The organism is Variovorax sp. GW821-FHT10D07 (genome assembly GCF_059415325.1).
In genome coordinates this window covers 1-55,390 of sequence record NZ_JBWKMZ010000027.1, presented here as the reverse complement: position 1 = coordinate 55,390, position 55,390 = coordinate 1, and the positions used below count along the sequence as shown (strand labels likewise).

51 protein-coding genes (1 of these 51 cut by a window edge) are annotated in these 55,390 nt (G+C 70.4%); 26 read left to right on the top strand and 25 right to left on the bottom strand.

All coding sequences use genetic code 11. The features are described 5' to 3' along the window. The 3 genes from AC07PU_RS40995 to AC07PU_RS40985 form a co-directional block, all read right to left on the bottom strand. Positions 1–441, bottom strand: partial view of a glutathione S-transferase family protein gene (locus AC07PU_RS40995; RefSeq protein WP_208507777.1) — the 5' portion only. 243 nt of this gene lie to the left of the window's left edge; 441 of the gene's 684 nt are visible here — the first part of the coding sequence; the start codon lies at positions 439–441; its stop codon lies beyond the left edge, outside the window. Positions 442–555: 114 nt separating this feature from the next. Continuing rightward, a complete protein-coding gene (locus tag AC07PU_RS40990) occupies positions 556–1,143 on the bottom strand; it encodes an MgtC/SapB family protein (RefSeq protein WP_495323517.1) in 588 nt (195 codons plus the stop codon). A 1-nt stretch (position 1,144) separates the two neighbouring features. Further along, on the bottom strand, positions 1,145–3,151 hold the full coding sequence (locus AC07PU_RS40985) for a lytic transglycosylase domain-containing protein (protein WP_256222983.1): 2,007 nt from the start codon (positions 3,149–3,151) through the stop codon (positions 1,145–1,147). 36 nt (positions 3,152–3,187) lie between these two features. Here AC07PU_RS40985 and AC07PU_RS40980 point away from each other — a divergent pair, with 36 nt between their 5' ends. After that, entirely contained in the window at positions 3,188–3,805 is a 618-nt protein-coding gene (locus AC07PU_RS40980; RefSeq protein WP_057596551.1) for a 5-formyltetrahydrofolate cyclo-ligase, read from the top strand. Positions 3,806–3,863: 58 nt separating this feature from the next. Here AC07PU_RS40980 and AC07PU_RS40975 read toward each other — a convergent pair whose 3' ends face one another. Beyond that, the gene (locus AC07PU_RS40975) at positions 3,864–4,847 is read right to left on the bottom strand and encodes a LysR substrate-binding domain-containing protein (RefSeq protein WP_208507774.1); all 984 of its coding nucleotides are present in this window, start codon (positions 4,845–4,847) and stop codon (positions 3,864–3,866) included. Positions 4,848–5,025: 178 nt separating this feature from the next. Here AC07PU_RS40975 and AC07PU_RS40970 point away from each other — a divergent pair, with 178 nt between their 5' ends. Beyond that, positions 5,026–5,349 (top strand): DUF2917 domain-containing protein, encoded by a 324-nt coding sequence (locus AC07PU_RS40970; protein WP_495323516.1) that lies wholly within the window; start codon positions 5,026–5,028, stop codon positions 5,347–5,349. Between the two features lie 122 nt (positions 5,350–5,471). Here the strand turns inward: AC07PU_RS40970 and AC07PU_RS40965 are convergent, their stop codons facing one another. Beyond that, positions 5,472–5,903 (bottom strand): BLUF domain-containing protein, encoded by a 432-nt coding sequence (locus AC07PU_RS40965; RefSeq protein WP_490876893.1) that lies wholly within the window; start codon positions 5,901–5,903, stop codon positions 5,472–5,474. Positions 5,904–6,071: 168 nt separating this feature from the next. On the opposite strand from AC07PU_RS40965, the gene AC07PU_RS40960 reads away from it, so the two are divergent. Then, positions 6,072–6,773, top strand: coding sequence for a Crp/Fnr family transcriptional regulator (locus AC07PU_RS40960; RefSeq protein WP_371269245.1), 702 nt, complete (start codon positions 6,072–6,074; stop codon positions 6,771–6,773). Between the two features lie 12 nt (positions 6,774–6,785). Here the strand turns inward: AC07PU_RS40960 and AC07PU_RS40955 are convergent, their stop codons facing one another. Next, positions 6,786–7,622: a DUF6279 family lipoprotein gene (locus AC07PU_RS40955; RefSeq protein ID WP_495323528.1), complete on the bottom strand. Its 837-nt coding sequence runs from the start codon at positions 7,620–7,622 to the stop codon at positions 6,786–6,788. 52 nt (positions 7,623–7,674) lie between these two features. Here AC07PU_RS40955 and glmU point away from each other — a divergent pair, with 52 nt between their 5' ends. After that, positions 7,675–9,102: a bifunctional UDP-N-acetylglucosamine diphosphorylase/glucosamine-1-phosphate N-acetyltransferase GlmU gene (gene glmU, locus AC07PU_RS40950; protein WP_431511599.1), complete on the top strand. Its 1,428-nt coding sequence runs from the start codon at positions 7,675–7,677 to the stop codon at positions 9,100–9,102. A 6-nt stretch (positions 9,103–9,108) separates the two neighbouring features. Here the strand turns inward: glmU and AC07PU_RS40945 are convergent, their stop codons facing one another. After that, entirely contained in the window at positions 9,109–9,609 is a 501-nt protein-coding gene (locus tag AC07PU_RS40945; RefSeq protein ID WP_495323515.1) for an Lrp/AsnC family transcriptional regulator, read from the bottom strand. 158 nt (positions 9,610–9,767) lie between these two features. Here AC07PU_RS40945 and glmS point away from each other — a divergent pair, with 158 nt between their 5' ends. From glmS to AC07PU_RS40915, 6 genes are all read left to right on the top strand, one after another. After that, positions 9,768–11,651: a glutamine--fructose-6-phosphate transaminase (isomerizing) gene (gene glmS, locus AC07PU_RS40940; protein WP_093353592.1), complete on the top strand. Its 1,884-nt coding sequence runs from the start codon at positions 9,768–9,770 to the stop codon at positions 11,649–11,651. Positions 11,652–11,840: 189 nt separating this feature from the next. Next, positions 11,841–12,206 (top strand): hypothetical protein, encoded by a 366-nt coding sequence (locus AC07PU_RS40935; RefSeq protein WP_495323514.1) that lies wholly within the window; start codon positions 11,841–11,843, stop codon positions 12,204–12,206. Positions 12,207–12,264: 58 nt separating this feature from the next. Then, positions 12,265–12,780 (top strand): G/U mismatch-specific DNA glycosylase, encoded by a 516-nt coding sequence (gene mug / locus AC07PU_RS40930; RefSeq protein WP_495323513.1) that lies wholly within the window; start codon positions 12,265–12,267, stop codon positions 12,778–12,780. A 34-nt stretch (positions 12,781–12,814) separates the two neighbouring features. Then, on the top strand, positions 12,815–13,408 hold the full coding sequence (locus AC07PU_RS40925; RefSeq protein WP_398494670.1) for a helix-turn-helix domain-containing protein: 594 nt from the start codon (positions 12,815–12,817) through the stop codon (positions 13,406–13,408). A gap of 11 nt (positions 13,409–13,419) precedes the next feature. Next, positions 13,420–13,959 carry a GNAT family N-acetyltransferase gene (locus AC07PU_RS40920; RefSeq protein ID WP_495323512.1) on the top strand — a complete coding sequence of 180 codons (540 nt, stop codon included), beginning with the start codon at positions 13,420–13,422 and terminating at the stop codon, positions 13,957–13,959. Positions 13,960–13,984: 25 nt separating this feature from the next. Next, a complete protein-coding gene (locus AC07PU_RS40915) occupies positions 13,985–14,770 on the top strand; it encodes a class I SAM-dependent methyltransferase (protein ID WP_495323511.1) in 786 nt (261 codons plus the stop codon). Between the two features lie 5 nt (positions 14,771–14,775). On the opposite strand, the gene AC07PU_RS40910 is transcribed toward AC07PU_RS40915, so the two are convergent. Both AC07PU_RS40910 and AC07PU_RS40905 read right to left on the bottom strand, forming a co-directional pair. Beyond that, complete coding sequence (locus AC07PU_RS40910) at positions 14,776–15,870, bottom strand: NADH:flavin oxidoreductase/NADH oxidase (RefSeq protein ID WP_495323527.1); 1,095 nt, start codon at positions 15,868–15,870, stop codon at positions 14,776–14,778. A gap of 29 nt (positions 15,871–15,899) precedes the next feature. Further along, the gene (locus AC07PU_RS40905) at positions 15,900–16,892 is read right to left on the bottom strand and encodes a DMT family transporter (protein WP_208507763.1); all 993 of its coding nucleotides are present in this window, start codon (positions 16,890–16,892) and stop codon (positions 15,900–15,902) included. 137 nt (positions 16,893–17,029) lie between these two features. On the opposite strand from AC07PU_RS40905, the gene AC07PU_RS40900 reads away from it, so the two are divergent. The 4 genes from AC07PU_RS40900 (at position 17,030) to AC07PU_RS40885 (ending at position 25,019) form a co-directional block, all read left to right on the top strand. Then, positions 17,030–17,911: a LysR family transcriptional regulator gene (locus AC07PU_RS40900; protein WP_208507762.1), complete on the top strand. Its 882-nt coding sequence runs from the start codon at positions 17,030–17,032 to the stop codon at positions 17,909–17,911. A 115-nt stretch (positions 17,912–18,026) separates the two neighbouring features. Then, positions 18,027–22,874 (top strand): CapA family protein, encoded by a 4,848-nt coding sequence (locus AC07PU_RS40895; RefSeq protein ID WP_495323510.1) that lies wholly within the window; start codon positions 18,027–18,029, stop codon positions 22,872–22,874. After that, complete coding sequence (locus AC07PU_RS40890) at positions 22,871–23,824, top strand: alpha/beta hydrolase family protein (RefSeq protein ID WP_495323509.1); 954 nt, start codon at positions 22,871–22,873, stop codon at positions 23,822–23,824. Before AC07PU_RS40895 ends, AC07PU_RS40890 begins: the two co-directional genes overlap by 4 nt. A gap of 124 nt (positions 23,825–23,948) precedes the next feature. Next, a complete protein-coding gene (locus AC07PU_RS40885) occupies positions 23,949–25,019 on the top strand; it encodes an aldose epimerase family protein (RefSeq protein WP_495323508.1) in 1,071 nt (356 codons plus the stop codon). A 15-nt stretch (positions 25,020–25,034) separates the two neighbouring features. Here AC07PU_RS40885 and AC07PU_RS40880 read toward each other — a convergent pair whose 3' ends face one another. The 3 genes from AC07PU_RS40880 to AC07PU_RS40870 form a co-directional block, all read right to left on the bottom strand. Then, positions 25,035–25,721, bottom strand: coding sequence for a Crp/Fnr family transcriptional regulator (locus AC07PU_RS40880; RefSeq protein ID WP_495323507.1), 687 nt, complete (start codon positions 25,719–25,721; stop codon positions 25,035–25,037). A 69-nt stretch (positions 25,722–25,790) separates the two neighbouring features. Continuing rightward, the gene (locus tag AC07PU_RS40875) at positions 25,791–26,759 is read right to left on the bottom strand and encodes a helix-turn-helix transcriptional regulator (protein ID WP_495323506.1); all 969 of its coding nucleotides are present in this window, start codon (positions 26,757–26,759) and stop codon (positions 25,791–25,793) included. Positions 26,760–26,847: 88 nt separating this feature from the next. Next, a complete protein-coding gene (locus tag AC07PU_RS40870) occupies positions 26,848–27,786 on the bottom strand; it encodes an SMP-30/gluconolactonase/LRE family protein (protein WP_495323505.1) in 939 nt (312 codons plus the stop codon). 151 nt (positions 27,787–27,937) lie between these two features. Here AC07PU_RS40870 and AC07PU_RS40865 point away from each other — a divergent pair, with 151 nt between their 5' ends. Further along, positions 27,938–28,714, top strand: coding sequence for an SDR family NAD(P)-dependent oxidoreductase (locus AC07PU_RS40865; RefSeq protein WP_296781355.1), 777 nt, complete (start codon positions 27,938–27,940; stop codon positions 28,712–28,714). An 18-nt stretch (positions 28,715–28,732) separates the two neighbouring features. On the opposite strand, the gene AC07PU_RS40860 is transcribed toward AC07PU_RS40865, so the two are convergent. Next, complete coding sequence (locus AC07PU_RS40860; RefSeq protein WP_093353629.1) at positions 28,733–29,692, bottom strand: LysR family transcriptional regulator; 960 nt, start codon at positions 29,690–29,692, stop codon at positions 28,733–28,735. Positions 29,693–29,838: 146 nt separating this feature from the next. On the opposite strand from AC07PU_RS40860, the gene AC07PU_RS40855 reads away from it, so the two are divergent. From AC07PU_RS40855 to AC07PU_RS40810, 10 genes are all read left to right on the top strand, one after another. Beyond that, a complete protein-coding gene (locus AC07PU_RS40855; protein WP_495323504.1) occupies positions 29,839–31,305 on the top strand; it encodes an aldehyde dehydrogenase family protein in 1,467 nt (488 codons plus the stop codon). A gap of 60 nt (positions 31,306–31,365) precedes the next feature. Next, on the top strand, positions 31,366–32,331 hold the full coding sequence (locus AC07PU_RS40850; RefSeq protein WP_057594593.1) for an ABC transporter substrate-binding protein: 966 nt from the start codon (positions 31,366–31,368) through the stop codon (positions 32,329–32,331). Positions 32,332–32,339: 8 nt separating this feature from the next. Beyond that, positions 32,340–33,410 (top strand): multiple monosaccharide ABC transporter substrate-binding protein, encoded by a 1,071-nt coding sequence (gene chvE, locus AC07PU_RS40845; protein WP_490878612.1) that lies wholly within the window; start codon positions 32,340–32,342, stop codon positions 33,408–33,410. Positions 33,411–33,448: 38 nt separating this feature from the next. After that, positions 33,449–34,975 (top strand): multiple monosaccharide ABC transporter ATP-binding protein, encoded by a 1,527-nt coding sequence (gene mmsA, locus AC07PU_RS40840; RefSeq protein ID WP_495323526.1) that lies wholly within the window; start codon positions 33,449–33,451, stop codon positions 34,973–34,975. Beyond that, positions 34,962–36,170, top strand: a complete 1,209-nt coding sequence (gene mmsB, locus AC07PU_RS40835) for a multiple monosaccharide ABC transporter permease (protein ID WP_495323503.1) — start codon at positions 34,962–34,964, stop codon at positions 36,168–36,170. The genes mmsA and mmsB overlap by 14 nt, the downstream gene beginning before the upstream one ends. 4 nt (positions 36,171–36,174) lie before the next feature. Next, complete coding sequence (locus tag AC07PU_RS40830) at positions 36,175–37,704, top strand: sugar ABC transporter ATP-binding protein (protein WP_495323502.1); 1,530 nt, start codon at positions 36,175–36,177, stop codon at positions 37,702–37,704. 328 nt (positions 37,705–38,032) lie between these two features. Continuing rightward, complete coding sequence (locus AC07PU_RS40825; RefSeq protein ID WP_495323501.1) at positions 38,033–39,046, top strand: ABC transporter permease; 1,014 nt, start codon at positions 38,033–38,035, stop codon at positions 39,044–39,046. Then, positions 39,043–40,068 carry a galactofuranose ABC transporter, permease protein YjfF gene (gene yjfF / locus AC07PU_RS40820; RefSeq protein ID WP_495323500.1) on the top strand — a complete coding sequence of 342 codons (1,026 nt, stop codon included), beginning with the start codon at positions 39,043–39,045 and terminating at the stop codon, positions 40,066–40,068. The genes AC07PU_RS40825 and yjfF overlap by 4 nt, the downstream gene beginning before the upstream one ends. 11 nt (positions 40,069–40,079) lie before the next feature. Next, positions 40,080–41,819: an IlvD/Edd family dehydratase gene (locus AC07PU_RS40815; protein ID WP_495323499.1), complete on the top strand. Its 1,740-nt coding sequence runs from the start codon at positions 40,080–40,082 to the stop codon at positions 41,817–41,819. Positions 41,820–41,835: 16 nt separating this feature from the next. Beyond that, positions 41,836–42,753 (top strand): dihydrodipicolinate synthase family protein, encoded by a 918-nt coding sequence (locus tag AC07PU_RS40810; protein WP_395348788.1) that lies wholly within the window; start codon positions 41,836–41,838, stop codon positions 42,751–42,753. A 22-nt stretch (positions 42,754–42,775) separates the two neighbouring features. Here AC07PU_RS40810 and AC07PU_RS40805 read toward each other — a convergent pair whose 3' ends face one another. After that, positions 42,776–43,024 carry a DUF3297 family protein gene (locus AC07PU_RS40805; protein ID WP_093353653.1) on the bottom strand — a complete coding sequence of 83 codons (249 nt, stop codon included), beginning with the start codon at positions 43,022–43,024 and terminating at the stop codon, positions 42,776–42,778. A gap of 86 nt (positions 43,025–43,110) precedes the next feature. Here AC07PU_RS40805 and AC07PU_RS40800 point away from each other — a divergent pair, with 86 nt between their 5' ends. Continuing rightward, the gene (locus tag AC07PU_RS40800; protein ID WP_057594602.1) at positions 43,111–44,019 is read left to right on the top strand and encodes a LysR family transcriptional regulator; all 909 of its coding nucleotides are present in this window, start codon (positions 43,111–43,113) and stop codon (positions 44,017–44,019) included. Here the strand turns inward: AC07PU_RS40800 and AC07PU_RS40795 are convergent. The 11 genes from AC07PU_RS40795 to AC07PU_RS40745 all read right to left on the bottom strand — a co-directional run. Continuing rightward, positions 44,000–45,190: an ABC transporter substrate-binding protein gene (locus AC07PU_RS40795; RefSeq protein ID WP_495323498.1), complete on the bottom strand. Its 1,191-nt coding sequence runs from the start codon at positions 45,188–45,190 to the stop codon at positions 44,000–44,002. The genes AC07PU_RS40800 and AC07PU_RS40795 overlap by 20 nt on opposite strands. 56 nt (positions 45,191–45,246) lie before the next feature. Continuing rightward, positions 45,247–45,954 carry an ABC transporter ATP-binding protein gene (locus tag AC07PU_RS40790; protein WP_093353658.1) on the bottom strand — a complete coding sequence of 236 codons (708 nt, stop codon included), beginning with the start codon at positions 45,952–45,954 and terminating at the stop codon, positions 45,247–45,249. After that, a complete protein-coding gene (locus AC07PU_RS40785) occupies positions 45,941–46,705 on the bottom strand; it encodes an ABC transporter ATP-binding protein (RefSeq protein ID WP_296791202.1) in 765 nt (254 codons plus the stop codon). The genes AC07PU_RS40790 and AC07PU_RS40785 overlap by 14 nt, the downstream gene beginning before the upstream one ends. Then, positions 46,698–47,699: a branched-chain amino acid ABC transporter permease gene (locus tag AC07PU_RS40780; RefSeq protein ID WP_093353663.1), complete on the bottom strand. Its 1,002-nt coding sequence runs from the start codon at positions 47,697–47,699 to the stop codon at positions 46,698–46,700. The genes AC07PU_RS40785 and AC07PU_RS40780 overlap by 8 nt, the downstream gene beginning before the upstream one ends. Beyond that, positions 47,699–48,565: a branched-chain amino acid ABC transporter permease gene (locus AC07PU_RS40775; RefSeq protein WP_093353666.1), complete on the bottom strand. Its 867-nt coding sequence runs from the start codon at positions 48,563–48,565 to the stop codon at positions 47,699–47,701. The genes AC07PU_RS40780 and AC07PU_RS40775 overlap by 1 nt, the downstream gene beginning before the upstream one ends. 248 nt (positions 48,566–48,813) lie before the next feature. Then, positions 48,814–49,719 (bottom strand): NAD(P)-dependent oxidoreductase, encoded by a 906-nt coding sequence (locus tag AC07PU_RS40770; protein WP_490877136.1) that lies wholly within the window; start codon positions 49,717–49,719, stop codon positions 48,814–48,816. An 18-nt stretch (positions 49,720–49,737) separates the two neighbouring features. Then, positions 49,738–51,186, bottom strand: a complete 1,449-nt coding sequence (locus tag AC07PU_RS40765) for an aldehyde dehydrogenase family protein (RefSeq protein ID WP_495323497.1) — start codon at positions 51,184–51,186, stop codon at positions 49,738–49,740. A 97-nt stretch (positions 51,187–51,283) separates the two neighbouring features. Further along, positions 51,284–52,690: an amidase gene (locus tag AC07PU_RS40760; RefSeq protein WP_495323496.1), complete on the bottom strand. Its 1,407-nt coding sequence runs from the start codon at positions 52,688–52,690 to the stop codon at positions 51,284–51,286. A gap of 4 nt (positions 52,691–52,694) precedes the next feature. Beyond that, positions 52,695–54,188 (bottom strand): ABC transporter substrate-binding protein, encoded by a 1,494-nt coding sequence (locus tag AC07PU_RS40755; RefSeq protein ID WP_495323495.1) that lies wholly within the window; start codon positions 54,186–54,188, stop codon positions 52,695–52,697. A gap of 36 nt (positions 54,189–54,224) precedes the next feature. Next, positions 54,225–55,040 (bottom strand): ATP-binding cassette domain-containing protein, encoded by an 816-nt coding sequence (locus AC07PU_RS40750; RefSeq protein WP_495323494.1) that lies wholly within the window; start codon positions 55,038–55,040, stop codon positions 54,225–54,227. Beyond that, on the bottom strand, positions 55,037–55,390 hold a 354-nt coding region (locus tag AC07PU_RS40745), incomplete at its 5' end, for an oligopeptide/dipeptide ABC transporter ATP-binding protein (RefSeq protein ID WP_409976596.1). The genes AC07PU_RS40750 and AC07PU_RS40745, both read right to left, overlap by 4 nt.

The following is a 55,390-nucleotide window of genomic DNA, read 5'->3' as shown; positions in this document are numbered from 1 at the left end:
GGCCGCGATGCGTTCCAGGTCCTCGACCACGCCGGGCTGTTCCTTCAGCACGCGCGCGCCGACCTCGGCCAGCGAGGCCTCGATGTTCATCGGGAAGTGGTTGCGCAGGTTGCCGAAGCCCGAGTGCATCTCGGCGCTGACGCTGCGCGCGCGGGCCCGCGCGGCCTTGTCGCGCGGCCACAGCGCCTTGTCGGGGAACTGCTCGGCCAGGTACTCGGCGATGGCGAGCGAATCCCAGACCGTGATGTCGCCGTCGATCAGCACCGGCACGCGCGCCGTGGGGTTGACCGCGCCGACCACGGCCTTGAAGTTGGAGCCAGCCTCGAAGGCGTCGAAGCGCACCATCACTTCCTCGAAGGGAATGCCGGCCTGCTTGAGCAGCACCCAGGGACGCATGGACCACGACGAGTAGTTCTTGTTGCCGATGTAGAGCTTGAGCATGGATTTCCTCCGGTTGGTTTCGTGGCAAAGCCTTCGATGCTAGGGCGCCGGCAGCGCGCGATTGATACCGTTTGCGGCGCGCATTGATGACGGGCGCGGCCCGCGCGCCGGCGGCTATCGCCGGTCGCTGTCGTCGGTGCGCAGTTCGGGCTCGCTGCTCGAGGCGATGACGCGCGGCGTGGCGCGGCCCGGTGCCTCCTCGCCCTTGGGCGGCCCGATCGTGCGCTCGATCAGGCTCACGAGCCGCGGCACGAACTGCAGCACCACCAGCGCCAGCAGCGCGCTGATCACCGCCGTGGCCTCGCGGCCCAGGCCGCAGGCCATGCCGATCGCGGCCGTCATCCACAGCCCCGCGGCGGTGGTGAGGCCCTGCACGTGGTGCTCGTCCTTGCCCTGCTTGAGGATGGTGCCCGCGCAGAGGAAGCCGACGCCGGCCACCAGGCCCTGGATCACGCGGCTCATGTCGGCCGGCACGATGCCGGTCTGCTGCGGCACGAGCACGAACATGGCCGAGCCGATGGCCACCAGCATGTGGGTGCGCACGCCGGCCGCCTTGCCCTGCTGCTCGCGCTCGAAGCCGAGCACGAAGCCCAGCAGCGATGCGAGCAGCAGCCGCACCAGGATGCGCGTGAGCTGGGCGAGGTCGCCCACGTCCGAGAACTCGGCGGCGATGGTGTCGAGGACCTCGTCGCGCCAGCTCATCTCAGGGCAGGTCCTTGTTGGGCTCGGGCATCGCGGCGTCGCGCGGGCCGACCCGGCCCAGGCGTTCCTTCAGCGACTGCGGCCGGCCGGTGATGATCGCGGCGTAGTTGGTGGTGTTGGCCAGCACCTTCTTCACGTAGTCGCGGGTTTCGTTGAACGGCACGTTCTCGGCCCAGATCGCGGCATCGAGCACCGGGCCGTTGCGCCAGCTGCGCGGGCGGCCCGGGCCGGCGTTGTAGGCCGCGGCGGCCAGCGCCATCGAGTCGTCGAAGTCGTCGAGCGCGAGCTTCAGGTAGTTGGTGCCGATGGTGATGTTGGTCTCGCGGTCGTTGATCTGGCCCGGCGTGAAGTCGGTCATGCCGATCTTGCGCGCGGTCCAGCGCGCGGTGGCGGGCATCACCTGCATCAGGCCCGAGGCGCCGACGCCCGAGCGCGCGTCCATGATGAAGCGGCTCTCCTGGCGGATCAGGCCGTAGACGTAGGCCGGGTCGAGGCCGATATCCTGGCTCTTGCGCAGCACGGTGTCGTGGAAGGGCATCGGGAAGCGCTGCTCGACGTCGATCACGCCCTTGGTGCGCTCGCTGGTGTTGATGCAGCGGTCCCAGACCTCGCGCTGGCACGCGAAGTCGGCCGCGGCCAGCAGCGCGCGGTCGTCCATGCCGCCCCGGTCGTGCAGGTTGGTGGCGTAGTTCCATTCGCGCGTGCCCTCGGGGCGCAGGCCGATCGCGATCGCGTAGAGGCCGCGGTTGAGCGAGGGGTTCAGGCGCGCGGCGTTGCGTTCCTCGGGCGTGAGCGGCGCGGGCCGGGTGGCGGCCATCACGCGCTGGCCCAGCTCCTCGAGCGCCAGCATCTCGTAGAAGCCGCGCGTACCGGCGATGCCCTGGTAGAGCTCGCGCGCCTGGGCGCGGCGCTCGTCGCCGCCGGCATTGACCAACGCGCGGGCCTTCCAGTAGGTCCAGGTCGGGTCCTGCTGGCTGGCCTCGCTCATGGCGTTGATGGCGGGCGCCACGTCCTTCCACTGGCCGGCGCGCAGCGCGGCGCGCACGCGCCAGCCGAGCATGTCGTCCGACAGGTCGGCGTTCTTCGTGACGTTGCCGAAGTAGCTCACGGCCTGCGGCCAGAGCTTGATCGCCGACTGGCGGCCGATGGTGCCCCAGATCCAGTTGCGCTCCTCGGCCGAGAGCATCGCGCTCCACTTGGCGTCGAGCTGCGAGGCGGCCTGCTCGGGATCGGCCATCGCGATCTTGATCAGTGCCAGCGTCACCAGCTCGCGGCGCGACTTGGCGGCCACGGGCCCGCGCGTGACGAGGAACTTGGCCGCGCTCGCGTTGACCTCCTCGAACAGCGGCAGCGCATCGGGCGAGGCCAGCGTGACGGCGCCGCGCGCGGCCTGCGGCCGGTTGGCCTCGATGGCCAGGCGCGCCTTCTTCCAGGCGTCGTTGGGCGAGAGCAGGCGCGCGGCGATCATGCGGTCGGCGGCCGTGAGGCAGCCGTCGTCGCTGTCGCGCTGGGCGAACCAGTTGCGCCGGATCTCGTCGGCCTGGGCCTGGGTGGCGCTGCCGCTGCGCAGCGCGTCGACCAGGATCGCGTAGCAGCGCACCTGGGCGTCGTCGCCCATGCGGAAGCCCGCGATGGCGGCCGAGAAGTTGTCCCAGTCGCGGCGCTGGCCCGTGAGCAGCAGCCAGTCGTTGCGCAGCCGGTCTTCCTGGTAGGTGCCGGGGTAGCGCGCGAAGAAGTCCTGCACCTCGTTCGCGCCGGCTTCCTGCAGCCGCGCCTTGAGCTCCCAGTAGGCGGCCCAGGGTTCGAGCACGTGGCCGCGGGCCTGCGGCAGCAGCGCCGCCAGCCGGGCCTTGTCGCCGCGCTGGAAGGCCTGCTTCATCTGCAGCAGCACCTCGTCGTTGCTGTTGTTCTGCGCCAGCGCCGCGGCGGGCGCGAAGAGGGTCAGCGCGCAGGCCGCGAGGGCCGAAAGAACCAGTGCCGGTGCGACGCTGCGCGGGCGGCGGCACATGGATGCCAAAATGCTTGGAAACTGCATCGGGAGATTATGGACAAGTCAAAGGATGCCGCCACGTCGGCGACGGCGAGTTTTCTCAAGGATCAGCTGCGCAAGGCGTTGATCGAACAACGTCTGGGCATGCCGGACCGGCTGACACGCGCGGACCTGCTGCAGCGCGTGATGCGCATCTGGCTGGTCGGCCGGCCCGACACCGTGATCGGCGCCTACTGGCCGATCAAGGGCGAGTTCGATCCGCTGCCCGCGCTGCATCGGTGGAAGGAGGACGGCGAACTGATCGACGAGCCGCAGCGCCGCCGCATCGGCCTGCCCGTGATCGACAAGGTCCACAAGACCCTGACCTTCCACGCCTGGTACCCGGGCTGCCAGATGGAAGAGGACGCCTACGGCATTCCCAAGCCCAAGGACACCGAGCTGATCGTGCCGACCCTGCTGTTCGTGCCCTGCGTGGGCTACAGCGCGGGCGGCTACCGGCTCGGCTACGGCGGCGGCTTCTACGACCGCACGCTGGCCGCCCTCGAGCCGCGGCCCTTCACGGTCGGCCTGGGCTTCGCGAACGGCTTCCTCGAGGACTTCGAGCCCGAGGCGCACGACCTGCCGCTCGACGCGATCCTCAACGACAACGGGGTGGTCTGGCCGATCGGCTGAGCGGCTGCTTCCTGCGCATACGGGCGCCCGGCTTCGAGCCGCGGCGCCCTTTTTCTCGTCAGTCGAGGTCGTCGACGGTGTCCGGATCGGGCACCTCGCCGATGGTCTCGCGCGTGGTGCCGGCCTGCGCCAGCAGCCAGTCCCAGAAGGCCTTGATCTCGGGCCGCAGCGCGCTGCGCGGGCCGGCGATCAGCCAGTAGGACATCGGCGAGTCCATGCGGTGCTGCGGCAGCACCTCGATCAGGTCGCCGTTGGCCAGGCTCTCGGCAATCAACGAACTGCGCGCCAGCACCACGCCCTGGCCGGTGAGCGCGGCCTGCACCATCTGGTAGGCGTAGTTGAAATAGAGCCAGCGCTTGGGCTGGGCGCGTTCCAGGCCGTGCAGCTCGAACCAGCGCCGCCAGGTCAGCCACTCGAGGTGGGTGCGGTGGGCGTCGCCAGCCTCGATCAGCGTGAAGCGCGCGATGTCTTCGGGCTTCTTGATCGGCGGGCTGCTCTTGATGAGCCAGGGGCTCGCCACCGGCGTGAGGTTTTCGCCGAACAACCGCACGGCCTGCGGGGGCATGGCCTCGCGCGGGCCGTAGCGCAGCGCGATGTCGACGTCGGCCACCTCGAGGTCGACCGCGAGGTCGCTGGCGTCGATCCGGATGTCGATCTCGGGGTTGTCGCGCTGGAAGGCCTCCAGGCGCGGGATCAGCCACATCGAGGCGAACGAGGCGAAGGTGGTCAGCGAGACGCTCTTGCGCCCGGCGCTCTGGCGGATCTGCCGCACCGCGGTGTCGACGCGCGGCAGCGCCTGCTGCACCGCCAAAAGCAGCTGGGCGCCCGCGCTGGTCAGCTCGACCGCGCGCGTGTGGCGCAGGAACAGCGGCACGCCCACTTCCTCCTCGAGCGACTGGATCTGGCGGCTCACGGCCGACTGGGTCAGGGCCATTTCCTCGGCCGCGGCGCGGAAGTTCAGGTGCCGCGCGACCGCCTCGAAGGCGCGCAGGTGGCCGGCGGAGATCGGGCGGGAGCGCAGGTGGGTTTGCGAATGCTGCATGGATCGGGGGCCGGCGCCTGCCTCGGGATTGATGCGAAACCGGAATCAGTAGGCTACCTCCTTTTCATTGGACTGCCAACGGCCGGGAAACGATCATTCATTCCCGAACCGCGCCATTGCTGCCTCCTTTTCCAAGCACCCATTGATTCGCGATTCGGCAAACACCTAGGAGCCCATCATGTCCACTGCCGTCTGCACCACCTCTACGCTGTCCACCCTGTCGCTGCCCAACCGCAACACCGCCGCCGCGATTCCGCCGGCCGTGCGCCGCGGTGCCTGGCAAATCGCGCCCGGCGAGGCGATGAGCCTGAAGGCGCGCGGCGACAGCGTGCTGCGCGTGCGCCAGGGCCGGGTCTGGATCACGCCCGATGCCACGCTCGAGAACCCGAGCGAGGACCTGGTGCTCGCCCCCGGTGAGTCGCTCACCGTGGTGGCCGGCCAGCGCATCGTGATGGAAGCCTGGGACGGCTACGGCGCCACGTACACGTGGGACGCCGCTTGATCCCGCGGGTTTCCTGATCGATCCTGGGCCATCGGGCGGCGGCGCGAGCCGCGCCCGTCATACCAAGGGGCCGGACGGCGCTTCGCGCATCGTCCGGCCCTTTTCCTTTGGCGCGGCCGTCTTCAGCCGTTGATGTCGAAACTGCGGCGCAGCGCCAGGAAATGCTTGAGCGCGACCTCGCCGTCGAGCGCATGCACGCCGGCCATCAGATCGGGGCCCTCGCTCTCGGCCAGCCCGAGCCGGAAGCCGCTGTAACGGCGCGCGGCCAGTTCGCCCTGCCAGGCCACGCGCACGTCGACATGGCGCGGGTCGCGCGCGATGCGGTCCATCAGCGAGCGCAGGGCGTCGGGCGGTCCCTCGATGTGCTGGCAGAAGCGCTGGCCGTCGAAGACCAGCAGCCCGGTGATGCCGAGTTCGCCGTTGCGCGCACGGGCACGCGCGACGATGTTGGCCACCGTGTCGGGCGGCAGGTCCGGCGCAAGCTCGCTGCAGTAGAGGATCTCGGAGAGCGCCGGGGCGGGCGCGGGAGCTTGCGTCTGTTCGTCGGAAATCATGGGCCGGGATGGGAAAAGCGAGCGCAGTGTAGGCAGCCGTCCGACATCACGAAATGTAAAAAGACATACCGGTCCCACCCCCCTCGATGCCTATAGTCGGTGGTGCCCGACCAGTACCCCACACCCGCCGCCCCGGAGAACGGGCCCCATCCCTGCAGCCGTTGCGCGCTGCGTCAGCTGCCGGCCTTTTTGCCGGTGTCCGCCGACCAGTTGCGCACCATCGAATCGTTCCGCATCGGCGCGCGCCGCGTCGAGGCCGGCGGCTCGATCATCGAGGAACACCGGCGCAGCCCGCAGCTGTTCACGCTCTATTCGGGCTGGGCCTTCCGCTACAAGACCCTGAGCGACGGCCGGCGGCAGATCCTCAACGTGCTGCTGCCTGGCGACTTCGTCGGGCTGCAGGACGAGTTCGCCGACGGCCAGACCCACGGCGTCGAGGCCCTGACCGAGGTCTCGCTGTGCGTGTTCGCGCGCGAGAGGCTCTGGGAGCTGTTCCATGCCGAGCCCAAGCTCGGCTACGACATCACCTGGCTGGCCGCGCGCGAGGAAAAGATGATCGACGACAACCTCGTGACCACCGGCCGGCGCAGCGCCGTCGAGCGCGTGGCGATGCTCTTGATGCACCTGTACCGCCGCGCCGAGCGCGTGGGCATGGTGCGCGACGGCTGGGTCGAGTTCCCGCTCAACCAGCAGCACATCGCCGATGCGCTCGGGCTGTCGCTGGTCCACACCAACAAGACCTTGCGGCGGCTGTCGCAGCTCGGGCTCTACAAGCTCGACGACCGCTGGCTGCGCATCCTCGAGCCGCGCGCGCTCGAGGCGCTGGGCGACTACTTCGAGCGGCCGCTGCGGCCCACGCCGCTGATCTGAGCCAGGGGCGGCTCAGCCGGCCGCGCCCGAGAGCTGCCGCAGGTCCTCGCGGTAGGCCTGCAGCCGCTTGACCGCCTGCGCGCGCTGCGCCGCGCTGGTGCCGTTGTGCAGCGCGGCCAGGTTGCGGCAGCCTTCCTGCAGCAGCGCCTGCTGCTGCTCGCGCCAGGGGCCCGGGGGCGGATCGGCGATGCGCTGCAGGTAGGCATGCAGCGCGGCGCGCGCCTCGGTGGGCGGCGTGCGGTTCGCGACGAAGCCGCGCAGCAGCACCAGTGCCTCCTGCTGGCGCTTGCGGCGCTCCACGTCCTGCAGCTTCGGGTCGAACACCGACTGCGCCACCTGCTGGCGCAGCAGCTCGCGCTGCTCGGGCGAAAGCCGGCCGTAGAAGTCCTCGAAGCGGTCGAGGAACTGGTCGTAGCGCTTCTCCTGCACCCGGGCCGGCGAGCGGTCGAGCCAGTCCTTGCGGTAGTCGGCGTTGTTCTTCGCGTACTTGCGCTCGAGCTGCTGCAGCTGGGCCTCGCTGAGGCTCAGCAACAGCTCGGTGCCCGCGGGCTCGGCGCGCTCGCTGACCGCCAGCAGCCGGTCGCGGATGCGGTCGGTCATGGCGCAGGCCTGGGCCGGCGTCACCTCACCGGGCGCCAGCGTCTCGGCCTCCTGCAGCAGCGCCGCGATCTTCGGCAGCTCGTTGCGCCGGTGCCAGTCGAGCAGCTGCGCGAGCTCGTCGCGCACCTTGGGCGTCTGCGAACCGTCGAAATCGAGGTAGCCGTCGAGCCACCAGTAGCTGAGCTCGGGCAGGTTGTTGTAGGCCAGCTTGATGGCGCTGCAAGCCCCCAGGACGGCCACCAGCGCCATCACGCCGATAATCCGCGCCAGCTTGAAACAACGCATCCGGGTAGAAAAAGGCATGAATCAGATTCCGAAGCAGGGCAACCAGGGACCGGTCGACGTCGTGATCATGGCGGCCGGCAAGGGCACGCGCATGAAGAGCAGGCTTCCCAAAGTGTTGCATCGTTTGGCCGGCCGCGCACTGTTGTCGCACGTGACCGGCACCGCCGCGCGCATCGGCGCCCGGCACGTGGTGATCGTCACGGGCCACGGCGCCGAGCAGGTCGAGGCCGCCATGGCCGCCTCGCCCGAGGCCGCCTCGCTGCGCTTCGCGCGCCAGGAGCCGCAGCTGGGCACCGGCCACGCGGTGCAGCAGGCCACGCCGCTCCTGCCCGACGACGGCACGGTGGTGATCCTCTCGGGCGACGTGCCGCTGATCGCCGAGGACACCTTGCGCACCCTGATCGCCGCCAGCGGCGGCGAGCGGCTGGCGCTGCTGACCATCGAGCTGGACGACCCCACCGGCTACGGCCGCATCATCCGCAACGCCGCGGGCGGCGAGGTGACCGCCATCGTCGAGCACAAGGACGCCAGCGAGGCGCAGCGCGCGGTGCGCGAGATCAACAGCGGCGTGATGGCCGCGCCCGCGAAGCTGCTCAAGGGCTGGCTCGAGCGGCTGGACAACCGCAACGCCCAGGCCGAGTACTACCTGACCGACATCGTCAAGCACGCCGCGGCCGATGGCGTGCCGGTGGTGGCCCACATCACGACCGACGGCCTGCAGGTGGCCGGCATCAACAGCCCGGTGCAGCTGGCCGAGCTCGAGCGCGCCTTCCAGCGCCGCCAGGCCGAGGCCCTGATGACCCAGGGCGTGCGGCTGGCCGACCCGGCGCGCTTCGACCTGCGCGGCACGCTCGAATGCGGCGGCGACGTCGAGATCGACGTCAACTGCCTGTTCGAGGGCCAGGTCTCGCTCGGCGAGGGCGTGCGCATCGGCGCCAACTGCGTCATCGCCAATGCCCGCATCGAGGCCGGCGCCGTGATCCATCCCTTCACCCACATCGATGGCGAGAAGGCCGGCGTGACGGTCGGCGAGCGCGCGCTGATCGGCCCCTTCGCACGGCTGCGCCCCGGCGCCCAGCTCGGCACCGAGGTGCACATCGGCAACTTCGTCGAGGTCAAGAACTCCACCCTGGCCGCCGGCGCCAAGGCCAACCACCTGGCCTACCTGGGCGACGCCACCGTGGGCGCGCGCGTCAACTACGGCGCGGGCAGCATCACCGCCAACTACGACGGCGCCAACAAGCACCGCACCGTGCTCGAGGACGACGTGCACATCGGCAGCAACTGCGTGCTGGTGGCGCCGGTCACCATCGGCGCGGGCGGCACCATCGGCGGCGGCTCCACCATCAGCAAGACCACGCCGCCGGGCGCGCTCATCGTCGCGCGCGGCAAGCAGGTCACGATCCCGAACTGGCAGCGGCCGCAGAAGAAGCCGAAGGCCTGACGCGCCTCAGCCCGCGGGCGCCAGCGGCGTCAGCGGCACCCGCGGCTCGAACTTCGCGCGCTTGAGGCTGAAGAAGGCCTTGACGTTGCGCACGTTGGCGTCGGCGGTGAACAGCCGCTGCACCAGCGCGCCGTAGCCGGGCATGTCGCGCGCGGCCACCACCAGCACGAAATCCGGCCCCGGCGACACGCGCCAGCACTGCTGCACCGCGTCGTCCGCGATCACGCGCGCCTCGAAGGCCTCGAGCGACCCGGCGTCCTGCCGGTCGAGCGAGATCTCCACCACCGCCTGCAGCCCGTGGCCCAGCACGGCGGCCAGCCGGTCGGGCGACAGCAGCGCCACCTGGCGCTCGATCAATCCCTCCTGCCACAGCCGCTGGACCCGCCGCAGGCAGGTCGGCGGCGAGATGCCCACGGCCGCCGCCAGCTTCTGGTTGGTGGCCGAGGCGTCGCGCTGCAGGGCGTCGAGCAGCTTCAGGTCGATGGCGTCTAATGCAATGGATTCCATGATTCGTGAAATTATGGAATAAAAATTCATCAACCTGAATGTGTGAAAGAAAAGTCCAAATTCATGGAAATTTAGACGGCAAATTTCTTTTCACCCTCCCTACCATTCGCAGCAATTCTTTTCGTTCTCCTTCATTCCTTTCCAAAGGCAAGACAACCATGTGCGGCATCGTCGGCGCGGCTTCCCATCGAAACATCGTCCCGGTCCTGGTCCAGGGCCTGCAGCGGCTCGAGTACCGCGGCTATGACTCCTGCGGCGTGGCCGTGCACGCGGGCGGCCTGACGCGCGCGCGCACCACCTCGCGCGTGGCCGACCTCCAGACCCAGGTCGCCGAGGACAAGCTCGAGGGCCTGACCGGCATCGCCCACACCCGCTGGGCCACGCACGGCGCGCCCGCGGTGCACAACGCCCACCCGCACTTCAGCCACGGCCCGGGCGCCGGCGCGCAGGAAGCGCGGCCCGGCCGCATCGCGCTGGTGCACAACGGCATCATCGAGAACCACGAGGCGCTGCGTGCCAGCCTCGAAGCCAAGGGCTACGTGTTCGAGAGCCAGACCGACACCGAGGTCATCGCCCACCTGGTCGACAGCCTCTACGACGGCGACCTGTTCGAGGCCGTGAAGGGCGCCGTGCGCCAGCTCACGGGCGCCTACGCCATCGCCGTGATCAGCCGCGACGAGCCGCAGCGCGTGGTCGGCGCGCGCGCCGGTTCGCCGCTGATCCTGGGCGCCGGCAAGGACGGTGCCGAGAACTTCCTGGCCAGCGACGCGATGGCGCTGGCCGGCGTCACCGACCAGATCGTGTACCTCGAGGAAGGCGACGTGGTCGACCTGCAGCCCGGCAAGTACTGGATCGTCGACCGCGCCCACAAGCCGGTGCAGCGCCCGGTGCGCACCGTGCAGGCCCACAGCGGCGCGGCCGAGCTCGGCCCCTACCGCCACTACATGCAGAAGGAGATCTTCGAGCAGCCGCGCGCCATCGGCGACACGCTCGAGGGCGTGGAAGGCATCGTGCCCGAGCTGTTCGACGGCATCGGCCAGGACGGCAAGCAGAGCGGCGCCAGCGCGCACCGCGTGTTCAAGGACATCGACCGCATCCTGATCCTGGCCTGCGGCACCAGCTACTACAGCGGCTGCACCGCCAAGTACTGGCTCGAGGGCATCGCCAAGATCTCGACCCAGGTCGAGATCGCGAGCGAGTACCGCTACCGCGACTCGGTGCCCGACCCGCGCACCCTGGTCGTCACCATCAGCCAGTCGGGCGAGACCGCCGACACCCTGGCCGCGCTCAAGCATGCGCGCTCGCTCGGCATGGAGCAGACCCTGACCATCTGCAACGTCGCCACCAGCGCCATGGTGCGCGAGTGCAAGCTGGCCTACATCACGCGCGCCGGCGTCGAGATCGGCGTGGCCTCGACCAAGGCCTTCACCACCCAGCTCGCGGGCCTGTTCCTGCTCACGCTGGCGATCGCGCAGTCGAAGGGCCTGCTGAGCGCCGAGGACGAGGCGCGCTACCTCAAGGAGATGCGCCACCTGCCGGTCGCGCTGCAGTCGGTGCTCGCGCTCGAGCCGCAGATCATCAACTGGGCCGAGGACTTCGCGCGCAAGGACAACGCGCTGTTCCTGGGCCGCGGCCTGCACTACCCGATCGCGCTCGAGGGCGCGCTCAAGCTCAAGGAGATCACCTACATCCACGCCGAGGCCTATGCCGCCGGCGAGCTCAAGCACGGCCCGCTCGCGCTGGTGACCAGCGAGATGCCGGTGGTCGCCGTGGCGCCCAACGACGCCCTGCTCGAGAAGCTCAAGAGCAACCTGCAGGAAGTGCGCGCGCGCGGCGGCGTGCTCTACGTGCTGGCCGACGGCGACTCGAAGATCAAGAGCAGCGAAGGCTTGCACGTGATCCACATGCCCGAGCACTACGGCGCGCTGTCGCCGCTGCTGCACGTGGTGCCGCTGCAGCTGCTGGCCTATCACACGGCCTGCGCGCGCGGCACGGACGTGGACAAGCCGCGCAACCTGGCGAAGAGCGTGACGGTGGAGTGATGAGGGGGAGGGCGAGCCTCGGCTCGCCTGGCATGAGCGGTCGATGGGCGGGCGACAACGCAAGGAGGCGCCATCGCCAGGCTGAATCCGAAGCCGTTTCCTCTGCGTAGATGGCGTTGGTCGAAGACCAACTCCTGCGGTGCGGGCTGCCTGGCCGTGGGGCAGGTTCAACCCCCACCAGAGAGCGCCATGGCTTTGAGCACCCCCAAGGATCTTCCGGCAAGTCGCCGATCGAAGGGCTTCACGCAGAGGGATCACCGCCGGCTCGTCGAGGCGGGAGCGAAACCGGGTCAGGTCGTTCCTGTCGGGCTCTGGCACAGGGACGGGCATTTCGGCAGCGAGGCCGAGGCGCAGGGTGCCTTCAAGCTCGCGTACCAGCAGGCGGTCGACGGCCTGGGTGCATCGACGGCCGGCTGGATGGGCATCTCGCAGGGTGAGCTCGATGCATGGCTGCGGCATGGCACCCTGCCTGCCGTTCGCGGGCAACCATCCGAAGACCCTGCCCATGCCGATCAGGCCGGGCCCGGCGCGCAGGCGGGGGCGTCGAAAGCCTAGAAGAAGGCCGCGCAGGCACGCGGGCGCCTCTCGTCGCGAGACGACACAATCGACCCGCATGGCTTCCCAAGCTCTGCCCGACCTCCTCGCCCCCGGCCTCGCCATCGTCTTCTGCGGCATCAACCCGGGCCAGCGCGCGGCCGCCTCGGGCCTGCACTTCGAAGGCCGGGGCAACCGCTTCTGGCGCGTGCTGCACCTGGCGGGCTTCACGCCGACGCTGATGCAACCCGCCCAGGCGCCGCAGCTGCTGCAACGCGGCTACGGCCTGACCACGGCCGTCGACCGGCCGACGGCGCGCGCGAGCCAATTGGCCGCGCATGAATTCGCGGCCGCCACCGAGGCCTTCACCCGCAAGATCGCCGCCTGTGGCCCGCGCCGCCTCGCGTTCCTCGGCAAGGCCGCCTATGCGGGCATGACGGGGCGCCCGCAGATCGAATGGGGCCGCCAGCCCGAACCCTTCGCCGGCATCGAGACCTGGATCCTGCCCAATCCCAGCGGACTCAATCGCGCGTTCTCGCTCGATGACCTGGTGGCCGCCTACAAGGCACTGCGCGAGGCGGCATCGCCGGCTTGACCACAATTCCATCATGTTGGAGAATAAATCCAACATGAAAGAAGAAGCTCCCGCCCCTCTCAACGACCGCATCGCCCGGCGCGTGCGCGAACTGCGCGCCGCGCGTGGCCTCTCGCTCGAGGCGCTGGCCGCGCAGAGCGGGGTCAGCCGCTCGATGATCTCGCTGATCGAGCGCGGCGAGAGCAGCCCCACGGCGGTGGTGCTCGAGAAGCTCGCGACCGGCCTCGGCACCATGCTGGCCGCGCTGTTCGACGAGCCGCGCCCGCGCGCCGATCCGGTGGCGCGCCGCGCCGACCAGCCGCAATGGCGCGATCCCTCGTCGGGCTACCTGCGGCGCAACGTGTCGCCCGGCGGCATCGCCTCGCCACTGCAGATCGTCGAGGTGCTGTTCCCGCCCAAGGCGCGCGTGGCCTACGAATCGGGCGCGCGCGAGTCGCAGGTGCACCAGCAGGTCTGGATGCTCGAGGGAACGATCGAGATCACGGTGGGCGAGGAGCGCCACCGGCTCGACGCCGGCGACTGCCTCGCGATGGTGCTCGACCGGCCCGTCGCCTACTTCAATCCCACGCGCGAGACCGCCCGCTATGCGGTCGCGATCGTGAGCCCCCATCCCGATGTCTGGAAGTGAGAACGAACGCCATGAACCCCACCAGCCCCACCAGCCTCCACCCGGTGCGCCGCCTGCGGGCGGTGGACGCGGCGCAACTGCAATCGCTGGCCGAGCTGCTGATCGACTGCGTCGACGGCGATGCCTCGGTGAGCTTCATGCATCCGCTGTCGCTCGAGCAGGCGCTGGCCTTCTGGCGCAAGGTGGCCGACGGCGTGGCGCGCGGGGAGCGCGCGCTGATGGTGGTGGAGGATGCGCAGGGCATCGTCGGCACGGTGCAGCTCGTGCTCGACCAGCCCGACAACCAGCCGCACCGCGCCGACCTCGCGAAGATGCTGGTGCACCGGCGCGGGCGGCGCCAGGGGCTCGGCGCGCTGCTGATGCAGGCGGCCGAGCAGGCCGCGCGCGACAGCGGCAAGACGCTGCTGGTGCTCGACACCTCGAGCCCCGAGGCCGAGCGGCTCTACGAACGCTCGGGCTGGCAGCGCAGCGGCACCATCCCCGGCTATGCGCTGCTGCCGCGCGGCGGCTTCTGCGACACCACCTACTTCTATCGCACGCTCGCGCCCTGAGGCCGTCGTGCGGCAGACTGGCGCGATGACCGAATTCGATCGACTGCTGGCCGAGGCCGCGCGCAAGCCGCTGGTCGGCTGGGACCTGTCCTGCGATGGCCGCATCGCAACCACCGCCGTGCCCTGGGATTTCGAACGGGCGGTGGTCCACCGCGCGCGCCAGTCGCCCGACCTGCTCGACATGGGCACGGGTGGCGGCGAGTGGCTCGGCCGGCTGCCGCTGCGGCCCGCGCGCACCGTCGCCACCGAGGGCTGGGCGCCCAACGTCGCGGTGGCGCGCGAGCGGCTCGCGCCGCTGGGCATCGAGGTGGTGGCGGTGGAGGGCGCGCTCGACAACGGCGCGCAGCACGATGGCGACGCGCAGGACGACGCGCCGCTGCCCTTCGCCGACGGCGAGTTCCACCTGGTGGTCAACCGCCACGAGTCCTTCGTGCCGGCCGAGGTGGCGCGCGTGCTCGCGCGCGGCGGCCACTTCCTCACGCAGCAGGTGGCCTCGGACTTCAATGCCGACCACTACCGGCTCGCGGGCCTGGCACCGGCCGAGTCGCCGCTCGAGTGGCGGCTCGACATCGCGCGGCGCCAGCTCGAGCGCGCGGGCTTCGAGATCCTGCGCGCCGAGGCGGGCGCCGAGTTGCTGCGCTTCGCCGACGTGGGCGCCTTCGCCTGGTACCTGAAGAACGTGCCCTATGTCTGCCCCGACTTCACGATCGAAGGCACGCGCGATGCGCTCGCGCAATTGCATCGTCGGCAGCAGGCGGGCGAGGCGATCGAGGTGCGGCAGACCTTGTTCTGGCTCGAGGCGCTGCGCTGAGGCGTTCAGCGCGCCCCGAACTTCGCGTTCTCGAACAGGTCCTTGAACTCGCGTGGCTGCGAGCGCCAGTACTGAACGGGCGCCTTCACCTGTGCGCCGAGTTCGGCGGCCGCGTGCCAGGGCCAGCGCGGGTCGTAGAGGATCGCGCGTGCCAGCGAGATGGCATCGGCCTTGCCCTCGGCGAGGATGGCCTCGGCCTGCCGCGCCTCGGTGATCAGGCCGACCGCGATCACCGGGATGCCGACCTCGGCCTTCACGCGTTCGGCGAACGGCACCTGGTAGCCCGCGCCCAGCGCGATCGCCTGCTTCGGCGACACGCCGCCGCTCGAGACATGGATGGCCGCGCAGCCGCGCGCCTCGAGTGCCTTGGCGAAGGCCACGGTGCCCTCGAGGTCCCAGCCGCCTTCCACCCAGTCGACCGCCGACACGCGCACCCACACGGGCCGCTCGGCCGGGAAGACGGCGCGCACCGCGTCGAACACCTCGAGCGGAAAGCGCAGCCGGTTCTCGAGGCTGCCGCCGTAGGCGTCGTCGCGGTGGTTGGCCAGCGGCGACAGGAACTGATGCAGCAGGTAGCCATGCGCGGCATGGATCTCGATGCCCTCGATGCCGAGCCGCGCGGCGCGGCGGGCGGCGGCCACGAAGGCCCCGCGCACGCGCGCCAGGCCCTCGGCGTCGAGCGCGAGCGGCGTGTCCTCCCCGGGCGCATGCGGCACGGCCGAGGGCGCGAAGGCCTTCCAGCCGCCGGGCTCGCCGGGGCGGATCTGCGCGCCGCCTTCCCAGGGCGCGCGGCTCGAGGCCTTGCGCCCGGCGTGGCCGAGCTGCATTGCCACGGGCATCGACGAATGGGCGCGCACGGCGGCGAGCACGCGCGCCAGGCCCGCCTCGTTGGCGTCCGAATAGAGTCCGAGGTCGCCCGGCGTGATGCGGCCCTCGGCCTCGACCGCGGTGGCCTCGAGGATCAGCAGCCCCGCGCCCGACAGCGCCAGATGGCCGAGATGGATCAGGTGCCAGTCGCCCGGCGTGCCCTCGCTCGCCGAGTACTGGCACATCGGCGCGATCAGGATGCGGTTGTCGAGCGAAAGCGGGCCGAGCCGCATCGGCTCGAAGAGGCGGGGGGTGTCGCTGCTCACGGTGTCGTGGCTCCAGGGGTGCGGTAGGTGCAGGGATTCTGCGGGGGCGGCGCGATCCTTGCCGCGGGCAGGGCGTTGGCCTTGCGGTTCAGGGCGGTATGGATCAGGAGCGCCGCCACCACCATCGCCATGCCCAGCAGCTCGTTCGCCGTGGGCAGGGTGCCGAGCGCCGCGCTCATCAGCAGCGCCGACACCGGCACGAAGTTGAGGAAGGCCGTGCCGGTGACGGCGCCGAGCGTGCGCACGCCATGGTTGAAGGCCAGCACCGAGGCGGCCGAGGGCACCACGCCGACGAACAGCAGCGCCTGCCACGACAGCCGCAGCCCTTCCAGGCTGGGCGCCGCCGACCAGCCGAGCAGCGCGGCACCGACCGCGGCGGCCAGCAGCACCGGCCACGCGGCCAGCACCGTGAGCGCGCTGTACTCGACCGCGTCGAGTTCGGGAAAGCGCGCCGCGCCGCGCGTGTACCAGACCCAGCCCAAGGTGCCGACGAAGGCGATGGCATCGCCGAACAGCGTGGCGTTGCCCGCGCCGCCGTGGCCGCCCTGACCGCCGATGAGACCCGAGACGATCGCCACGCCCGCGAGCGCCAGCGCGGTGGCGAGCAGCGCGGCGCGCGTGGGGCGCACGCCGTCGAGCAGCCAGCGCACGAGCTGCGTGGTCATCGGCGTGGTGGCGATGATCACCGCGCCGTGCGAGGGCACCGAGTGCGCGAGGCCGATCAGCAGCAGCACGCTGAACACCCCGAAGCCGGCCGCGCCGCGCAGCGCCAGCGCGCCCGCATGGCGGCGCAGCCTGCGCCAGGGCGCGGCGCCGCGCGGCAGCACCAGCAGCGCGAACAGCAGCGCCGACAGGCTGTAGCGGATCAGCGTGAACCACACGGGTTCGACGTGGTGGAGCACGCCCTTGCTGACGAGGAACAGGGAGCCCCAGCCGGAGGTGGCGAAGAGCAAGGCGGCGATGCCGTACAGGCGTTGGGATCGGGACATGGAGGGCTTTCGGACGATGAAGGAGTCGATGTCCGAGGATCGGGGCGGGGCTGCGCGAATGCCATTCGCTTCTTTGGAGCGGGCCCTCCGAAAAAACGAAGGGACCGCGCGCCGCCGCGCGCTCACAATCGGCCGCCATGGAGCTCTACCAGCTGAAGACCTTCGTCGCCATCGCCCGCGAGGGCAGCCTCACGCGCGCCGCCGAGCGCGTGTTCACCAGCGCGCCCGCCGTGAGCGCGCAGCTCAAGGCGCTCGAGGACGAGCTCGGCGTGCGCCTGTTCGAGCGCACGCCGCGCGGCATGACGCCCACGCCCGCGGGCCAGAGCCTGCTCGAGGAGGCCGAGCGCACGCTGGCCTCGGCACTGCGCATGCGCTCGGCCGCCGAGCAGCTGCGCGGCGCCGCGCAGGGCGTGGTGCGCTTCGGCACCGTGGTCGACCCGGTCTCGCTGCGGCTCGGCGACGTGCTCGTGAAGCTGGCCGAGCGCCATCCGCAGGTCACGCTGCAACTGCGCCAGGGGCTGTCGTACGAGACCGCCTCGGCGGTCGAGCGCGGCGAGCTCGACTGTGCCTACACGCTGAGCGACGTGGCTTCGCGCGAAGGCCTGGCGCTGCACCGGCTGGCGCCGGTCGACCTGGTGGTCGTGCTGCCGCTGCCGATGGCCGACGCCCATCCGGGCCTGTCGCTCGAGGCGCTCACCGAGCAGCCCTGGGTCGGCACGCCGCCCACCTGCGTGCTGCGCGCGCACCTCGACCGCCTGTTCGCCGGTGCCGGCCGCGAGTATCGCCAGGGCCGCACCGCCGACAGCGAGAGCGCGGTGCGCAGCATGGTCGCGAGCGGCATGGGCGCGGGGCTGATGCGGCTCGACCAGGCCGAGCAGGGCGAGCGCCACGGCGAGCTCGCGATCTGGCCCGGCTGGCGCGCCCACACCTGGCTGTGCTGGATCGAACCGGCCGCGGGTGCGCGGGCGCCGGCGGTCGAGGTGGTGCGGCAGGCGGTGTTCGAGGCCTGGGGCGTCTGAGGCGTTTCGCCCCTGCGGCAAGGCGGCCCCTGTCAGCCTCCGGTCAGCGCGAAACGCCGGCACGCGGGTACGATGCGCGCGGCCTGCCGCTGGCGGGGTCTTCCTCCTTTCTCGCATGCCCGAATCGACCCTTTCTCTCGCCGAACTCCTGAACCGCGCCAGGCAGGCACTGGCGGGTCCCGAGGGCGTGCTGCCCGCGCTGCCGCCGGCCACGCCGGTCACCGGCAGCGTGGTCTTCCTCGCGATCGGCGAGGGCGGCAGCCGCGCGCGCGTGGTCTCGGGCCGCGGCGCCGATGCCGCGCAGGCCTGGGAGGAAGCGGCCGAGGCGCTGGCCGATGCCGCGCAGCGCGGCGAGCGCCCGCCGCAGCGGCTGCGCGCGGAACTGGTCGAGCACGTGCTGCCGATGAACTGGGGCGAGTTCAAGGAACTGCTCGCGAAGACGCGGCGCAATTACTTCCAGCAGGGCGTGTCCTTCGACAGCCGCTTCGAGTTCGCGCTGCTCGCGCCCGAGGCCAACGGCAGCGCGGTCTTCTACGACGGCAGCGTGGACCACTGCCAGCCCAACCCCGGCAACCTGCGGCTGCACACCCGGCGGCGCTTCGGCAAGGAGCTCGACTTTCCCGACGACGACGCCGTGCCCGTGTGGTGCTTCACCACGCGCGCCGTCTACGTCGACGCCGAGGGCGCCTGGCCGATCGTCCCCGAGGGACAGGAGGCCCACCTGCGCCGCCTCGACGACTGGAGCGCCGCGCCGGTGCGCCGCATGGTCGAGGACGCGAGCCGCTACCTGGCCGCGCAGGTCAAGCCCACGGGCGAGTTCCACTACGGCTGGTTCCCCTGCTTCGACCGCGCCATCCCGACCTACAACACGCTGCGCCATGCGAGCTCGACCTATGCGCTGCTCGAGGCCTGGGAGCTCACGCGCGACGCGGCGCAGAAGGAGGCCATCGACCGCTCGCTGGCCTTTCTCGCGGGCTCGCTGATCCGGCCCGCGGTGCTGCCCGACGGCAGCCGCGCGGCCTTCCTGGTCGACGTGGCGCACGAGGTCAAGCTCGGCGGCAACGCGGTCTGCCTGCTGGCCTTCGTCAAGTACACCGAACTGACCGGCGACCGCCGCTTCCTGCCGCTGCTCGAGCTGCTCGCGCTCGGCATCCGCCACATGCAGGACCCCGAGACCGGCCGCTTCGTGCACGTGCTGCACCGGCCCAGCCTCGCGGTGAAGGAGGCCTTCCGCGTCATCTACTACGACGGCGAGGCCGCGTTCGGCCTGATGCGGCTGTACGGCCTCACGCGCGATCCGCGCTGGCTCGCGATGGTCGAGAAGGCCTTCGACCACTTCATCGCCGCCGAGCACTGGCGCGCGCACGACCACTGGCTCGGCTACTGCGTCAACGAGCTCACGCGCCACCGGCCCGCGCTGCGCTACTACCAGTTCGGGCTGCGCAACGTGGCCGACTACCTCGACTTCGTGCGCGAGCGCATCACCACCTTCCCGACCCTGCTCGAGCTGATGATGGCCGCGCGCGAGATGGTGCTGCGCATCGAGGCCGATCCCGAGCTGCGCCACCTGCTCGAGGGCCTGGACCGCGACAAGTTCGAGGGCGCGCTCGAGCACCGCGCGCGCTACCTCGCGAACGGCCACTTCTGGCCCGAGCTCGCGATGTTCTTCCGCCATCCCGACCGCATCGCGGGCTCGTTCTTCATCAAGCACCACAGCTTCCGCGTGCGCATCGACGACGTGGAGCACTACCTGTCGGGCTATGTCGCCTACCACCGCCTGCTGAAGGCGCGCGAGGGCGGCGAGACCGCCGCGCCGTCCGCGCCGCAGGCCGAGGCGCAGGCGCCGGCCGACACGCCCGCGGCGCGCACCGGCACCGTCGCCTTCGGCGGCGACGTGAACCTCGGCCGCCGCCTGCACTACCGGCGCCTCGAGCTCGGCGGCGCGCGCCGCATGCTCAGCGGCATCCCCGCGCTGCGCGAGGCCGACCTGCGCATCGTCAACCTCGAATGCGTGGTCGCCACCACCGGCGAGCAGGGCGTGGAGAAGGGCGAGGCCGGTTCCTACTACTTCCGCGCACGGCCCGAGATGCTGGACGTGCTGACCACCGCGCGCATCGGCATCGTCGCCACCGCCAACAACCACAGCGGCGACTACGGCCCGGGCGCGCTGATGGAGCAGCAGTGGCACCTGCAGGCCGCGGGCATCGCCTGGGCCGGCACCGGCCGCGACCTCGAGGCCGCGCTGCGCCCGGCCTTCGCGATGGCCGGCGGCGTGCGCGTCGCGCTGTTCTCGCTCGACGCCACCCAGCCCCAGTTCGCGGCCGGCACCGACAAGCCCGGCGCCGCCTACCTGCCGCTCGACGAGCCCGCGGCCTGGACCACGCTGCTCGCGCCGCGCATCGAGAAGGCGCGCGAGTCGGCCGACGTGGTGCTGGTGACGGTGCACTGGGGCGACAACCTCGAGACCGAACCCTCCGAGGCCGAGGTCGCGGTCGGCCATGCGATCGTCGATGCCGGCGCCGATGCGGTGCTCGGCACCTCGGCGCACGTGCTGCAGGGCGTCGAGGTCTACCGCGGCCGGCCGATCGTGCACGACGCGGGCGACCTGCTGTTCGAGGCGGTGCGCAGCGACTTCGTCGACGCGGGCGTGTTCACGCTCGCGCTGAGCCCGCGCGGCGTGGAGCAGCTGAGCTTCACGCCGATCGGCGTGGGCTTCGGCCGCTCGCGCCAGTACGCGAACGAGCGCGCGCGCGGCGCGGCCGCGCGCTTCGCGCGCCAGTGCGAGGCGCTGGGCACCCGCATGGCGGTGCTGCCCGAGGGCCGCTGCACGCTGGCGCTGGCGCCACCCGAGCGCGCCTCGCGCCTGGCCGCCGACGCACCGGCGCTGCCCGAGCCGGCATTCGCGCGCGTCGCGCCGCTGCTCGCGCCGCGGCCCGAATGGCTGGTCGACGTGCTGCCGCCCGATTCTCGCCACTTCGCACCCGTGCGCTTCGGCCCGCTCGAGCTGCTGGGCATCCGCTGCGCGCCGACGCAGATCTCGGGCCGCCGCATGCTGTGGATCGAGTCGTTCTGGCGCGCGGTCGAACCGGTGACCGACGATCTGCGCGTGCAGTTCCGCGCCATGCCGATGCGCAGCACGCAGATGCCGCCCTGGGGCGAGAGCATGGACCACGATCCCTGCGACTGGATGTGGCCCACCAGCCGCTGGCAGCCGGGGCGCATCCACCGCGACCGCTACGGACTGCGGCCGCCCGCGAGCAGCCTGCTGCGCAGCGACGTGCTGCAGATCGAGGTGCGGGTGGTCGGCAGCGCCCGGCCCGCGCGCCTGGGCGAGGAGACCGAGGAGACCGTGCCCGCGCCCGAATGGCCGGCGCAGCGCCTGCCCGTGTGGTGCGGGCTGCGCGCTTCGCAGGTGGCGCTGCCGCTGCCCGAGCGGCCCGCGCCCGTGCTGTTCGCGCTGCGCCCCGGCGCCTCGGCCACGCCCGAGCCGGTGTGGACCGCCGAGGCGCTGCAGCGCATCACGCGCGGCCAGTGGCTGGTCGAGCCGCCGCCCGATTGGCTCGCGCGCTCGGTGGTGCGCGGCCCGAAGCACATGGAGCTGCTGCCGGCGCCCGCGCTGTTCGTCGCCTCCGACTACCAGACCCTGGCCGCGCACGAGCGCTACAGCCGGCCGCGCAGCACGGTCAACTGGGACCGCCACCTGCTGCTGCCCGGCCTGCAGGACCAGCTCGCGGGCGCGATCGTGCAGCACCCGGTCGAGGGCCTGGCTCCGGACTTCCCGCTGCTGCAGGTCGAGGACCCGATCCGCGCCATGCTGCGGCTGGGCGCCGCCGCGCGCGAGCGCTACCGCGGCCTGCTGGTCGGCGTGACCGGCACCGTGGGCAAGTCCTCCACCATCGCGATCCTGCGCGACCTGCTGCCCGCGCAGGCGCGCGTGCACACCACCATCGACAACTACAACTCGCGCGTCGGCGTGCCGGCGATGCTGGCCAGCCTCGGGCCCGACGTCGACGTCTGCATCCTCGAGATGGCGCAGAGCTCGCTGTGGATGGACCGCGGCCCGATCTCGCTGATGGCGCGCCCGCACGTGGCGATCGTCACCGAGATCGGCCTGTCGCAGACCCGGCAGGCCGTGAGCGTGGAGCAGACGGCCGAGTACAAGTCGCGCATCTTCCTCGGCCTGGAGCCCGGCGGCGTGGCGATCGTGCCCGACCACATCCCCTGCCTGCTGCAGATGGTGCAGGCCGCCGCGCGCACCGCGGGCGCGGTCTGGGTGGTGGGCCGCGGGCCGCAGGCCGACGTGCGCGTGCTCGGCACCGAGCCCGAGGGCCACGGCTGCCGCGTGCACATCGCGCTGCGCGGGCGCACCCATTCCTACCTGTTCCCGGTCGCGAGCGAGGGGCTGGTGCGCAACTCCACGCTCTCGTTCGCGGCGCTGGTCGCGATGGGCTTCGACCCCGAGGCCGCCTGCGCGCGCATGCCCGGCGTGCGGCTGCCGGCCTCGGTGATGCACGTGCAGGCGCTGCGCACCGAAAGCGGCGTGCAGGCCACGCTGATCGACGACAGCTGGAACGCCGAGGTGATGTCGATGCGCAATGCGATGGCCTTCGTGCGCGACTACGGCCGCGCGGGCGGTGGCGGCAATGGCGCCGCGCCGGTCGCGCGCCGCATCGCGATGCTGGGCCGCATCGTCAACCTCGACCATGCGGCCGAGGCCATGCACCGCAGCCTCGCGGCGCCGCTGCTGGACTCGGGCATCGAGCACGTGGTGACGCACGGCCAGGAGATGCGCTGGCTGCGCGAGGAGATGCCGGCCTCGATGCTGGGCCCGCACTTCGAGAGCGCGGCCGAGGCCGCCGGCTACCTCGGCGCCTTCCTGCGCGACGGCGACCTGCTGCTGGTGAAGGGCGACCGCGACCGCTCCGACTTCGGCGACATCCCCGAGCTGCTGCAGAAGCTATGAACCTGCGCTCGACCTCCGTGCTGCTGTGCGCGCTCGCCGTGGCGCTGGTGCAGGCGGCCTGCGCGCAGCGCGCCGAGATCCGACCGCCCGCGATCCGTGCCATCGGCGACGAGGTGCTGCACTGGAACCAGCCCGCGGTGCGCGAGAACTGCCCCGAGGGCCGCTTCGGCTTCCTCTGGGTGCAGCCGCTCGAGGGGCCGGCCTGCATCCGCTATTTCGCGAGCAGCGACATCGAGGGCGCGCGCGTCGCCATCGTGCAGTTCTCGGGCGACCGCGACGCCGTGATGGACCAGCCGCCCACGCGCATCTCGGGCAACACCGAGGCGCTGCGCACCGCCGACGCGCAGCGCAACCGCGACCGCGCCGGCGTGCCCTGGATCTTCGTCGCGCGGCCCGGCACCTACGGTTCCTCGGGCAACCACCGCCAGCGGCGCCAGCCGGTGGAGTTCCATGCGCTCGATGCCGCGCTCGACGCGCTGATGCAGCGCCACCGGATCCAGCGCCTGGTCATCCTGGGCCACAGCGGCGGCGCCACCGCGGGTGCCGCGCTGCTCACGCTGGGCCGCACGCGCGTGGCCTGCGCGGTGCTGACCTCGGGCGCCTACGGCCTGCTCGAGCGCGCGCGCCTGCTCGGGCGTTCGCGCGATGGCCGCACTGACACCACCGGCAGCACGCGCTTCTACGACCCGCTCGACCATGTCGACGGCGTGGTGCCCGATCCCGCGCGCCGCATCGTGCTGATCGGCAACCGCGAGGACGAGAACACGCCCTTCGCGCTGCAGGAGCGCTTCGCCGAGGCGCTGCAGCGCGCCGGCCATCGCGTGGAGATCCGCACCGCGGCCGCGGAGCCGCCCGACTTCCACGACCTCAAGGACCGCGCGGGGCCGAACGCCGCCGCGGCCTGCGCGCGCGAAGCCATGTACCCGGAGCCGCGCGGCACCGAGCGCTGAAGGGCGGCCGGCCCGCGTACATTCACGCCCATCGAACGCAAGGCGAAGGCACGATGTCCATGAGCGCCGCGCCGGGCCGCCCCAAGCAAGCTCGCACCGCAGTGCGAAGCACGAAGGTACTTTAATGAGCGAACCGAGGATCTCCCAGCGCAGCTACGGCCGCATGCCCGACGGCCGGCCCGTCATCGAGTACACGCTCGACAACGGCCTCGGCCTGCGGCTGCAGGCGATCAACCTCGGCGGCATCGTCACCGCGCTGCTGGTGCCCGACCGCCAGGGCCGCGCCGCCAACGTGGTGCTGGGCCTGCCCGACCTCGCGGCCTACCTCGGGCCGCATCCGCACTTCGGCACCATCGTCGGGCGCTTCGCCAACCGCATCGCCGCCGGGCGCTTCGAGCTCGACGGCCAGGCGCACCAGCTCGCGCTCAACGACGGGCCGAACTCGCTGCACGGCGGAACGCAGGGCTTCGGGAAGCGCTTCTGGAGCATCTACGCGCTGCCGGGCGAGCCGGGCCGCATCGGCATCGAGCTGCGCCATGTCAGCGCGCATGGCGACGAGGGCTATCCGGGCGAGTTGCGGCTCGCGGTGCGTTACGAGCTGAGCACCACGGCCAACACCTGGCGCATCGGCTACCGCGCCGAGACCGACCGCCCGACCGTGCTGAACCTGAGCCACCACGACTACTTCAACCTCGCGGGCCAGGGCAGCGTGATGGCGCACCGGCTCACGCTGCCGGCCAGCCGCTACTGCCCGGTCGATGCCACGCTGATCCCCACCGGGCTGGCCGAGGTGGAGGGCACGCCCTTCGATTTCCGGCAGCCGCTGGCCATCGGCGATCGCATCCGCGACGGCCATGCGCAGATGCTGATCGCGCGCGGCTACGACCACAACTGGGTGCTCGACCGCGCGCAGGAACGCGACGGCCTCGCGCTGGCCGCGCGGCTGGCGCACGAGCCCTCGGGCCGCACGATGGAGGTGCACACCACCGAGCCCGGCGTGCAGTTCTATTCGGGCAACTTCCTCGACGGCAGCCTGCTGGGCAGCGGCGGCGCGGCGATCCGCCAGGGCGACGGCCTGTGCCTGGAGACGCAGCACTTCCCCGATTCGCCGAACCGGCCGGAATTTCCCTCCACGGTGCTGCGGCCCGGCGAGGTGTTCCGCAGCGTCACCGAGCACCGCTTCGGCATCGCCTGAAGCCCGGCGCCGGGCTCAGGCCGCCGACAGCCGGTCGTCGGGCACCGTGCCGAAATCCGTCAGCGCGAAATCCTCGGGCACGTGCACGGCCTGCGCATCGCGCCGCAGCAGGCCGCGCTGCTCCATGGCGCGCATGGTCTTGTTGACCACCTCGCGCGACAGCCCCGAGTACGAGGCGATCATCGACTGCGAGATGCGCTTGTCGAAGCCGCCCGCGTGCACCGGCGCCAGCTGCGTGAGCTGGTGCAGCACGTGGCCCACCAGCGCGCCCGAGGACAGCGTGGAGACGCGCCGCAGCCGTCCGCGCAGCAGGGCCAGCCGCTTCGCCACCAGGCCCAGCAGGCGCAGCGCGATCTCGGGCCGGCGCGCGCACAGCTCGCGCAGCGCGGCCACCGACACCAGGTGCACCGACGAGGGCAGCGCCGCGACCAGCGCCTGCGTCGAGCGGTAGCGGTCCTCCGGCAGCCCGAGGTCGAGGAAGAAGTCGTCGGCGCGGATGAACTCGCTCGTGAAGTCGGCGCCCGGCGTGCGGCTGCGCGCCACCACGCGCAGCAGCCCGCTCGCCACGCAGTAGACGCGGTCGGTGTCTTCGCCGGCCTCGAGCACGGTCTCGTTGCGCCGGAAGTAGCGCAGCTCGCTGTGGCGGGTCAGCCATTCCCGTTCCGCCATCGGAAGGCCGGCCGTGAGGGGATGCAGGTACATGGCCGCGATGATTGGCGCGCGCGGCCGCCGCGTCTTCTCATTGCGCGCAGGCGCCCCGCGGCGAAACGATCAGGGGCCGTCGGCCAGCGCCCGCGCGTCGCGCGGCGTCATGGCATAGGCGGCGCGGAAGGCGCGGTAGAAGGTCGCGAGGCTGTCGAAGCCGCAGAGGTAGGCGATGTCGGTGATCGAGCGGCCCGGCGCCGCGCCCAGCAGCCGCAAGGCATCGGCGAGCCGCAGCGCCGTGAGCGTGCGCGCGAACGAACGGCCGGTGGGCTCGAACAGCACGTGCACCTGGCGCAGCGAGATGCCCAGCTCGCGCGCGACGCTCGAGGGCGAGAGCTCGGGCAGCCGCAGGTCGCGCTGCAGGATCTCGCGCGCCGCGTGCAGCAGGCCCGAGCGCAGCGCGGCGCGGCTCTCGGGCAGGCCCGGCGCGAGGCGGCCGCGCGCCAGCAGCGTCAGCCGCACGGCATGCACCACCTCGGCCCCGGCGTTCGCGAGTTCTCCCGGCCGCGTCGTCAGCGCGCGGAACAGCGCCATCAGCGGCCGCGCGAAGGCGGCCGTGCGCGTGAGCGGCGCCGCGAACAGGTCGTCGGCGCGCGCGCCCAGCAGCATGCCGGGCGCGAGCGGTATGCGCAGCGAGCGGAAATCGAAGCCGTCGCCGCGCATCGGCGTGGCCTCGAACGGCAGGTCGGCATGGTGGACCACGAGGTCGCCCTCGCGCACCAGCCGGCCTTCGTCGCGGCCGCTGCTGACCCAGCCCGGGCCGCGCACCTGCAGGCCGATGCACAGGCTCTGGCCCGCGACGCGCGCGATGTCGGCGCGCGTGCGGCTCACGCGGTAGGAGGAGGCGCGCAGCTCGGAGACGCTGGCGCAGGCGTTCGCGTCGCCGACCGGCGTGGAGAGGAAGTGCCCTTCGAAGGCCGTGCGCCGCTCGCGCGGCAGCTCGATCGTGACGCCGAACAGGTGCCGGCCGCGCACCTCGCACCAGTGGTCGAAGCGGTCCTGCGGGCGGAGGTCGTCGGTCGTGAAGTGCAGCATGGCCGTCGGAGCGAAGCGGGGGATTGTCCGGCGACTCGGCGGCGCCGGCATCGCAATCCCCCGTGCCCGTGGGGCCAGCAGGGTCGGGTCAGCCTGCGAACAGGCTCGCCGGTACACCCGGGCCGTCGACGCGCACGGCGAACAGGCCGCCGGCCAGCGGTTCCGACGCGAGCTGCGCTTCGGTGCGGCCGTTGCGCGCGGTCGAGATGTAGAGCGTGCGCAGGTCGGGCCCGCCGAAGGCGCAGTCGGTGACGTTGCCCGCGGGCAGCGCGATGCGCGCGAGTTCCCGCGCGCTCACCGGGTCGTGGCAGCTCACGCAGGCGCCGTCCCAGTGCGCGATCCACAGCCGGCCGGCCGCGTCGGTGGTCATGCCGTCGGGCAGGCCGTCGGTCGCAGGGAAACGGTGCCAGAGGCGGCGGTTCGCCACCGTGCCGGCCTCCATGTCGAAGTCGTAGGCGTAGAGATGGTTGAGCACCGTATTGTTGAAGTACAGGGTGCGGCCGTCGGCCGACCAGGTCGGGCCGTTCGTGACCTCGAAGCCGTCGTCGTGCCGGCTGCAGCGGCCGTCGCCGTCGTAGCGGTAGAGCGCGCCGGTGGGTGCCTGGCAGTCGAAGTCCATGCTGCCACCCCAGAAGCGGCCGCGCGCGTCGCACTTGCCGTCGTTGAAGCGGTTGCCCGCGCGCTCGGGCTCGGGCTGGTGCAGGTAGGCGGGCGCGGCGGTCTCGGCCTCGGGCGCCGTCGCGGGATCGAAGAAGGCGAAGCCGCGGCGCAGCGTGATCACCAGGCCCGGGGCGGCGGCGCGCTCGGCGATGGCGGTGATCTCCTCGGCGAAGCGCCAGGTCCGGCGCTCGCCGCTCGCGGGGTCGAAGCGGAACAGCCGCGGCGTGAGGATGTCGATCCAGTAGAGCGCCTGCTCGCGCGGCGACCACAGCGTGCCTTCGCCGAGGTTGGCGCCGGCATCCCAGATGCATTCGGGCGTGCCGAGGATCGTCGGCGCGGGGAGGGGGCTTGTCTCTGCGGCGGTCATGGCGCGTGCCTTCTTTCTTGTGTGCCGGATGGCGGGGTCTTCTTGACGCCGCGGATCGTATCAAGGCATATTGATAACTGAAATCAAAAATAACTGTATGCACTGATATGCAATTTGCAATGCATCAAGACCACCCCGTCCGGAGACCTCCTTGACCGCTTCCTCCTCCCTCGCCATCCACCCCAGCCTCTCGGGCCGCACCGTGTTCGTCACGGGCGGCGGCAGCGGCATCGGCGCGGCCATCGTGTCCGCCTTCGCCGCGCAGGGCGCCAGGGTGGCTTTCGTCGACATCGCCGAAGCCGCCAGCGCCGAGCTCGCGCAGCGCATCGCGCAGGCCGGCCACGCGGCGCCCTGGTGGCGCGCCTGCGACGTGCGCGACATCGGCGCGCTGCAGGCCGCCATCGCCGATGCGGCGGCTGAACTCGGCGACTTCGCCGTGCTGGTCAACAACGTCGCGAGCGACGACCGCCACACGCTCGAGTCGGTCACGCCCGACTACTACGACAACCGCATGGCGATCAACGAGCGCCCCGCGCTGTTCGCGATCCAGTCGGTGGTGCCGGGCATGAAGCGCCTGGGCGCGGGCTCGATCGTCAACCTCGGCTCCACCGGCTGGCAGACCAAGGGCTCGGGCTATCCCTGCTATGCGATCGCCAAGTCCTCGGTCAACGGCCTCACGCGCGGGCTCGCGGTGGAGCTGGGCCGCGACCGCATCCGCATCAACACCGTCTCGCCCGGCTGGGTGATGACCGAGCGCCAGGTCGCGCTGTGGCTCGATGCCGAGGGCGAGCAGGCCCTGAAGCGCAACCAGTGCCTGCCCGACAAGCTGATGCCCGAGGACATCGCGCGCATGGTGCTGTTCCTCGCTTCGGACGATGCGCGGATGTGCACGGCGCAGGAGTTTACGGTGGACGCCGGCTGGACCTGAAGCCCGGCCGGCGGCCCGTCAGTCGATCTCGAGCTTGCGCCCGTAGACGCTCAGGCTCGCCGTCTTCAGCGCCTTCATCATCACCTTGGCCGCCGGCGACAGCAGCCGGTCGGTGCGCGTGATGATGCCGAAGGCGTCCATGTGGCAGGGCATGTCCAGCGGCAGCAGCGACACGATGCCGTGCGCGGCGTAGTAGCGCGCCACGTCGGTCGCCAGCACCGCCACCATGTCGCTCTGCTGCAGCATGCGCGTGATGAACAGCAGCGCCGAGCTTTCGATGGTGTTGATCGGCGGCTGCAGCCCCTCCTCCTGGAACATCAGCTCGAAGCGGTGCCGCAGCACGCTGCCGGCCGGCGGCACGATCCAGCCCTCGCCGACCACGTCGCGCAGCGTGAGGCCGCTCACGCCCAGCAGCGGATGGCCGGGTCGCACCAGCGCGCACACCGGCTCCTCGGTCAGCGCCTCGTAGCGCAGCTGCGACTTGTCGTGCTCGGCGAACAGCCGCGCCACCAGGATGTCGAGCTTGCCCTGCTCGAGCCGCTCGATCAGCACCGGGCTGGTCTCGATCTCGAGCGAGATCCGCAGGTGGGGCTGCTCGCGCTTGACCATCGCCACCGCGGGCGGCAGCAGCGTGAGGCCCGGCGCGGTGATCGCGCCCACGCTCACCTGGCCGAAGCGGCCGGCCTTGAGCGCGGTGAGCTCGTCGTGCGCCTGGTTCAGGCTCGCGAGCGCCACCCGCGCGTGGCGGATCATGGTCTCGCCGTACCAGGTCGGCCGCATGCCGCGCGGCAGCCGCTCGAACAGCGGCACCTCGAGCACGTCCTCCAGGTCCTTGAGCAGCTTGGAGGCCGCCGGCTGCGTCATGTTGAGCACCTGCGCGGCGCGGTGGATGTTGCCTTCCTCGGCCAGCGCCACCAGCAGCAGCAACTGGCGCGTCTTGAGCCGCGCGCGGATAAACCAATGGGTGTAGTTCGTCATGAAGGGTGAGAACCTCGGTTCGCCCGGGTTTTCCAGAATGTCTCGATCGATATTCATTTTGTCGAAAAAATGATTGGATCGATATCCGTTTCATTCCTAGACTGCCGCCCAACCCCTACAACAACAGAGACAAGGTCGGCGCCACGGTGTTCCACGGCGAGATCCATCAGAACGTGCGGCAGTACATCAACGGCCGCTGGGAAACCAGCGCGACCACCGGTGTGAGCACCAATCCCTCGGACACCAGCGAAGTGGTGGCCGAGTACGCACGGGCCGACCGCCGCCAGACCGACGCGGCGATCCGCGCCGCCTCCGACGCCTTCCCCCACTGGAGCCACAGCACGCCGCAGCGCCGCGCCGACGTGCTCGACCGCATCGGCGCCGAGCTGTTGGCGCGCAAGGACGAGCTGGGCCTGCTGCTGGCGCGCGAGGAGGGCAAGGTGCTGCCCGAGGCCGTGGCCGAGGTGGCGCGCGCGGGGCAGGTGTTCAAGTTCTTCGCGGGCGAGGCCTTCCGTGGCGGCGCGGGCGCCGGCGGTGGCGAGAGCCTGGCCTCGGCGCGCGCGGACGTGCAGGTCGACGTCACGCGCGAGCCGCTCGGCGTGGTCGGCCTGATCGCGCCCTGGAACGCGCCCTTCGCGGTGCCGGCCTGGAAGATCGCGCCCGCGCTCGCGCACGGCAACAGCGTGGTGTTCAAGCCGGCCGAGCGGGTGCCGGCCTGCGGCTGGGCGCTGGCCGAGATCATCAGCCGCGCGGCGCTGCCCGCGGGCGTGTTCAACCTCGTGATGGGCAGCGGCCGCGAGGTCGGCCAGGCGCTGGTCGACAGCCCGCACGTCGACGCGCTGAGCTTCACCGGCTCGGCCGCCGTCGGCGAGCGCGTGCTGCGCGGCGCCACCGCGCGCCGGGCCCGGGTGCAGCTCGAGATGGGCGGCAAGAACGCGCTGGTGGTGCTGGCCGATGCCGACCTCGAGCGCGCGGTCGACTGCGCGGTGCAGGGCGCCTACTTCTCGGCCGGCCAGCGCTGCACGGCCTCGAGCCGGCTGATCGTCGAGGCCGCGGTGCACGACGCCTTCGTGGCGCGGCTGCGCGAGCGGCTCAAGGCGCTGCGCGTGGGCCATGCGCTCGAGCGCGGCGTGGAGATCGGCCCGGTGGCCGACGCCGAACGGCTCGCGGGGCATCTCGCCTGGGTCGAGATCGCGCGCGCCGAGGGGGCCGAGCATGTGTGGGGCGGCGAAGCGCTGGAGCGCGCCACCACCGGCCACTACATGAGCCCGGCGCTGTTCCTGGCCGAGCCCGGCCACCGCATCGCGCGCGAGGAGATCTTCGGCCCGCTCGCCTGCGTGCTGCGCGCCACCGACTACGAGCATGCGCTCGCGCTGTGCAACGACACGCCCTTCGGCCTGTGCGCCGGCATCTGCACCAACTCGCTGAAGCACGCGATGCATTTCAGGCGCCATGCCGAGGTCGGCATGACCATGGTCAACCTGCCGACCGCCGGCGTGGACTTCCACGTGCCCTTCGGCGGCCGCAAGGGCTCGGGCTATGGCCCGCGCGAGCAGGGACGCCATGCCGCCGAGTTCTACACGCAGGTCAAGACCGGCTACATGCTGGCCTGACGCGCACCCAGGTCCCCCGGTTTCCGACCAGCAGCCCCCATCCACAACAGGAGACGACCCATGACCATGAACCGCCGCACCCTCAACGCCGCGCTCGCCGCCGCCGCCCTCGGCGGTCTGCTGCCGGCTTCCGTCCTCGCGCAGAAGAAGCTCGTGCTGGGCTTCGCGCAGGTCGGCGCCGAAAGCGAATGGCGCACCGCCAACACCGAGTCGATCAAGGCCTCGGCCAAGGAGGCCGGCATCGAGCTCAAGTTCTCCGACGCGCAGCAGAAGCAGGAGAACCAGATCAAGGCGATCCGCTCGTACATCGCGCAGAAGGTCGACGTGATCGCCTTCTCGCCCGTGGTCGAGTCGGGCTGGGACACGGTGCTGCGCGAGGCCAAGGCCGCCAAGATCCCGGTGGTGCTGACCGACCGCTCCGTCAACAGCAAGGACGACACGCTCTACGTGACCTTCATGGGCTCGGACTTCGTCGAGGAGGGCCGCAAGGCCGGCCGCTGGCTGGTCGAGAAGATGAAGGACCAGAAGGGCGAGGTCAACATCGTCGAGCTGCAGGGCACGGTGGGCTCGGCGCCCGCCATCGACCGCAAGAAGGGCTTCGAGGAAATCATCAAGGCCGACCCGAAGTTCAAGATCGTGCGCTCGCAGACCGGCGACTTCACGCGCGCCAAGGGCAAGGAGGTGATGGAAGCCTTCCTCAAGGCCGAGGGCAAGAAGATCAATGTGCTCTACGCGCACAACGACGACATGGCGATCGGCGCCATCCAGGCCATCGAGGAGGCCGGCCTCAAGCCCGCGAAGGACATCGTGATCATCTCCATCGACGGCGTGAAGGGCGCCTTCGAGGCCATGATCGCCGGCAAGCTCAACGTCTCGGTCGAGTGCAGCCCGCTGCTGGGCCCGCAGCTGATGCAGGCGGTGAAGGACATCAAGGCCGGCAAGACGCTGCCCAAGCGCATCGTGACCGAGGAGGGCATCTTCCCGATGGAAGTGGCCGCCAAGGAATTCCCGAACCGCAAGTACTGAGGACGACCATGAAGCGCAACTTCCTCAAGGCTGCCGTGGCGGGCCTCGCGCTCGCCGCCGCCGGCATCGCGCCGCTGGCCCGGGCGCAGGACAAGGGCCTGATCGCGATCTCGATGCCCACCAAGTCCTCGGCGCGCTGGATCGCCGATGGCGCCAACATGGTCAAGTACTTCAAGGAGAAGGGCTACAAGACCGACCTGCAGTACGCCGACGACGACATCCCGAACCAGCTCGCCCAAGTGGAGAACATGGTGACCAAGGGATCGAAGGTGCTGGTGATCGCGGCCATCGACGGCACCACGCTGTCCGACGTGCTGCAAAAGGCGGCTGACAAGGGCGTGAAGGTGATCGCCTACGACCGGCTCATCAAGGGCTCGAAGAACGTCGACTACTACGCCACCTTCGACAACTTCCAGGTCGGCGTGCTGCAGGCGCAGTCGATCGAGAAGGCACTCGACCTCAAGGCCGGCAAGGGGCCGTTCAACATCGAGCTGTTCGGCGGCTCGCCCGACGACAACAACGCCTTCTTCTTCTACAACGGCGCGATGTCGGTGCTCGAGCCCTACATCAAGAGCGGCAAGCTGGTGGTGCGCAGCAAGCAGATGGGCATGGACAAGGTCGGCACCCTGCGCTGGGACGGCGCGGTGGCGCAGGCGCGCATGGACAACCTGCTGTCGGCCTTCTACACCAAGGAGCGCGTCGACGCGGTGCTCTCGCCCTACGACGGGCTGTCGATCGGCATCCTGTCCTCGCTCAAGGGCGTGGGCTACGGCTCGGGCTCGCAGGCCATGCCGGTGGTGTCGGGCCAGGACGCCGAGATTCCCTCGGTGAAATCGATCCTGCGCAAGGAGCAGAGCTCGACCGTGTTCAAGGACACGCGTGAGCTCGCCAAGGTCACGGTGGCGATGGTCGACGCCATGCTCTCGGGCAAGACGCCCGAGGTCAACGACACCAAGACCTACAACAACGGCGTCAAGGTCGTGCCCTCGTACCTGCTCAAGCCGGTCAGCGTCGACGGCAGCAACTGGAAGCAGGTGCTGGTCGACAGCGGCTACTACAAGGAAAGCCAGGTCAAGTGAACGAGCGCGACGCGCACGGCGGCGGCACGATCCTCGAGATGCGCGGGATCACCAAGACCTTCCCGGGCGTGAAGGCGCTGAGCAACGTCAACCTCGCGGTGCGCGCGGGCGAGATCCACGCGGTGGTGGGCGAGAACGGCGCCGGCAAGTCTACGCTGATGAAGGTGCTCAGCGGCGTCTACCCCTGCGACTCGTACGACGGCGAGATCCTGTTCGAGGGCGAGCCGCGCCGCTTCCGGGGCATCGCCGACAGCGAGAAGCTCGGCATCATCATCATCCACCAGGAGCTCGCGCTGGTGCCGCTGCTGTCGATCGCCGAGAACATCTTCCTCGGCAACGAGATCGCGCGCGGCGGCGTGATCGACTGGTTCGCGGCCTATGCGAGGACGCGCGAGCTGCTCGCCAAGGTCGGCCTGAAGGAAGCGCCGACCACGCTGGTGACCGACCTCGGCGTGGGCAAGCAGCAGCTGGTGGAGATCGCCAAGGCGCTCGCGAAGGAGGTGCGCCTGCTGATCCTCGACGAGCCCACCGCGAGCCTCAACGAGACCGACAGCGACGCGCTGCTGCGCCTGCTGCTCGAACTCAAGCGCCAGGGCATCGCCTCGATCCTGATCTCGCACAAGCTCAACGAGATCGCCAAGGTGGCCGATGCGATCACCGTGCTGCGCGACGGCGCCACGGTCGAGACCATGGACTGCCGCGCCCAGCCGATCAGCGAGGACCGCATCGTGCGCGGCATGGTGGGGCGCGACATGGCGCACCGCTATCCGCCGCGCGAGCCGAAGATCGGCGAGACGGTGTTCGAGCTGCGCGACTGGCGCGTGCACCACGCGCAGCATGCCGACCGCGAGCAGATCCACGGCGTGAGCCTGCGCGTGCGCCAGGGCGAGATCGTCGGCATCGCGGGCCTGATGGGCGCGGGCCGCACCGAGCTCGCGATGAGCGTGTTCGGCCGCTCCTACGGCCAGCGCATCAGCGGCGAGGTGCTGATGCACGGCAAGACGGTGGACGTGAGCACGGTGCGCAAGGCCATCGACCACGGCATCGCCTACGTGACCGAGGACCGCAAGGGCCTGGGCCTGGTGCTCGAGGAGGAGATCCGCAAGAACGTGAGCCTCGCGAACCTCGACGCGGTGGCCGACGGCCTGGTGATCGACCCGGGCCGCGAGTTCCAGGTGGCGAACGAATACCGCAAGGCGCTCAACATCCGCTGCGCGGGCATCGAGCAGCCCGTGGTCAACCTCTCGGGCGGCAACCAGCAGAAGGTGGTGCTGAGCAAGTGGCTGTTCACGAAGCCCGAGCTGCTGATCCTCGACGAGCCCACGCGCGGCATCGACGTGGGCGCCAAGTACGAGATCTACACCATCATCGACCGGCTCGCACGCGAGGGCAAAGGCATTCTCATGATCTCTTCCGAACTGCCGGAGCTGCTCGGCATGTGCGACCGCATCCACGTGATGAACGAGGGGCGCTTCGTCGCCGAATTCGCGGCCGCCGAGGCCACGCAGGAACGCATCATGCACGCCATCGTGAGCGCGGGGAGCACGGTCCATGTCGCAGCCTGAAGCGCAGGCGGTGACCGCCGCCGTGGCCGCCGAGCCCAGGGGCCTGCACGCGGGCTTCCTCAAGAACAACCTGCGCGAATACGGCATGCTGATCTCGCTGGTCGCGATCATGGTGCTGTTCCAGGTGCTGACAGACGGCACCCTGCTGCGGCCGCTGAACCTCACGAACCTGCTGCTGCAGAACAGCTACGTGGTGATCATGGCGCTGGGCATGCTGCTGGTGATCGTGGCCGGCCACATCGACCTGTCGGTGGGTTCGGTCTGCGGCTTCATCGGCGCGCTGGCGGCGGTGCTGATGGTGGAGTACGAATGGCATTTCGTGCCGACCGCGATCGTGAGCATCCTCGCGGGCGCGCTCATCGGCGCGGCGCAGGGCTGGTTCGTGGCCTTCCGCAAGATCCCCTCGTTCATCGTCACGCTCGCGGGCATGCTGGTGTTCAAGGGGCTCACGCTGGCGCTGCTCGCGGGCCAGTCGGTGGGGCCGTTTCCCGAGGCCTTCCAGCGCCTGAGCTCGGGCTTCATCCCCGACCCGATCGGCGGCGCGGCGCTGCGCACCACCTCGCTGGTCGTCGGCGCGCTGGCCGCGGTGGCGCTGGTGTTCTTCAAGCTGCGCGGCCGCGCGAAGCTCGCGGCGCATGGCATGGCGCAGGAGCCCTATGCCTTCTTCCTGGCGAAGAACCTGTTCTTCGCGGCCATCATCCTGTTCTTCAGCTACCTGCTGGCCACCTACAAGGGCCTGCCCAATGTGCTGGTCGTGATGGCGGTGCTGATCGTGGCCTACGACTTCGTCACCAACCGCACCACGATCGGCCGGCGCATCTATGCGCTGGGCGGCAACGAGAAGGCGGCGCGGCTGTCGGGCGTGAAGACGCAGCGCCTGGCCTTCCTGACCTTCGTGAACATGGGCGCGCTGGCGGCGCTCGCGGGACTGGTGTTCGCGGCCCGGCTCAACACCGCCACGCCCAAGGCCGGCCTGGGCTTCGAGCTCGACGTGATCGCGGCCTGCTTCATCGGCGGCGCCTCGGCCTCGGGCGGCGTGGGCAAGGTGATGGGCGCGGTGATCGGCGCCTTCATCATGGGCGTGATGAACAACGGCATGTCGATCCTCGGCATCGGCATCGACTACCAGCAGGTGATCAAGGGGCTGGTGCTGCTGGCGGCGGTGTTCATCGATGTCTACAACAAGAACAAGTAGCGCCATGACCGAATCAGCGACCTCCGCGCCCCTGCCCGTGCTCGCGCTGCGCGGCATCCGCAAGCAGTTCGGCGGCATCGCCGTGCTCGACGACGTGCAGCTGAAGCTGTACCCGGGCGAGGTGCATGCGCTGATGGGGCAGAACGGCGCGGGCAAGTCGACCCTGATCAAGGTGCTGACGGGCGTGCTGCCCTCGAGCGGCGGCGAGATGTTCCTCGACGGGCAGGCGATCCATCCGGCGTCGCCGCTCGATGCGCAGAAACTCGGGATCAGCACGGTCTACCAGGAAGTGAACCTGTGCCCGAACCTGTCGGTGGCCGAGAACGTGTTCGCGGGTCGCTATCCGCGCTGCGGCGCGCTGCAGGGCTTTCGCATCGACTGGCGCGCGGTGAACCGCCGCGCGGAAGAACTGCTCGCGCGCATCGGGCTCGAGATCGACGTGACGCGCTTGCTGTCGAGCTATTCGGTGGCGGTGCAGCAGATGGTGGCGATCGCGCGCGCGCTCGGCGTGTCGTCGAAGGTGCTGATCCTCGACGAGCCGACCTCGAGCTTGGACGACGACGAGGTCGAGAAGCTGTTCGAGGTGCTGCGGCGGCTGCGCGCGGAGGGCATGGCGATCGTCTTCGTGACGCACTTCCTCAACCAGATGTATGCGGTGTCCGATCGCATCACGGTGCTGCGCAACGGCCACTGGGTGGGCGAATGGAGGGCGGCGGACCTGGGACCGCAGGCGCTGATCGCGGCGATGCTCGGGCGCGAGCTGGCGGCGCAGTCGGCGCGGCCCGCGGCATTGCCGGCCTTCGACGAGGCCGCTCCTGCGCTGCTGCAGATCGAGGGACTGGCACAAGCCGGCCAGCTGCAACCGACCGACCTGCGCGTGCGTGCCGGTGAGGTGGTCGGCATCGCGGGCCTGCTGGGCGCGGGCCGCACGGAACTGGCGCGGCTGCTGTTCGGGCTCGAGACGCCCGACCGCGGGGTGTTGAAGATCGAGGGCCGCACGCTGAGCTTCTCGAACCCGGCCGATGCGATCCGCGAGGGCCTGGCACTGTGTCCCGAGGAACGCAAGACCGACGGCATCGTGGCCGAGCTGTCGGTGCGCGAGAACATCGCGCTCGCGCTGCAGGCACGGCTGGGCACGCGCAAGTTTCTCTCGCATGCCGAGCAGACGGCGATGGCCGAGCGCTTCGTGGCCTCGCTGGGCATCAAGACGGCGAGTGTCGAAACGCCCATCGGCCTGCTCTCGGGCGGCAACCAGCAGAAGGCCATGATCGCGCGCTGGCTCGCGACCGAGCCACGCATCCTCATCCTCGACGAGCCCACGCGCGGCATCGACGTGGCGGCCAAGCAGGAGATCATGGAAGAGATCCTGCGGCTCGCGCGAGCGGGGATGGCGGTGATCTTCATTTCTTCCGAGATGAGCGAGGTGGTGCGGGTCGCGCATCGCATCGTGGTCCTGCGTGACCGGAAGAAGGTGGGGGAGTTGCCGGGCGGGGCTACCGAGGACGAGGTGTACGACATGATTGCTGCGGCATGAAGCGCTTGTCTTGTGTTGTTCGTTCGGGGCGGGCACGCGCCGACGGGGTACTCCCCTCCGCGAATGTCCCCCGGCCTTCGGCCTCCTCCTTTATTTCGCTGCGGGGAGTACCCCATCGACGCGCGCCTGGACACGGCCGTGGAACCGGCCGCACCACCGCTGCGCTCCTCGTGCACAGGGCAGTGGGTGCTTCCCGCAGCGAAATAAAGGAGGAGCCGAAGGCGGGGGACATTCGCGGAGGGAAGTACCCGCTGTCCTGTGCACGCGCCCCCGCCCTCAAGCAGAGAACCCCCCGATGACAACGACAAAAAGCCGAGTGCACAAGGCAATGCACCACCGCCTCACCTGGCCCCTGGTGACCCTGTTCCTCCTGCTGGCCGTCAACACGGCCTTCAACCCCAGCTTCCTCCACCTCGAATGGCGAGAGGGCCACCTCTACGGCAGCCTCATCGACATCCTCAACCGCGCCGCTCCCCTGGTGCTGGTGTCGCTGGGCATGACCCTGGTCATCGCCACCCGCGGCATCGATATCTCGGTCGGCGCCGTCGTGGCCATCGCGGCGGCGCTCGCGGCCTGGATGATCGGCGGCTCGGTGGCCAGCGACGTGAGCCGCTTTCCCATGAGCCTGGCCATCGTGGCCGCCATCGGCATCGCGCTGCTGTGCGGCCTGTGGAACGGCCTGCTGGTCGCCAAGGTCGGCATGCAGCCGATCATCGCCACGCTGATCCTCATGGTGGCCGGGCGCGGCATCGCGCAGCTCATCGCCGACGGCCAGATCATCACCATCTACTACAAGCCCTTCTTCTTCCTCGGCAGCGGCTATCTGCTGGGTCTGCCGTTCTCGCTGTTCATCGTGGCCACCGTGTTCGTGCTGCTGTATCTCGCCATCACGCGCACCGCGCTGGGCCTGTTCATCCAGGCCGTGGGCATCAACCCGACGGCCGCGCGCGTGGCGGGCGTACAGGCGCGGCGGCTGATCGTCGGGGCCTATGCCTTCTGCGGTGCCTGCGCGGGCGTGGCGGGCCTTTTGATCAGCTCCAACGTCAAGAGCGCGGACGGCAACAACGCCGGCCAGCTGATCGAGCTCGACGCGATCCTCGCCGTGACTCTTGGCGGCACCGCGCTGACCGGCGGGCGCTTCAGCCTCGTGGGCAGCGTGATCGGCGCGCTGATCATCCAGACCTTGACCTATGCGATCTATTCGCTCGGCGTGCCGCCCGAGATCAACCTCGTGGTGAAGGCCGGCGTGGTGTTCGCGGTGATGCTGCTGCAGTCGCCCGAGTTCAGGTCGGAGATCCGGGCGCTGGTGCAGCGGCCGGCGCATGACGGAGCCAAGGCATGAGCGCCGTGATCGAGGCCAGACCCTCGCCCCAGCCCTCTCCCGCGCGCGGCAAAGGGGGCAAGCGGCTCAATCCCAAGTACCTGCCGCTGGCCGCGACCATCTCGCTGTTCGTGCTCGTCGCCACGCTGGGCTCGGTGTTCTACGACGGCTTCTTCTCGGCCCAGGTCTTCCTCAACCTGCTGATCGACAACGCCTTCCTGATCGTCGTCGCCGTCGGCATGACCTTCGTGATCCTCTCGGGCGGCATCGATCTTTCGGTGGGCTCGGTGATCGCGCTCACCACCATGGTGTCGGCCGCGCTGGTCGAGAAGCACGGCTGGAGCCCGGCGGTGGTGATCCCGCTCGTGCTCGCCATGGGCACCGCCTTCGGCGCCTTCATGGGCCTGCTGATCGAGCGCTACCGGCTGCAGCCCTTCATCGTCACGCTGGCCGGCATGTTCCTCGCGCGCGGCCTGTGCTACCTGATCAGCATCGACTCGATCAGCATCACGAACGAGTTCTACACCGAGGTCTCGCAGATCCGCATTCCCATCTGGGGCGAGGCCTCGATCTCGCTGAGCGCGGCGATCGCCGTCGGCGTGCTCCTGGCCGCGGTCTTCGTCGCCCACTGCACGCCCTTCGGCCGCGCCGTCTATGCCATCGGCGGCAGCGAGCATTCGGCCATGCTGATGGGCCTGCCGGTGCGCCGCACGCTGATCGGCGTCTACACCCTCTCGGGCTTCTGCTCGGCGCTGGCCGGCGTCATCTTCACCTTCTACATGCTCTCGGGCTACGGCCTGCATGCCGTGGGCCTCGAGCTCGACGCCATCGCTGCGGTGGTCATCGGCGGCACCCTGCTCACCGGCGGCGTGGGCTATGTCGCCGGCACGCTGTTCGGCGTGCTGATGCTCGGGATCATCCAGACCCTGATCTCCTTCGACGGCACGCTGAGCTCGTGGTGGACGCGCATCGTCGTCGGTGCGCTGCTGTTCGTGTTCTGCCTGCTGCAACGCTTCTTCACCTCGCGCGCACCGCGCCGCTGATCGACCTCCCCATGACCCCCAAGAAATTGCGCTCCGCCGAATGGTTCGGCACGGCCGACAAGAACGGCTTCATGTACCGCAGCTGGATGAAGAACCAGGGCATCCCCGATCACGAGTTCGACGGCCGGCCGATCGTCGGCATCTGCAACACCTGGTCGGAACTCACGCCCTGCAACGCCCACTTCCGCAAGATCGCCGAGCACGTCAAGCGCGGCATCTCGGAGGCCGGCGGCTTCCCGGTCGAGTTCCCGGTGTTCTCCAACGGCGAATCGAACCTGCGGCCCACCGCCATGCTCACGCGCAACCTCGCGAGCATGGACGTCGAGGAAGCCATCCGCGGCAACCCGGTCGATGCCGTGGTGCTGCTGACCGGCTGCGACAAGACCACGCCCGCGCTGCTGATGGGCGCCGCGAGCTGCGACATCCCGGCCATCGTGGTCACGGGCGGGCCGATGCTCAACGGCAAGCTCGACGGCCGCAACATCGGCTCGGGCACGGCCGTGTGGCAGCTGCACGAATCGCTCAAGGCCGGCGAGATCGACCTGCACCAGTTCCTCTCGGCCGAAGGCGGCATGTCGCGCTCGGCCGGCACCTGCAACACCATGGGCACGGCCTCCACCATGGCCTGCATGGCAGAAGCGCTCGGTACCTCGCTGCCGCACAACGCGGCCATTCCCGCGGTCGACGCGCGGCGCTACGTGCTGGCGCAGATGTCGGGCATGCGCGCGGTCGAGATGGCGAAGGAGGGCCTGACGCTCTCGAAGGTGCTCACGCGCGAGGCCTTCGAGAATGCCATCCGCGTCAATGCGGCCATCGGTGGCTCGACCAATGCCGTGATCCACCTGAAGGCGATCGCGGGGCGCATCGGCGTCGAACTCGAGCTCGAGGACTGGACCCGCATCGGCAGCCACACGCCGACCATCGTCGACCTGATGCCCTCGGGCCGCTTCCTGATGGAGGAGTTCTATTACGCGGGCGGCCTGCCCGCGGTGCTGCGCCGGCTCGGCGAGAACGGCCTGCTGCCGCACCCGGGCGCGCTCACCGTCAACGGCCGCTCGCTGTGGGACAACGTGCGCGACGCGCCCAGCCTCGACGACGAGGTGATCCGTCCGCTCGACAAGCCGCTGATCGCCGACGGCGGCATCCGCATCCTGCGCGGCAACCTCTCGCCGCGCGGCGCCGTGCTCAAGCCCTCGGCGGCCACGCCCGAGCTGCTCAAGCACCGCGGCCGCGCGGTGGTGTTCGAGAACCTCGAGCACTACAAGGAGCGCATCGTCGACGAATCGCTCGAGGTCGACGCCAGCTCCGTCCTCGTGCTGAAGAACTGCGGTCCCAAGGGCTACCCCGGCATGGCCGAGGTCGGCAACATGGGCCTGCCGCCCAAGCTGCTGCGCCAGGGCATCAAGGACATGGTGCGCATCTCCGACGCGCGCATGAGCGGCACCGCCTACGGCACCGTGGTGCTGCACGTCGCGCCCGAGGCGGCCGACGGCGGCCCGCTGGCGGCGGTGCGCGACGGCGACTGGATCGAGCTCGACTGCGATGCCGGCCGGCTGCACCTGGACATCGGCGACGAGGAACTGGCCGCGCGGCTGGCCGCGCTCGGGCCCTCCGACGCGCAGCCCATGAGCACGCGCGGCGGCGGCTACCAGAAGCTCTACGTGAACCACGTGCTGCAGGCCGACGAGGGCTGCGACTTCGATTTCCTGGTCGGCTGCCGCGGCGCGGCCGTGCCGCGTCATTCCCATTGAAAGCCCGAGCCATTCCATGACCCCCCGATACCGCGGCATCTTCCCGGTGGTGCCCACCACCTTCGACGAACAGGGCGCGCTCGACCTCGAGAGTCAGAAGCGCTGCGTCGACTTCATGATCGACGCCGGCTCCGACGGCCTGTGCATCCTGGCCAACTTCTCCGAGCAGTTCGTGCTGTCGGACGAGGAGCGCGAGGTGCTCACGCGCACCGTGCTCGAGCACGTGAAGGGCCGCGTGCCGGTGATCGTGACCACCACCCACTACAGCACCCGGGTGTGCGCCGAGCGCAGCCGGCGCGCGCAGGACATGGGCGCCGCGATGCTGATGGTGATGCCGCCGTATCACGGCGCCACCTTCCGCGTGCCCGAGGAGCAGATCTTCGCGTTCTATGCGCGGCTGTCGGACGCCGTGGGCATTCCGATCATGGTGCAGGACGCGCCGGCCAGCGGCACCGTGCTGTCGGCACCGTTCCTCGCGCGCATGGCGCGCGAGATCGAGCACCTGGCCTATTTCAAGATCGAGACCGCGGGCGCGGCCGCCAAGCTGCGCGAGCTGATCCGCCTGGGCGGCGACGCGGTCGAGGGACCGTGGGATGGCGAGGAGGCGATCACGCTGATGCCCGACCTCGATGCCGGCGCCACCGGCTCGATGACCGGCGGCGGCTATCCCGACGGCCTGCGCCCGATCCTGGTGGCGCACCGCGAGGGCCGGCGCGAGGAGGCCTTCGCGCGCTACCAGCAGTGGCTGCCGCTGATCAACTACGAGAACCGCCAGGCCGGCCTTTTGGCCTGCAAGGCGCTGATGAAGGAGGGCGGCGTCATCGCCTGCGAGGCGCCGCGGCATCCGCTGCCGGCGCTGCATCCCGAGACGCGCGCGGGACTGATCGAGACCGCGCGGCGGCTCGATCCGCTGGTGTTGCGCTGGGGGCGCTGAAGGACTGTCCCCTCGGCGAGGGTCAGCGGTAGTAGACCTCGACCGCGCCCTTGAGCTTGAGCAGCAGCGGATGGCCCTTGCGGTCCACCGTCTTGCCGGCCGGCACCTTGATCCAGCCTTCGCTGATGCAGTACTCCTCGACGTCGAGGCGTTCCTTGCCGTTGAAGCGGATGCCGATCTCGTGCTCGAAGGCCGTGGGCAGGTGGAAGGGGCTGCGTGCGTCGGTCGAGAGGCGGTCGGGCAGGGGCGGGCGTTCGGTGGCGTCGGTCATGGCAAGGATTGTCGGTCGAAGGGGCCGGCCGCGGCAGTGGGCGCGCGGCGGCGTGCAATGATAGTGGCCGACCGACCCCCGCCCCCATGAGACCCGACCTGGATTCCCTTGCGCTGTTCCTGCGCGCCGTCGAATGCGGCAGCCTCTCGAAGGCCGCCGCCGAGAGCCACATGGTGCTGTCGGCCGCGAGCCGCCGCATCGCGATGCTCGAGAGCCAGTTCGGCGTGACCCTGTTCCAGCGCAGCTCGCGCGGCGTGACCGTGACCGGCGCCGGCGAATCGCTCGCGGTGCATGCGCGGCTGATCCTGCGCGACGTCGACCGCATGCGCGCCGACCTGTCCGACTACGCGCAGGGCGCCACCGGCCGCGTGCGGCTGCAGGCCAATGCCTCGGCCATGGGGCAGTTCCTGCCCGACGACGTGGCGAGCTTCCGGCGTGCCTATCCCGAGATCCGCGTCGACGTGGAGGAGCACCGCAGCGTGTGGATCGTGCAGGCCATCCGCGAGCGCCAGGCCGACGTCGGCGTGATCACCGGCGAGACCTCGGACGCCAGCCTCAACTTCATCCCCTACCGCATGGACCGGCTGGTGGCCGTGGTGCACCGGCGGCATCCGCACCGCGGCCGCGAGGTCTCGTTCGAGCAGCTGCTCGATTTCGACTTCGTCGGCCTCGAGAGCGACTCCGCGATCGCGCGCACCATCGAGGACGCCGCCGCGCTGGCGCGCAAGGTGCTGCGGCTGCGCGTGCAGGTCAAGAGCTTCGAGGCCGTGTGCCGGATGATCGAGGCCGGCATGGGCGTGGGCATCCTGCCCGAGGGCGCGGCCGCCACCTACCGCAAGGAGATGGGGCTGCGCTTTTTGAACCTCACCGACGCCTGGGCCTCGCGCCGCATGTACATCTGCACGCGGCAGGAGACGCTGGGCTTTCCGCAGCGCCGGCTGGTGGACCACCTGCTGGCGCGCAGCGTCGCGCCCGTCACTTCATCAGGTCGCTGAGGTTCACCGGCTTGATCTTGCCGCCTTCCACCGTGGCCACCAGCGGGTCGACGATGGTGCCGCCCACGCTGTCCACGCCCTTGAAGCTGCCGGCATTGATCTTCTCGGGCAGTGCCTTGAGCGCATCGCCGAGCTTGGCGCGGATCGCCGCCGCGTCGCTGGTGGTGCCCGCGAGCTTCATCGCGGCGGCCAGCGCGTGCACCAGCGTGTAGTTGTAGGAAGACTCGGTGGTCGCGTCCTTGTCGGCGCCGTAGGCCTTGCGGTAGGCCTCGGCGAAGCTCTTCGGGCCCACGCGCTCGTCGTAGGACACCGGCAGCACGCCGATCGAGCCCTCGAGCGCGCCGAGGCCGCCCGTGACCTTGGCCATCTCGTCGAACTTGGCCTGGTCCATCACCAGGAAGCCGCCCTTGAAGCCGAGCTCGCGCGCCTGCTTGGCCACCAGCGCGGTGGGCTCCGAGGGGCCGCCGACGAACAGCACGTCGGGCTTCTCGGCCAGCACGCGGCTCACGCCGCTGTAGAAGTCGGCCGAGCGGTTGTAGGACATGGGGTTGTTCGATGCGATGGTGCCGCCGGCCTTCTCCCAGGCCGGGCCGAACAGCTGGCTCCAGTTCTTCGCGTACTCGTGGTCGCCCGGCAGCATGCCGACGCGCTTGCCGAACTTGTTCATCTCGTAGCGCGTGAAGGGCTCGATGTAGGAGTTGAAGGTCGGCGGGATGCGGATGGTCAGCTTGTTGCCGGTCTCGGTGATCTTCGGCGTGCTCGAGTACGCCATCACGATGAACTTCTCCTGCTCGTTGAAGGCCTGCATCGCGTAGATGCCGCCCGAGTGCGGCACGAACACCGCCGGCGACTGGTGCTGCTGCACCAGCCGGCGCGCGTTGATGGCGGCATCGGCCGGCGAGTACTTGTCGTCGAGCGCGACCAGTTCGAACTTGTACTTCTTGCCGCCGACCTCGAGGCCCGCGGCATTCACTTCCTTGATCGCCATCTCCATGCCGTTGACCACGTTCTTGCCGTAGAGCGCGGCGCCGCCGCTCAGGGGGCCGGTGAAGCCGATCTTCACCGTGTCCTGCGCGAAGGCGGTGCCGGCACCGAAGGCGGCGGCCAGCGCGGCGGCCACGGGCAGCGCGGCGAGGCGGCGGCGGGTGCGAAGGGGCGTGGTGGATGTCATGGCGTTGTCTCCTGTAGTTGGGGGGCGAGGAAAAAAGCGGGGGACCAGCGCGCGGCTCAGGCGCCGATGTAGGCGGCGCGCACCGCCTCGTTGTGCAGCAGCGATTCGCGGTCGCCCTCGAGCGCGATGCGGCCGCGCTCGATGACGTAGGCGCGGTGCGCGATGGCCAGCGCCGAGTAGGCGTTCTGCTCGGCCAGCAGCACCGTGGTGCCCTGCTGGTTGATGCGCTGGATCACCTCGAACACCTGCTTCACGATCAGCGGTGCCAGGCCCAGCGAGGGCTCGTCGAGCAGCAGCACCTTGGGCCGACCGAGCATCGCGCGGCCGATCGCCACCATCTGCTGCTGGCCGCCCGAGAGCGAGCCCGCGGGATCGTTCTGCTTGGCCGCGAGGATCGGGAACAGCGAGAACACCTCGTCGAGCGAGCGCTGGATGCCGGCCTTGTCGCCGCGGTGCACGTAGGCGCCCAGCGTGAGGTTCTTGCGCACCGTCATCATCGGGAACAGCTTGCGGCCCTCGGGGCAGTGCACCAGGCCCGAGGCCACGATCTGCGCCGGGCGCTGGCCCGTGATGTCGCCGTCGCCCAGGCGGATGCGGCCTGCGCTCGGGCGGCGGATGCCGCTGGCGGCCATGAAGATCGAGGTCTTGCCCGCGCCGTTGGCGCCCAGCAGCACCACCAGCTCGCCCGGGTCGGCATGCAGGCTCACGCCGCTGAGCGCGCGGAAGCTGCCGTAGTGGAGGTCGACGCCCTCAAACCGCAGCATGGTCGGTCCCCAGGTAGGCCTCGATCACCTGCGGATCGCGGCGGATCTCGGCGGGCGTGCCCTCGGCGATCTTGGCGCCGTTGTTGAGCACGACGATCTTGTCGGCCAGCTGCATGATCATGTCCATCTTGTGCTCGATCAGGCACACGGTCTTGCCGTGCGCCACCAGCTTGCGGATCAGCGCCGCCAGGCCCACGGTCTCCTCGGGGTTCACGCCACCCGCGGGTTCGTCGAGCAGGAGCAGCTGCGGGTCGGTCGCCAGCGCGAGCGCGAAGGCCACGCGCTTGCGCTCCTCCTGCGTGATGTCGGCCGCGATGCGGTTGGCGATGTGCGAGAGGCCCACGAAATCCAGCGCCTCCTGCGCCTTGTCGCGGCACAGCTTCTCTTCCTCGCGCAGGCGGCGGCTGCCGATCAGCACGTCCCACAGGCCCGAGTGCGTGCGCAGCCGGTGGCCCACGATCAGGTTGTCGAGCACGGTGGCGTTGTCGAACAGGTGCGTGGTCTGGAAGGTGCGCGCGATGCCCAGCCGCGCCACGTGGTCGGGGCGCATGCCCGTGACCTCGCGGCCCTCGAAGGCGATGCGGCCCGCGCTCGGCTTGTGCGTGCCCGCCACCAGGTTGAAGAAGGTGGTCTTGCCGGCGCCGTTGGGGCCGATGATGGCGCTGATCTGGCCGCGCTCGAAGCGCGTGCTCACGCTGTCGACCGCGGTCAGGCCGAAGAACTGCTTGGTGAGGCCCTCGATCTCAAGCATGGCGCTGCACCTCCTGCACGGTGGCGGCGGAGGCCGCGGCCCGCCGCGCATCGGCACGGCGCGCGCGGCGCTTGAGCCAGGTGCCGACGATGCCGTCGGGCAGGAAGATGATCAGCGCGATCAGCACCGGGCCGAACACCACCATGCGGTAGTCCTGCAGGAACTGCAGGCTCTGCGTGAGGCCGGTGACGAGGAAGGTGCCCACCAGCGGGCCGAGCAAGGTGCCGATGCCGCCCACCAGCACGAACATCACGAGATCGAAGGTCACGGCCTCGCTCGCGAGGTCGGGGCCGAGGAAGCGCACCTGGCCCGCGTAGAGCGCGCCCGCGAAGCCGGCATAGATCACCGACAGCACGAACGACAGCGTCTTGGTGCGCATCAGGTCGGTGCCCAGCGCCTCGGCCAGCTCGTCGCTGTTGCGCACCGCCATGAAGCTGCGCCCCAGCAGCGAGCGCACGATGCGCGCCATGACCCAGATGCCCAGCGCGAGGAAGGCCAGCACCAGGTAGTACTGCGACAGCGGCGTGCCGAACTGCAGCGGCCCGATGCCCGTGGGCGAGGGGATGCCCATGATGCCCACCGGACCGTGCGTGAGGCTCTCCCACTTCTCGATCAGCAGGAACATGATGTAGCTCACGCACAGCGTGAAGATCGAGAAGTAGTGGCCCTTCAGCCGCAGCGACAGGATGCCGATGAAGAAGCCCAGCACGCCTGTCACCACGCCCGCGAGCGCGAATGCGATCCAGAACGGCACCTGGTGGTCGACCGTGAGGATGCCCACCGTGTAGGCGCCCACGGCCATGAAGGCGCCGTGCGCGAGGTTGAACTGGCCCGTGTAGCCGGTGATCAGGTTTAGGCCCAGCGCGGCGATGGCCATGATGAAGGCCTGCGTCGCCACCGAGATCAGGTAGTTGTTGGGCGCGAACAGCGGAAAGGCCAGCGCGATCAGCGCGAGCACGGCCCAGCCGGCCTTGCCTTGCAGCAGCGATCCCATCAGCGCGCTCCCTTCGGCGTGAACAGGCCCTGCGGGCGCAGCGACAGGATCACCACCAGCAGCACGAAGGCGATGATGTCCTTGTAGTCGGTCGAGAAGTAGAAGCCGCCGAAGCTCTCGGCCATGCCGATGATCAAGCCCCCGACGATGGCGCCCGGGAAGCTGCCCATGCCGCCGAGGATGATGATCACGAAGGCCTTGGTGATCACCAGGTTGCCCATGCTCGGGTAGACCAGGTTGATCGGCGCATAGAGCACCGCGGCCACCGCCGCCAGCGCGCCCGAGATCGCGAACACCAGGAGCGTGACGCGCGTGGCGTCGATGCCCACCAGCGCCGCGCCATCGCGGTTCTGCGCCATCGCGATGATGGTCGAGCCCAGCACCGTGTGGTTGAGGAACAGGTGCAGCAGCACCATCAGCCCGAAGGCGCCCGCGATGATCAACAGGCGCTGCAGCGGCGCCGTGAGCCCGAACACCTCGACGATCTGGCCGTAGGGCGTGGGCATGCGGTGGAAGTCGGCGCCGAAGATGGCCTGCGCGCCGGCCTCGATGAACAGCAGGATGCCGATGGCGGCGATCATGTCGTGCAGCTCGGGCGCGTTGCGCAGCGGATGGAACACCAGCCGCTCGGCCAGCATCGCGATCACCGCGACCACCACCGCCGCGCCCGCCATCGCGATCCAGTAGTTGAGGCCCAGCCGGGCCATCAGGTAGTAGCCCGCGAAGGCCCCGGCCATGTAGAAGGCGCCGTGCGCGAAGTTCGGCACGTGCAGGATGCCGTAGACCAGCGTGAGGCCCAGGGCCACCAGGCTGTAGACGCCGCCCACGGTCAGGCCGTTGAGCAGTTGCTGAAAGAACAGTTCCACGTCGATCCTCGCAGTTGCCGCAACGGCATTCACCCGCGCACCGGCTCTGGAGGTCGGTGTCGTCGGGGTCCAGCGGGGGATTGTGGAAGCGCGGTGTGGCCGCGTCGACTGAGGTTTGCCCGAACTTGCCTTGTCGCTTCAGCGACTTCGAAAAACGGGTATGGGGTTGCGCGGGGCCCGGCGGTCATGCGGGCGTCGCGCGGATCTGCGCAGGAAACGCCCGCGCGGGGGCGTTTCCGCGCGGGTGCTCAGCGCTTGAGCGCCTCGACCAGGTCCAGCACCATGCGGTCGCCGCCGAAGGTGTCGACGCCGCGCGTGAGCAGCGCGTCGACCGCCTGGGCGATGCCGTGCGCGGACGCGGACTGCTCGGCCATGTCGTTGTAGTAGCCCAGGTCCTTCTTGGCGTTGGCCATCGAGAACTTGAGCGAATCGGTGCTGCCGGTCAGGAGCTTGGGCTTGACGCGCTCGAGCGCGACGCCGTTGCCGCCGCCCTTGGCGAGCACGTCGACGAACACCTCGGGCTTGACGCCCGCGCGCTCGGCGCAGGCCGCGGCCTCGCACAGCAGCGCCACGGTGCCCAGCGAGACGAAGTTGTGCAGCAGCTTCATCGCATGGCCGGCGCCGATGCCGCCCACGTGCGTGACGTTCTCGGCGAAGGCACGCAGCAGCGGCAGGCAGGAGGCCAGCACCTCGGCGTCGCCGCCCACCAGCAGGTTGAGCCGGCCTTCGGCCGCTTCCTTCGCGGTGCGGGTCATCGGCGCGTCGAGGAAATGGCCACCCTTGGTCTCGACGGCGCGCGCCACGCGCGAGGTGGATTCGGGCACGGCGGTCGAGCAGTCGACCACCACGGTGCCGGGACGCAGGGCGGAGAGCGCGCCCTTCTCGCCGAGCATCACGGCCTCGACCTGCGGCGTGCCGGTCACGCAGAGGATCAGCACGTCGACCTCGGCCGCGAGCTTCGCCACGTCGGGCGTGGAGGTCGCGCCGGCCGCGAGCAGGGCGTCGATCGGCTGGTTGCCCGGGTGCTCGAGCACCGTGAGCGCATGGCCGTGGCCCACGATGTTCTGCGCGATGCCGCTGCCCATCAGGCCCACGCCCACGAGGCCCACGCGGCGCTTGGGAGCGGCCGCCTTCTCTTGTTCGTTCAATGCCATGGTTTGGTTCCGCCTTGCTTATCCGTGCTTGATCGCGATGGTCTTGAGGGTGGTGAAGCCGAGCAGGGCCTCGAAGCCCTTCTCGCGGCCGAAGCCCGAGGACTTCACGCCGCCGAAGGGCAGTTCCACGCCGCCGGCCGCGCCGTAATTGTTGATGAAGACCTGGCCGCAGTGCATCTTGTGCGCCATGCGCAGCTGGCGCGCGCCGTCGCGCGTCCAGATGCCGGCCACCAGGCCGAAGTCGGTGCCGTTGGCCAGGCGCACGGCCTCGGCCTCGTCGGCGAAGGGCGTGAGCGCCAGCACCGGGCCGAAGATCTCGCGCTGCGCGATGTCGCTGTCGCCGGGCACGTCGCGGAACAGCACGGCCTCCTGGTAGAAGCCCTGGGCCGAGGCATTGGGCGCCACGCTGCCGCGCGCGGCCACCTTCAGGCCCTGGGCCTCGGCGGTGGCGACCATGTCGCGCACCTGGCGGAACTGCTTCTCGTTGATCAGCGGGCCCATGTCGAGGTCGTCGGCCGGCGGGCCGGCGCGCACGGCCGAGAAGCGCTTCGCGAGCCGCTGCACCACCTCTTCGTAGATCGACTGCTCGACCAGCACCCGGCTGCCGGCCGAGCAGGTCTGGCCGGCGTTCTGGATGATGGCGTTGACCAGCACCGGCTCGGCCGCGTCGAGGTCGGCGTCGGCGAACACGATCTGCGGCGACTTGCCGCCCAGTTCCAGGGTCACGGGGCAGTGGCGCTCGGCGGCCGCCAGGCCCACGCTGCGGCCGGTGACGGTGGAGCCGGTGAAGGAGATGTGGTCGATGCCCGGGTGCGCGCACAGCGCCGCGCCGGCTTCCTTGCCGTAGCCCGTGACCACGTTGAGCGTGCCGGCCGGAAAGCCGACCTCGGCCGCCAGCTCGGCCAGGCGCAGCAGCGAGAGGCTCGCGTCCTCGGCCGGCTTGACCACGCAGGCATTGCCCGCGGCCAGCGCGGCGCCCACGCTGCGGCCCGCGATCTGCATCGGGTAGTTCCAGGGAATGATGTGGCCGGTCACGCCGTGCGGCACGCGCACGGTGAGCACGGTGTAGCCGCGTTCGTAGGGCAGGGTGTCGCCGTGCAGCTTGTCGCAGGCGCCGGCGTAGTACTCCATGTAGCGCGCGAGCGCGGTGGCGTCGTTGCGCGCCACGCGCAGCGCCTTGCCGGTGTCGCGCGCCTCGAGCTGGGCCAGTTCCTCGTGGTGGGCGAGCACGGCCGCACCGAGCTTGGCCAGCAGCCGGCCGCGCTCGAGCGCGCTCAGCGCGCCCCAGGGGCCGTCGAAGTTGTCGCCGACCGCGCGGCGCGCGGCCTTCACGGCGGCATCGATGTCGCCCGCGGTGCCGCGCGCGAGCTGGCCGAAGCGCTCGCCGTCGCTGGGGTCGATCACGTCGATGGTGGCGTTGCCTTCCGAGGGCACGCGCCGGCCGTCGATGAAGTGGGTGGGGTTCATGGGGGTGTCTCCTTGCGGGCGGCGCCGGCGGGGCGCCGCGAAAAATCGGGGGCGGTGCGCGAGAGGCTCGCGCGCCGCCCAGTGTCGGACAAGCGCTTCAGCCGAGTTCGGGCCAGGGCTTCTGCGGCTCGCGGATCTGCTCGAAGGCGCGGCTGAACTGCAGCACGCCGAGGTCGTCGAAACGCCGGCCGATGATCTGCAGGCCGATCGGCAGGCCCTCGGCGGAGTAGCCGCAGTTGATCGAGGCCGCCGGCTGTTCCGACATGTTGTAGGGCACGGTGAAGCCGATGTGCTCGAGCGAGCGCAGCGGGTCGTTGGTGGGCGAGGCATGCTCCGCGGGCGCGGGCATGTTGGGCGACACCGGCGAGAGCACGAAGTCGAAGCCCACCGTGGCCGCCACCGCCGCGGCGCGCGTGGCGATGAACTGGCTGTAGGCCTCGTAGATGTGCTCGCCCGAGAACTCGGCCGCGCTCTCGGCCCAGGTCAGGATGTAGGGCAGCATCTTCGCGCGCTGCTCGGCGCTCATCGTGCGCAGGTCGCTCAGCGAGCGCATGCGCCAGAAGTGGTCCATGCCCTGCAGCATCTTCGGCGTCATGAAGGGCTGCATCGGCTCGACGTGCGCGCCCGCGTCCTCGATGCGCTTCGCGGCGCGGCGTACCGCCTCGGCGATCTGCGGATCGAGCGGCAGGCCGCAGCCCGCCTCCATCAGCAGGCCCACGCGCTTGCCCTTGATGAAATCGGGCTCGACCGCGAAGGCGGCCCAGTCGATCGCGCCGGGCGGCAGCTCGGAATAGTCGCGCGCGTCGGGCTGGGCCATCGAGGCCATCATCAGCGCCGAGTCTTCCACGGTGCGCGTCATCGGGCCGGCGCAGCGGCCCATGTAGGGCGTGCTCAGCGGGATGCGGCCGAAGCTGGGCTTGAGCGAGTAGATGCCGCACCAGCTCGCGGGCAGGCGCAGCGAGCCGCCGATGTCGGTGCCCACGTGCAGCGGGCCGTAGCCGGCCGCGGCGGCCGAGCCGGCGCCGGCGCTGGAGCCGCCGGGCGTGCGCGACAGGTCCCAGGGATTGCGCGACAGATGGTGGAAGGTCGACAGGCCCGAGGACAGCATGCCCACGTCGGGCATGGTGGTCTTGGCCACGAGCACCGTGCCGTCCTCCTTGAGGCGCGCGGCGGGCGGCGAGTCCTGCGCCATCGGCACCAGCGGATAGGCCGCGGTGCCCAGCGGCATCGGGTCGCCCGCGGTCGCGAGGTTGTCCTTGATGGTCACGGGCACGCCGTCGAGCGCGCCGCGCTGCGTGCCGGCGAGCCAGCGCGCCTCGGAGGCGCGCGCCTGCTCGAGCGCGAGCTCGGGGCGGAACAGCCAGGTGGCGCAGAGCCTGGGCTCGAGCGACTCGATGCGCGCATTGACCGAGCGCGCCACCTCGACCGGCGAGAGTTCGCGGCGCGCGTAGGCGGCACCGAGCTCGGCCGCGCCGAGGTCGTACAGGTTCTTCGTCGTCGTCATCGCATCAGCTCCACGAGATGGCCGCGAGGTCGTTCACCACGATCGGCATGCTGGGCCACAGGCCCTTGACTTCCTTGCGCGCGATGGTCGGAAACACGGCCTGGTAGAGGAAGCCGTTGACCGCGTCGGTCGCGAGCATCTTCTGCGCGTCTCCCAGCAGGTCGGCGCGGCGCTTCTTGTTCTCCTCGTTCTGGATCGCGACGTAGAGGTCGCGGAACTTCTTCGAGTCGTAGCCCCAGTAGTAGTCGGGCTCGGTGTACTTCACGAGGTCGAAGGGCTCGACGTGCGCGACCATCGTGAGGTCGAAGTCGTGCGCGCCGCCGAAGGTGCCGCTGAGCCACTGGGCCCATTCCACGTTCTGGATCTTCACGTTGATGCCGATCTGCGCGAGCTGCGCGGCGATCACCTCGCCGCCCTGGCGCGCATACGACGGCGGCGGCAGCTGCAGGCGCAGCTCGAGCGGCGTCTTCACGCCGGCCTCGGCCAGGAGCTTCTTCGCCTTCTCGACGTCGAAGGGATTCATCGCGGTGGTGTCGACGAAGCCCGGCGCGCCCAGCGCGTAGTGGCTGCCGATGGGCTTGCCGAAGCCGTCGGCCGCGCCCTGCACGATCGCGTTGCGGTCGATCGCCGCCAGGATCGCGCGGCGCACGCGCACGTCGTCGAGCGGCTTCTTGCGGTTGTTGATGGTGAGGATCACCTTGCCGCGCGTGCCGACCTCGATCACCTGGAAGCGGTTGTTGCCCTTGAACTGGCTCACCGAGCGCGTGCCCGCGCGCGGGAAGATGTCGATGTCGCCCGACAGCAGCGCGGCGGTCTGGGCCGCGGTGTCCGACATGAAGCGGAACACGAAGCGCTCGATCCTGGCCTGCGCCGGATCGCGGTAGGTGGTGGACTTGACCAGCGTGCACGAGGCGCCGCGCTGCCAGCCGCCGAGCTTGTAGGGGCCGGTGCCCACGGGCTGCGTGGCATTGGTGTCGGCGCTCTTGGGCTCGACCAGGCAGGCGGTGGACTGGCCCAGCATGAAGGGCAGGTCGGGATTGGGCAGCGTGCTGTTCACGCCCACCGTGTGCTCGTCGAGCACCACGGTGCCGATCTCGCTGAAGAAGCGCTTGTCCTTGTTGGTGCTCTTGGCGTTGCCCGCGCGGTCGAAGGAGAACTTCACCACCGAGGCGTTGAAGGGCTCGCCGTTCTGGAACTTGACGCCGCGCTTGAGCTTGAAGACGAAGGTCTTCATGTCGGGCGAGGAGGTCCAGCTCTCGGCCAGCATCGGCGTGACCGAGCCGTCGGCGTTGACCTTGGTCAGCGTCTCGAAGATGTTGTACTGCGTGATCTCGGCGATGGCAGAGGCCGCGCCCGTGGTCGGGTCCAGGCCCGGCGGTTCGAGCGGCATGCCGATGGTCAGCGTGTTCTTGCCGGCCTGCGCGCGCGCCTGCGGCAGGAAGACGCCCGGGATGGCCGCGGCCATGGCGGACGTCATGAGGGTGCGACGCTTCAACATACTTCGATAGCTCCTGGAAAAGACAACAGAAAAAAATCAGTGGGCCGGTGCCTGCAGCACCGCGCCGAGCAGCGTGCGCGTGTAGGGATGCTGCGCGTTCGCGAAGAGCTCCTGCGGCGTCCCGCGCTCGACGATCTGCCCCTTGAAGACCACGCACACCTCGTCGCACAGGTGGTTGACGACGGCGAGGTCATGGCTGATGAGCAGGTAGCTGATGCCGAACTGCTGTTGCAGGTCCTGCATGAGGTTGAGCACCTGGGCCTGCACGGAGACGTCCAGGGCGCTCACGGGCTCGTCGGCGACGATGAGCTTGGGGCGGGTGATGAGGGCGCGTGCGATCGCGATGCGCTGGCGCTGGCCGCCCGAGAACTCGTGCGGGTACTTGTCGAGGTCGGTGGGGCGCAGGCCCACGGCGGCGAGGGATTCGGCGGCGCGCTCGCGCTGCTCCTTCTTCGAGACCTGGGCCAGCGCTTCGAGCGGCTCGGCCACGATGCGCGCGACGGTCTGGCGTGGGTCGAGCGAGCCGTAGGGGTCCTGGAACACCATCTGGAAGTCGCGACGGGCGGTGCGCAGTTCGTCCTTGCTCAAGGAGTGCAACTCGCGCCCTTCGAGCTTCACGCTGCCCGAGGTGGGCTTGTCCAGGGCCATCACGAGGCGTGCGATGGTCGACTTGCCCGAACCCGATTCCCCCACGATTCCCACGCTGCGCCCAGCGTGTACCTCGAAGCTCACGCCATTGAGCGCCTTGACCGTGGGCGGCGGGCCTAGCAGCTTCTCGCGCGGCAGCGCGTAGTGGCGAACGAGGTCGGTGACCTGCAGCAGCGGTGTGTTGTTGGTGGTGGTCGTGCTCATGCCACGGCCTCCGCTTCGATCTCGTCGAGTCGGATGCATCGCACCGCATGGTCGTCAGGCAGCATCACCGCAGGCGGTCGCGTCGACTGGCAGGCATCGACCGTGTAGCTGCAGCGCCCCGCGAAGGGACAACCCGGAGGCAGGTCCACCAGCTCGGGCACGCTGCCGCGAATCGTCGCCAGCCGCTGCCCCTTCGGCGCCCCGATCACCGGCCGCGCCGCGAACAGCCCCTTGGTATACGGATGCGCGCGGTTCGCGAAGAGGGCCCGCGTGGGCCCGCTCTCCACCACGCTGCCGCCATACATCACGAGCATGCGCTGCACGCTGTTGGCGATCACGCCCAGGTCGTG

Excerpts from the sequence above, each read along its gene's own strand:
- AC07PU_RS40990 (WP_495323517.1), bottom strand. The coding sequence starts at position 1,143 with ATGAGCTGGCGCGACGAGGTCCTCGACACCATCGCCGCCGAGTTCTCG.
- AC07PU_RS40985 (WP_256222983.1), bottom strand. The coding sequence starts at position 3,151 with ATGTGCCGCCGCCCGCGCAGCGTCGCACCGGCACTGGTTCTTTCGGCC.
- AC07PU_RS40980 (WP_057596551.1), top strand. The coding sequence starts at position 3,188 with ATGGACAAGTCAAAGGATGCCGCCACGTCGGCGACGGCGAGTTTTCTC.
- AC07PU_RS40975 (WP_208507774.1), bottom strand. The coding sequence starts at position 4,847 with ATGCAGCATTCGCAAACCCACCTGCGCTCCCGCCCGATCTCCGCCGGC.
- AC07PU_RS40970 (WP_495323516.1), top strand. The coding sequence starts at position 5,026 with ATGTCCACTGCCGTCTGCACCACCTCTACGCTGTCCACCCTGTCGCTG.
- AC07PU_RS40965 (WP_490876893.1), bottom strand. The coding sequence starts at position 5,903 with ATGATTTCCGACGAACAGACGCAAGCTCCCGCGCCCGCCCCGGCGCTC.
- AC07PU_RS40955 (WP_495323528.1), bottom strand. The coding sequence starts at position 7,622 with ATGGCGCTGGTGGCCGTCCTGGGGGCTTGCAGCGCCATCAAGCTGGCC.
- glmU (WP_431511599.1), top strand. The coding sequence starts at position 7,675 with ATGAATCAGATTCCGAAGCAGGGCAACCAGGGACCGGTCGACGTCGTG.
- AC07PU_RS40945 (WP_495323515.1), bottom strand. The coding sequence starts at position 9,609 with ATGGAATCCATTGCATTAGACGCCATCGACCTGAAGCTGCTCGACGCC.
- glmS (WP_093353592.1), top strand. The coding sequence starts at position 9,768 with ATGTGCGGCATCGTCGGCGCGGCTTCCCATCGAAACATCGTCCCGGTC.
- AC07PU_RS40935 (WP_495323514.1), top strand. The coding sequence starts at position 11,841 with ATGGCTTTGAGCACCCCCAAGGATCTTCCGGCAAGTCGCCGATCGAAG.
- mug (WP_495323513.1), top strand. The coding sequence starts at position 12,265 with ATGGCTTCCCAAGCTCTGCCCGACCTCCTCGCCCCCGGCCTCGCCATC.
- AC07PU_RS40925 (WP_398494670.1), top strand. The coding sequence starts at position 12,815 with ATGAAAGAAGAAGCTCCCGCCCCTCTCAACGACCGCATCGCCCGGCGC.
- AC07PU_RS40920 (WP_495323512.1), top strand. The coding sequence starts at position 13,420 with ATGAACCCCACCAGCCCCACCAGCCTCCACCCGGTGCGCCGCCTGCGG.
- AC07PU_RS40915 (WP_495323511.1), top strand. The coding sequence starts at position 13,985 with ATGACCGAATTCGATCGACTGCTGGCCGAGGCCGCGCGCAAGCCGCTG.
- AC07PU_RS40910 (WP_495323527.1), bottom strand. The coding sequence starts at position 15,870 with ATGCGGCTCGGCCCGCTTTCGCTCGACAACCGCATCCTGATCGCGCCG.
- AC07PU_RS40905 (WP_208507763.1), bottom strand. The coding sequence starts at position 16,892 with ATGTCCCGATCCCAACGCCTGTACGGCATCGCCGCCTTGCTCTTCGCC.
- AC07PU_RS40900 (WP_208507762.1), top strand. The coding sequence starts at position 17,030 with ATGGAGCTCTACCAGCTGAAGACCTTCGTCGCCATCGCCCGCGAGGGC.
- AC07PU_RS40895 (WP_495323510.1), top strand. The coding sequence starts at position 18,027 with ATGCCCGAATCGACCCTTTCTCTCGCCGAACTCCTGAACCGCGCCAGG.
- AC07PU_RS40890 (WP_495323509.1), top strand. The coding sequence starts at position 22,871 with ATGAACCTGCGCTCGACCTCCGTGCTGCTGTGCGCGCTCGCCGTGGCG.
- AC07PU_RS40885 (WP_495323508.1), top strand. The coding sequence starts at position 23,949 with ATGAGCGAACCGAGGATCTCCCAGCGCAGCTACGGCCGCATGCCCGAC.
- AC07PU_RS40880 (WP_495323507.1), bottom strand. The coding sequence starts at position 25,721 with ATGTACCTGCATCCCCTCACGGCCGGCCTTCCGATGGCGGAACGGGAA.
- AC07PU_RS40875 (WP_495323506.1), bottom strand. The coding sequence starts at position 26,759 with ATGCTGCACTTCACGACCGACGACCTCCGCCCGCAGGACCGCTTCGAC.
- AC07PU_RS40870 (WP_495323505.1), bottom strand. The coding sequence starts at position 27,786 with ATGACCGCCGCAGAGACAAGCCCCCTCCCCGCGCCGACGATCCTCGGC.
- AC07PU_RS40860 (WP_093353629.1), bottom strand. The coding sequence starts at position 29,692 with ATGACGAACTACACCCATTGGTTTATCCGCGCGCGGCTCAAGACGCGC.
- AC07PU_RS40850 (WP_057594593.1), top strand. The coding sequence starts at position 31,366 with ATGACCATGAACCGCCGCACCCTCAACGCCGCGCTCGCCGCCGCCGCC.
- chvE (WP_490878612.1), top strand. The coding sequence starts at position 32,340 with ATGAAGCGCAACTTCCTCAAGGCTGCCGTGGCGGGCCTCGCGCTCGCC.
- mmsA (WP_495323526.1), top strand. The coding sequence starts at position 33,449 with ATGCGCGGGATCACCAAGACCTTCCCGGGCGTGAAGGCGCTGAGCAAC.
- mmsB (WP_495323503.1), top strand. The coding sequence starts at position 34,962 with ATGTCGCAGCCTGAAGCGCAGGCGGTGACCGCCGCCGTGGCCGCCGAG.
- AC07PU_RS40830 (WP_495323502.1), top strand. The coding sequence starts at position 36,175 with ATGACCGAATCAGCGACCTCCGCGCCCCTGCCCGTGCTCGCGCTGCGC.
- AC07PU_RS40825 (WP_495323501.1), top strand. The coding sequence starts at position 38,033 with ATGCACCACCGCCTCACCTGGCCCCTGGTGACCCTGTTCCTCCTGCTG.
- yjfF (WP_495323500.1), top strand. The coding sequence starts at position 39,043 with ATGAGCGCCGTGATCGAGGCCAGACCCTCGCCCCAGCCCTCTCCCGCG.
- AC07PU_RS40815 (WP_495323499.1), top strand. The coding sequence starts at position 40,080 with ATGACCCCCAAGAAATTGCGCTCCGCCGAATGGTTCGGCACGGCCGAC.
- AC07PU_RS40810 (WP_395348788.1), top strand. The coding sequence starts at position 41,836 with ATGACCCCCCGATACCGCGGCATCTTCCCGGTGGTGCCCACCACCTTC.
- AC07PU_RS40805 (WP_093353653.1), bottom strand. The coding sequence starts at position 43,024 with ATGACCGACGCCACCGAACGCCCGCCCCTGCCCGACCGCCTCTCGACC.
- AC07PU_RS40800 (WP_057594602.1), top strand. The coding sequence starts at position 43,111 with ATGAGACCCGACCTGGATTCCCTTGCGCTGTTCCTGCGCGCCGTCGAA.
- AC07PU_RS40795 (WP_495323498.1), bottom strand. The coding sequence starts at position 45,190 with ATGACATCCACCACGCCCCTTCGCACCCGCCGCCGCCTCGCCGCGCTG.
- AC07PU_RS40790 (WP_093353658.1), bottom strand. The coding sequence starts at position 45,954 with ATGCTGCGGTTTGAGGGCGTCGACCTCCACTACGGCAGCTTCCGCGCG.
- AC07PU_RS40785 (WP_296791202.1), bottom strand. The coding sequence starts at position 46,705 with ATGCTTGAGATCGAGGGCCTCACCAAGCAGTTCTTCGGCCTGACCGCG.
- AC07PU_RS40780 (WP_093353663.1), bottom strand. The coding sequence starts at position 47,699 with ATGGGATCGCTGCTGCAAGGCAAGGCCGGCTGGGCCGTGCTCGCGCTG.
- AC07PU_RS40770 (WP_490877136.1), bottom strand. The coding sequence starts at position 49,719 with ATGGCATTGAACGAACAAGAGAAGGCGGCCGCTCCCAAGCGCCGCGTG.
- AC07PU_RS40765 (WP_495323497.1), bottom strand. The coding sequence starts at position 51,186 with ATGAACCCCACCCACTTCATCGACGGCCGGCGCGTGCCCTCGGAAGGC.
- AC07PU_RS40760 (WP_495323496.1), bottom strand. The coding sequence starts at position 52,690 with ATGACGACGACGAAGAACCTGTACGACCTCGGCGCGGCCGAGCTCGGT.
- AC07PU_RS40755 (WP_495323495.1), bottom strand. The coding sequence starts at position 54,188 with ATGTTGAAGCGTCGCACCCTCATGACGTCCGCCATGGCCGCGGCCATC.
- AC07PU_RS40750 (WP_495323494.1), bottom strand. The coding sequence starts at position 55,040 with ATGAGCACGACCACCACCAACAACACACCGCTGCTGCAGGTCACCGAC.